This window comes from Curtobacterium luteum, assembly GCF_001475545.1.
Taxonomy (GTDB): domain Bacteria; phylum Actinomycetota; class Actinomycetes; order Actinomycetales; family Microbacteriaceae; genus Curtobacterium; species Curtobacterium luteum_A.
The window spans coordinates 56,206-110,808 of record NZ_LDQC01000026.1; the positions used below are offsets into that span (position 1 = coordinate 56,206).

Here is a 54,603-nt window from a genome sequence, read left to right on the forward strand (position 1 = left end):
GGCGTCCAGTGGTCCGGGTCGCCGGCCGCGAGCGCGGTGACGCCCTCCACCGCCGCACCGAGTGATCCTGCCCGCGCCGTGCAGGTGTCCGCGGGCAGGTTCGTCGCGGCGCCGATCAAGCGCGCGAGCCGATCGGCGAACGCGCGGGCGTTCCCGGCATGTCGCTCAGCGAGGGCCGGGTCGCTGAGTGCCGCGGCGAGGAAGCCGACCCAGACGCGAGCCTCCGCGGCACGATCGGCGTCGGTCGCGAGTGCCCCGAGTGCCACGGCGCGGACCGCCGCGGCGGGGTCGGGAGCGGTCGACTCGGCCTGGTCGGCGCGGACCCGGGTGCGCTCGTGGAGGACGGCGCGGGCGTGGAGGAGCAGTGCGCGCTTGTCCGGGAACGTGTGGAGGACGAGGCCGGTGGTGCAGCCCGCCCGCTCAGCGACGGCTCGCAGGGTCAGCCCGGTGGGGCCGAGTTCGGCGAGGGCCGTGAACACCGCGTCGGAGAGGCGTGCGCGCTGCGCTGCGTCATCGCGGATCCGGGGCACGAAGGAAGCGTAACAGGTGTTACCGTAACGACCGTCACGAAAGGACGGCCATGCCCGACGCCACGCCCTGGACCATCACGACGACACCGTTCGACGACCCCGACGCGGACCGGCTCCGCCGAGCGCAGCGCCGGGAACTCGACGCCCGCTACGGCTCGAGCGACCACGAGCCCGGCGTTCCGCCGTCCGGGGCGGACGTCCCCGTGTTCCTCGTCGCACGGGACGCCGACGGCACCCCGGTCGCGTGCGGTGGGCTCCGACCCCTCGCCGACGACGTCCTCGGCCCCGGTGTCGTCGAGGTGAAGCGGATGTACACGGCTCCCGAGGCGCGGGGGACCGGGGTGGCCACGGCTGTGCTGCGGGCGCTCGAGGACGAGGCCCGTCGCCTCGGCGCGCCGCGGCTGGTGCTCGAGACCGGACCCGCGCAGCCGGATGCGATCCGGTTCTACCAGCGTGAGGGGTACGAGCCGATCCCGCTCTTCGGGGCCTACGTCGGCTCGGACGTCTCGGTCTGCTTCGGTCGCTCGCTCGACGCCGTGGATCCGGATCAGCGCGAGAACACGTCGTCGAGCGTGTAGGTCCCCAGCCGCCGCTGCCGGAGCAGTCGCCCGAGTCGGGGGAGTGCGCCGATCGTCCCAGGGTGGTTCGCGTGCCCGATCACGATCCGCCCCGCGGTGAACCACTGGTCGGCGAACCCGACGATCTGACCGGCGCCGATGTCACCGGAGTCGGCGAGCGTGCCGTACCAGAGCAGCGGCGTCGTGTACCCGACCCGCGCGGCCGCTGCGTCCACCCGGGCGTCGTGGTAGCCGTACGGCGGACGGAAGTACGGCCGCGCGTCGACACCGAACGTGTGCTCGATGAACTCGTGGTTCCGGGTGAGCTCGTCCTCGATGGCCTGGTCGGAGAGCCCGGTCAGCGCCGGGTGGTCCCACGTGTGGTTCCCGATCTGCACCTGCCCAGACTCGATGAGTGGCCGGAGGGCGTCGGCGTGCTCCGTCCACGACGGGCGCACCCCGTTGACGAAGAACGTCAGCCGCGTGCCGGTCTCCCGGGCGAACCGGACGTAGGCACCGACGACCTCCGGGGACGCGCCGTCGTCGACCGTCCACGCGATCCCCGGTGTCCCCGCGGGCAGCCCCGTCACCGTCCCGGCCGGGAGCGGTCGCTTCGCGATCGCCGGCGCGGTCCAGGTCGGTGGCGCCGTCGGCGTCGGGACGGCGACGGGCGTCGCGGAGCGGGACGGGTCGGTGACGCGACGGGGCGTGGCCGGCGAGCACGCCGACAGGGCCGAGGTGGCGAGCAGGGCACCGGCTGCGGCGAGCAGGGTGCGGCGGGTGGTGCGGTGGTCCATCCCCACCACCATCCGACGGGGTCGGGTCCGGCACATCGCCGCGGCGGACGATCCTGCGGTGGCCGGTCGGCCATCGCCGCTTCCGCCGTACGTGCAGTTCGCGGGCCGGACTGGAGGCACCTGGCGTGTCCGGCGCCCACCGCACGTCGCGGATGCGGCCGGGAACGCGCAACAGGGTCGGCCGACACCAGCGCCGGTGGCGCGACATGTCGTCCGCCGATCCGGCCCTGCGTGCGGCTCGGATCCGGGGTCTCCGGTCCGACGGCTGGCGACGCGGAAGCCCTCGGCAGCTCCTGCTACCGAGGGCCTTCGTCGTGTCCAGCAATCAGTACCGCTGCGGCAGCTGCTGGGCGCGTTTCGGGTGTTGCACGACGGCCGTGGCCGTGAAGCACGCCACGCTCGAGCCGGCCAGGATGAGGGCGGCAGCGAGGAGTCGGCTCGCCTGGGCGCTCCCCGGACCGACGACGCACACTGCGACGATCCCGAGCGTGATCGTCGAGCCGGCAAGTGCTCCCACGATCGTGTGGAGTACGGCTATGAGAGATCGCAAGACGGTCCCCTTCCCGGATTCGATCACTGGGAGTTGCACCAGGTGATCGAGGACGGCGGAATGTTGTGGATCACGGTACCTCGGCCGTTCGATGCGCAGACGCCCAGGAATGCGCCCGCGACGGCAAGGAGGCCAGCGAGCGCGACACATGCTGCGGCACCAAGCCCCGTTACGCCTGATCCGGATCAACGGCGGCGTTCTGGACGATGCCACCCGTTGCCGCGAAGCCGGTCGCGTAGGAGTCGACTGTTGCAGCATCGACGCCGGCTCGACGGGCGAGCGCTCCGTCGAACCGATCCTCGATTCGGTCTGTGGCATCGAACAAGGCCTGCACGGTTGTTTCGGTGATGGCAGTCGTCGCAGCGGGCGATGTCGCGGAGGCACTCGCCGGACTCGCCACGAGCATCGATCCGAACAGGGCGGCGGTCGTGGCTGCGATCAGGGTCGATCGAGCCTGGGTGATGGTGAAGAGCTTCAAGGGTTTTCCTCCAGTTCCAGCGACGTTGCTGGCCAGCAGGGTGCTGGTACTTGAAATTGTGCACGCACAATCTGAAATGTACAAGCGCATCACGGCGGCGCCGCCGCCTCAGTTGCTTTCTCGCGTCATCTCCTGCCTGCCGGCTCGACTCGGCCCACCCGCGCACCGTGCGTTCCGCGCGTCGGGGACGCGGCTGGGAACGCGCCACGGGGCGGGAGGGTAGCGACGGGGCGGAGACGAGCCGTGCCTCCAGGCCGGCCCGAAGCGACCACGAGAGGAACGCGACGTGCGCGCACTGACCTGGCAGGGCACCGAGAAGGTGTCCGTCGAGACCGTCCCCGACCCGACCATCCAGGAGCCGACCGACGCGATCGTACGGATCACGTCGACCGCGATCTGCGGCTCCGACCTGCACCTGTACCGGGTGCTCGGCCCGTACATCGACAAGGGCGACGTCCTCGGGCACGAGCCGATGGGCATCGTCGAGGAGGTCGGCTCCGGCGTCACGAACCTCACGGTCGGCGACCGCGTCGTCATCCCGTTCAACATCTCGTGCGGCCATTGTTGGATGTGCCGACACGGGTTCCAGTCGCAGTGCGAGACCACCCAGGTGACGGAGTACGGCACCGGTGCGTCGCTCTTCGGGTACACGAAGATGTACGGGCAGGTCCCCGGTGGACAGGCCGAGTACCTCCGGGTCCCGCACGCCGACTACGGTCCGATCAAGGTCCCCGACTCCGGTCCGGACGACCAGTGGCTCTTCCTCAGTGACATCCTGCCGACGGCCTGGCAGGCCGTGCAGTACGCGGACGTCCCCGAGGGCGGCACGCTCGCGGTGCTCGGACTCGGACCGGTCGGACAGTTCGCCGCGCGGATCGGCAAGCACCTCGGCTACCGGGTGCTCGCCGTCGACCCCGAGCAGGTCCGCCGCGACCTGGGCGCGAAGCACGGCGCCGAGGTCTTCGACCTGACGAAGGACCTCGTGCCCCAGCTGGTCGACCTCACCGACGGCCGCGGCCCCGACGGCGTCGTCGACGCGGTCGGGATGGAGGCGCACGGCAACCCCGTGGCGGGCTTCGCGCAGCGCGCGGCCGGCCTCCTGCCGGACAGGCTCGCACAGAAGGCGATCGAGACCGCAGGCGTGGACCGGCTCGCAGCCGTCCACACCGCGATCGACCTCGTCCGCCGCGGCGGGACCGTGTCGCTCAGCGGGGTCTACGGGGGGATGGCCGACCCGATGCCGATGATGACGCTCTTCGACAAGCAGATCACCATCCGTGAGGGGCAGTGCAACGTCAAGCGCTGGATCGACGACATCATGCCGCTCGTGCAGGACTCGTCGGACCCGCTCGGCACGCTCGACCTCACGTCGCACCGGGTGTCGCTCGAGGACGCGCCGCGCATGTACTCGGTCTTCCAGAAGAAGGAGGACGACTGCGTGAAGGTCGTGCTCGATCCCGCGATGGCCGCGGCGTGACGAGCGGGTCGCGGGTGGCTCCCGTGGGGATGTCGCGCGGGACGTCGTCGCGGGGGTCGCGCTGATGCGGGTCGTGGTCGTCGGGGCGACCGGCAACGTGGGGACCGCCCTGCTCCGCCGGCTCGCCGCCGCACGGCTCGCGGGCTCCGGTGACGGTGGCGGCGTCCTGCAAGTCGTCGGTGTCGCGCGCCGGCTGCCCGACGCCCGGGTCGCTCCGTACGACGTGGCCGTCTGGCACGCGCTCGACGTCGGCGACCCCGGCGTCGTGCCGCGACTCGCCGCGGTGCTGCAGGGCGCGGACGCGGTCGTGCACCTCGCCTGGGCGCTCCAGCCGACACACGACATCCCCGCGCAACGGCGCACCGACGTCGACGGGCAGGCCCACGTGCTCGAGGCTGCGGTCCGGGCGGGCGTCAGACACGTCGTCGTCGCCTCGTCCGTCGGGGCGTACCGCGGGGTGGACACGGCGGGGAAGCGCACGCCCGTCGACGAGTCCTGGCCCGCCACGGGCATCCCGACCGCGACCTACTCGACTCACAAGGCCGTGAACGAGGCGGCCCTCGACGCGTTCGAGTCTGCGCATCCGACGATCACCGTGACGCGGCTCCGGCCCGGTCTCGTCTTCCAGCGGTCGGCCGCGGCGGAGCTGCACGGGCTGTTCCTCGGACACCTCGTGCCGATGCGCATCGTCCGCTGGGTGCGCTGGGCCGTGCTGCCGCTGCCGTACCCGTTCGTGTTCCAGGGCGTGCACGCCGACGACCTCGCCGACGCGTACTGGCGGGTGCTCGACCAGCGGGCGGCGGGCGCCTTCAACATCGCCGCCGCGCCGGTGCTCAACCCGCCGCGCATCGCTCGGGCGCTCGGCATGCGCGGGGCCGTGCGGATCCCGCTCCGGTTCCTGCGCGGGATCGTGACGCTCACGTGGCGGCTCCGGCTCCAACCGACGGACGCCGGGTGGATCGACATCGCCGCCGGCGTGCCGGTCATGCGCACGGACCGCGCCCGGTCCGAGCTCGGGTGGGAACCACGGCACACCGCCGAGGAGGCGCTGCGCGAGCTCGTCGGCGGGTTCGCGGACGGGGCGAACGTGCCGGCGTCGGGACCGCTGCGAGGGTGATGTCGGTGGGGGTGAAGGGCGTTCGGTCCTCGGGCCGGCGGCTGCCTCGTTCGCGGGGCAGCACGACCGGCACGGCGTCCACTACGGTCGGAGCAGTCCGACGAAGGGGGACCACGTGTTCGGAGAGTTGTTCGGGGACGAGCTCGGCGCCGGCTTCGGCGCCTTCGGTGTGATGTTCGGGATCGTCGCGGCGCTCATCGGCCTCGGGTTCGTGGCGATCATCGTGACGATCGTCGTCCGGAGCACCCGGATGGCGAAGCGCGGGCAGAACCCGTTCACGATGCAGGAGGACCTGGCGTACCGGGCGATGCAGAGCCAGACCCTCGCGCCCGCGAAGACGCTCGAGCAGCGGCTCGCCGAGCTCGACGACCTGCACGCCCGCGGCGTCATCTCGGACGAGGAGCACCGCGCAGCCCGCGCCGATGCACTCGGGCGCTGAGGACCCGGACCTCGTGGGGACGAGCATCCCCGACTTCGACGTCGAGCCCGCCGCCGGGGCGCGGTTCTGGGCGGTGCTCCTCGGGGTGCTCGGAGCGGTCGTCGGGGTGCTGGCGGTCATAGGCTGGCCCCTGCCGGTCGGCGGCGGTCGGTACGGCGTCGACGAAGCAGCCTGGGCGCAGACCGTCCACGGCGTCCAGGCCTGGCTCGCACACGACGGCTGGCGGGTCTCCGGATCGTCCTGGGTGTTCGGCGCGGCGGCGGTGGCGGCCCTGTCCGGCGTGGGCGTGCTCCTGCATCCGTCGTGGTCGGAGCGGCGGCGGTTCGTCCTGGTCGTGGTGCCGGCTGGCGTGCTGCTGGTGGCCGGGCCTGCCGTGCAGTGGGCGTTCGGACTGCCCTGGTCGAACTACGGCGTCGGTTCGGCGGCCGGCATCGCCCTCGGCATCGTCGCTGTGGCTGCTCTGGCCGGAGTCGGGGCGGCCGTCGTGGCAGTGCTCCGACGACGCCACCGTCCACATGACGGTCGGGATCGTCGGACGTAGGGTGGATGGATGCTGCAACCGACGGACCTCCTCGGGGAGTGGGAACTCCGGCGGCGGGTGGTCGACAGGCTCGCCGGTGTCGAGGGCACCGTCACCGGGAGCACGACGCTGTCCCTGACGGGCACGGACGAGGTGCGCTGGGACGAGAACGGCACGATGACCCTCGACGGCCGCACGGTGCCGGTGTCGCGGTCGCTGTCGGTTCAACGCGATGACGAGGGCTCGTGGATGGTGCACTTCTCCGACGGCCGGGTCTTCCACCCGTGGGTCTGGGGTACCTCGGTCGAGCACGCCTGCTCGCCCGACGACTACACCGGCGTCCTCGGCGGCGACACCGAGCGGTGGACCGTTCGCTGGGACGCCCGCGGCCCGGCGAAGGACTACACCCTCACGAGCGAGCTCGGACGACCACAGTCAGTCGACCGCACCTGACAGCACCACGGACCGGTCGCTCACCGCCTGCACGCCGGCGGAGTGCGTCGCGACGAGGACTGCCGCCCCCTTCCCGGCGAGGTCCCGGAGTGTGTCGAGTACGAGCCCCTCGTTGGCAGCATCGAGCGCACTCGTCGGTTCATCGGCGAGGATCACGGCCGGTCGTTTCACGAACAGTCGTGCGAGGGCGACGCGCTGCTGCTCGCCGCCGCTCAACTCGAACGCTCGGCGCGAGGCGACGCCAGTGAGCCCGACTGTTCCCAGGGCTCGTGCGGCCGCCCGACCGTCCCGCAGCCGACGAGGCACGGCGATGGCGATGTTCTCCGCGGCGGTCAGTTCCGGGACCAGTCCGAAGTCCTGGAAGAGGTAGCCGAGCGATCGACGACGGACTGCCCTGGCCCGACGATTGCTCCGGCCGGCTGCTACCCCGCCGACCCGCAGTGTCCCTGCGTCGAAGCGGTCGAGGTGGCCGATGCAGTCGAGCAAGGTGGACTTCCCGGACCCGCTGGGGCCGAGGACGGTCACGAACTCTCCCGCCCCCACGTCGAAGGAGAGGCCGTTCCACAGGAGTCTGGTCCCTCGCCGTTTCACCGCGCTCCGCACCTCGATCGTCATCCGGCTCGTCCGCGCTTCCGCGTCGTCACCGACGTGCTCCACGCGATCACGGCGAACTGGGTAGCGCACAACGCGATGACCGCGACCGCTGCGATCAGACCAGCGGCGTCCGTGCTCCGAGCCACCGGGTCGAGTGTCGAGATCCGGCCCGAACCGTCAGGACGGCCCGCCCACCACGTGTTCGCGATCACGACTGCCGCGGCCGCGAGGACAACGGCCTCCACGACCAGGGGACCGGCGTTGACCCTCGCCCACGCGTCGCCGGCCGCGATCCGCACGAACATCCGTCGTCCGTGGCGCTTCCGGTGTGTCGTGGCCGCGATCGCACCGACCCCCGCAGCGACGATGAGGCTGGCCACGAGGGCGACGGCATCCACGCCGGCGTCGCGGACCGCACGCCGAGCAGGACGTAGGCGATTCGCACCGAGCGCAACAGACAGCTCCTTCCCGTCGGTCAGGAGGCGGGCGCCGTGCCGGGCGCCCGCCCGTGGCGATCAGCAGTTGTGCGAGTACGCCTTGTTGCCGCTGGTGGCCTTCGGGGTGAGCGCCTTCGCGTACTTGCCCCCGGCGACGTTCGTCACGCGCTTCGTCTTCTTGCCGACCGCCGTCGCGCCGTGACAGCGCTTCTCCCGGAAGGAGTTCGAGTACGTGTCGTCCTTCCCGACACCCCACCGCCAGAAGCTCCCACCCCCGCCGTAGCATTCCAGAGTTTGACCGTTGATGTTCCGGCTGTCAAGCTCGCACGTGCGATGCCAGACTCGACCGCATGGCCCGCAGAACCGACGGCACCGACGCCCCGCGCACCACCGTCCCGTCCCCGTCCGACCTCGAACCGTGGACGCCCGGAGCCGGCGACGTCCTGTCCGGCGACCGGATCGAGGGCAAGCGCATCGCGGTGCTCGACCTCGCCGGTGAGCGCGTGCCCGACCTCGAGCTCGAGGAGTCCGTCGTCGGGTCACTCCGCGCCGACGACGCGGACCTGCGCGGGCTCCGGATCCGGGACGCGGTCGTGGAGGAACTGGACGCACCGGTGCTCCGCGTCTCGAGCAGCACCTGGCGCGACGTCCAGGTCGCCGGCGGGCGCATCGGGTCCGCCGAGCTCTACGACTCCGCACTGAACGGCGTCGAGTTCGTCGGCATGAAGCTCGGGTTCGTGAACCTGCGTGGCGCAACCCTCACCGACGTCGTGTTCCGCGACTGCGTGGTGGACGAGCTCGACCTCGCCGACGCGAAGCTCGTCCGGGTGGCGTTCCCGGGGGCGCGGATCCGGGTGGTCGAAGGGACGAACACCCGGATCGAGCACGTGGACCTCCGCGACACCGACCTCGACCGGGTGGAGCGGCTCGAGGGGCTCCGCGGAGCCACGATCGGCAGCGAGCAGCTGTACACGCTCGCCCCGCTCCTCGCAGCCCAGGCGGGCTACCGCGTCGACTGAAGCGGAGACGATCCCGACGACGACGACGACGCCGACGCCGACGACGCCGACGACGCCGCCGTCGCCACGGCCGCCGCGAGGTCCGCCTGCACCAGGTCCCCGTGCACCGCCGCACCGACGGCCGTCCCCGCCGCGGCCGACGCGATCACGGTCGCCATCGGCACGGTCACGTTCCCGGCCGCGTACACACCCCGGACCGAGGTCTGCCCTGCTCCGTCGACCGTCAGTGCACTCCCGAACCGGTGACCCCCGACGATGAAGTCGGTGGCCTCCAGACCGACGCCGGCGAGGAAGTCCACGCGCGCCTCGACCGTGCTCGCGGCCGCGAGGGCGTCGAGCGCGACGAACTCCCCGGACCCGAGGGCCACGCCGGTCAGCCGGTCGTCCTCGGAGTCCACCGCTGTCACCGGACCGGGCATGACCCTGATCCCGCGGGCACGGAGACCGGCCAGGGTGGTGTCGTCGAGCAGGACCGGATCAGTGACGAACGCGGTCACGTCGTCGCTCAGTGCTCGGAACATCAGGGCGTGGTGGGCCCCGTTCGGCGTCGTCACGAGCACGCCGATCCGATGGTCGCGGATCTCCCACCCGTGACAGAACGGGCAGTGCACGACCCCGCGGCCCCACTGCTCGGCGAGCCCCGGGACCTCCGGCAGGACGTCGACGGCGCCGGAGGCGACGACCAACCTGCGTGCCGTCACGACCGCGGCCGAGTCGAGCGTGACCGAGAAGCCGACCGGATCGGTTCCGTCCCCGTCCGTGGCGGACGTCGCCACGATCCTCCCGGTCGTCACCTCGACGCCGTACGAGGCGACCTCCTCGCGACCGACGCGACCGAGCTCTGACGGGGAGGCGCCCTCACGCCCGAGGTAGTTGTGGATGCCGTCGGCCGGTGCGTTCCGGGGTTCGCCTGCGTCGACGACCAGGACGGAGCGTCGTGACCGCCCGAGGATGAGCGCAGCTGACAGGCCGGCGGCGGCGCCGCCGATGACGATGACGTCGAAGTGATCTCGCATGACGGCAGCATGCGCACCCGGCTCCTGAATCAGCAAGGAACGTTGCCGCCGTGGCAACATGGGCGGCATGGCACACGACCGGGAGGCACGGATCGACCCACGCACGACGGCCGACGTCGTCGAGGCGGTCGGCCCACGACTCCGCGCGTTGCGCGGGCGCCGCGACGTCACGCTGGCGGCGCTCGCCGCCGAGACCGGCATCTCGGTGTCGACGCTCTCGCGGCTCGAGTCCGGGCAGCGCAAGCCGACGATCGAGCTGCTCCTGCCGCTCGCGCGGGCCTACCAGGTGCCGCTCGACGACCTCGTCGGGGCGCCGCCCACGGGGGACCCGCGGGTGCACCTCAAGCCCGAGGTGCACGGCGGTCGGGTCGTCGTGCCGCTCACGCGTCGGACCGGCGGGGTGCGGTCGTTCAAGCAGCTCATCCCGCCGGAGTCGGCGAACTCCGACCGGACCCTGCGGACGCACGAGGGCTACGAGTGGCTGTACGTGCTGTCCGGTCGGCTCCGGCTGTTGCTCGGCGACCGGGACTTCGATCTCGGGCCGGGTGAGGTCGTCGAGTTCGACACGCACACCCCGCACTGGGTGGGCAACACGACCGACGAGGTCACCGAGGTGCTCTGCCTGTACGGGCCGCAAGGGGAGCGGGCGCACGTCCGGTCGAAGCCCGCACCGAGGGAGGACTCGGACGTCCGCTAGAAGACGTGCGCGATGACGTCGTCGAGGAGCCCCGACGTCTGCACGTTCGACTGCTGGATGTGGATGCCGACGTCACCGCGCGTGAAGTACGTGTCGCCGTCGGTGACCGGGTACTGGCTGTTCTGCGACACCTTCTGGCACCGGTAGCCGTACCCGTCGAGGGAGCAGTCGTACCCCTTCAGTGCGCTCTGCAGGTGGGGGTAGGCCTTCGTCGAGTCGACGACGGCGACCCGGATCGACAGGAACGTGGTGTCCGCTTGGGGGTCGCGCCAGATGCAGTAGAGCCGCTTGCCGTCCGGTTGGAGCACCGGCGTCAGTCTGTCGGTCGGCGGGTCCGCCGGGTCGACGATCGAGCTCGGGTCGTTGAGGGGGGCGGAGGCGAACGCGTCGTCCCACTTCCCGGGGGTGATCAGCCCGGCGCAGGAGGCGGGGATCGTGCCGTGGTCGTCGTCGACGCCGGGCACCGGGGTGATCGTCGAGGTCGGACGCGGGGTCGACGTCCCCGACGGGGTCGCCGCGGTGGGCCCGGGGACGGCTGTCGCGCTCTCGGCGACGGGCGTCGCGGTCGGGTCCACCGCCGTGGTCGGCGTGCAGCCGGTCAGCGCGAGCGTCGCGAGGCATGCGACACCGATGCTCGTCCCGACGGCCGCCCCCGCGGTTCGTCGCCTGCGTCCCATGACCGTCCCCCGTTCGTGCGTGCACTCGGCCTCGGGGTGCACGGTAGTCGCGGGCTCAGCCGTCCGGCTCGTCAGCGGCGCGAACGTCACCGGATCGTGTCCGACCGTCCGTCCGTCCGACGTGCGTCGGCCGCCGTTCGTGTGGCGGGTGCGTGCGTGGGCCGCGTGAGGGGCGTGGGTCACTGAGCGGGCGAGTTCGCGTGGCTGGCCTCAGTCGCGCCAGACCACCCGTGGCGCCAGCAGCCGGTGCCCGGTCGTGGCCGGCAGCACCGAGCGGCCCGACCCCATGAGGAGTTCGACCGCGGCCGAGGCCGCGGCGTCCAGGGGCTGCTCGACGCTCGAGATGCCCACGGCCTCGGCGACCGGGGTGTCGTCGTAGCCGACCACGGGCACGCTGGCTCCGAGAGCGAACCGGGCCCCGAGGGCGAGCGTGTCCGAGGCGCAGACCACGGCGTCGAACGCAGCACCGTCGTCCACCGCTCGCGTCACCGCCGACGCGGCCGCGGTGACGTCGTCCTCGCACGTGAGCGGCACCGCACCGTCGTCGAGCCCCGCTGCGGCCAGGGCGTCCCGCCATCCGAGCCGCCGTTCGTCCCCCTGACCGGAGGGACTCGGCCAACCGAGGAACCCGATCCGCCGGCGGCCGCGCGCGACGAGCCCGGCGGTGGCCTCGCGGAGCCCGGCCCGACCGTCGACGTCGACCCAGGGGTGTGGTGCGTCGTCCATGTCCGGCACGCCCCACGGGCGGCCGAAGGTCACGAAGGGCACGTCACGCTCGCCGAGCCAGGCCGCACGCGGGTCCCCGTGGGCCGTCGAGGTCAGGACGAAACCGTCGACGTCCGAGCCCTCGACGAGGCGCTCCATGTGCGCGAGCTCGTCGTCGAGGTCGGTGGCGGTGAAGAGCAGGATCCGCATCCCGCGCTCGTCCGCCCGTTCGACGAGGGCGTGCAGGAACCGGTCGAGGACCGCGCCGGAGATGCCGTGCACCGGGGGGAGTCGGACGCCGAGGGTGGAGCTCTGCCGTGTCCGCAGCCGCCGAGCCGAGGCGTGCGGCCGGTAGCCGAGCTCCTCGACCGCGGCGCGCACGCGGTCGAGCGTCGCCGGCTTGACGATCTCGGGCCGGTTCAACGCGTTCGACACGGTCTGTCGGGACACCCCGGCGGCCGCGGCGACGTCGGCGACGGTGGCGGGCTGGGACACGGGGTTCACGTTAGCGGGTCGAGGGTGTACCGTGACATCGTTTGATCGATCAAATTTGAACGATCGAACCCGAATCAGCCCGAACTCGACGAGGAGTCCCCGATGCAACGACCAGTGCGACGAAGCACAGCACGCAAGCTGACCGCGGGCGCGATCGCCCTCACCGCGGCACTCACCCTCTCGGCCTGCGGGTCCGGGTTCTCCGGATCAGGTGGCGCAGGGGGCTCCGGGGGCTCCGGTGGGTCCGCAACCGGGAAGCTCACCTCGAGCAAGGACCCCATCAGCGTGCTGATCGGCTCGTCCGGTGACGCCGAGACCGCAGCGGTCAAGAGCGCAGCGGCATCGTGGTCGAAGTCGTCCGGCACGAAGGCCACCGTGCAGGCCGCCAACAACCTCGACCAGCAGCTCGCCCAGGGCTTCGCCGCCGGCAAGCCAGCGGACGTCTTCTACGTCAGCACCTCGTCGCTCGCGGGCTACGCCTCGAACGGCTCGCTCCTCGCGTACGGCGATCAGCTGCAGGACAAGGGTGACTTCTACCCGACCCTCACGAAGTCGTTCACCCTCGACGGCACGCTGTACTGCGCGCCGAAGGACTTCTCGACCCTCGCGCTCTTCATCAACAAGGCCGACTGGAAGGCCGCTGGGCTGACCGACGCCGACGTCCCCACGACCTGGGCCCAGCTGAAGTCGGTGTCCGAGAAGCTCACCCGGGACGGTCGCGTCGGACTCGCCGTGAGCCCTCAGGTCGAGCGGCTCGGTGCGTTCATGGCCCAGGCCGGCGGTGCACTGACGAACAGTGGCCAGACGAAGGCCACGGTCGACTCCGCCGCGAACGTCGAGGCGCTGGACTACGTCAAGGGCCTGCTCGACGACGGCTCGATGAAGTTCTCGAGCGACCTCGGCGAGAGCTGGGGCGGTGACGCCTTCGGCAAGAACAAGGCCGCGATGACCATCGAGGGCAACTGGCTCACCGGCGCGATGTCGTCCAGCTACCCGAGCGTCGGCTACGAGGTCGCGAAGCTCCCCGCGGGGCCGAAGGGTGCCGGCACGCTGCAGTTCACCAACTGCTGGGGCATCGCGAAGGACTCCCCGAACCAGGAGGCCGCGCTGTCGTTCGTCGAGAAGATGGTCAGCAAGGACCAGCAGCTCGCCTTCGCGAAGGCGTTCGGCGTCATGCCCTCCGTCGAGTCGGCAGCGGGCACCTGGAAGCAGGAGTACCCGCAGTACGCGCCGTTCCTCGACCAGGCGGGCGACGCGGTGGGCCTGCCGACCAAGAGCGGGACGGCGGACGTCATCGCGGACATGGACTCGAAGCTCGGCACGCTGCGGAGCACGGACGTGAAGACGCTGCTCGAGGGCGTGCAGAAGAACATGACCGCCGCCCTGAAGGGCTGACGGAGGTGTCCCGGAAGAACCGCGCGGAGGCTGTGTCCGGCTGGCTGTTCACCGCGCCCGTGGTGATCGTGCTCGGCCTGTTCCTCCTCGTCCCCGTCCTCATGGCGGCGTGGGTGAGTGTCTCGGACTGGCGTGGTGTCGGCAGCCCGTTCTCGTCCGGCGTGTCGTTCGTCGGCGCGCAGAACTACGCGAAGATCCTCGGCGGGGGCGGCCTCGACGAGCAGAACTTCGGCACCGCGCTGCGGAACAACCTCTGGTACGTGGTGTTCGTCGTGCCGCTGCAGACCGCGGTCGCGCTCGGCCTCGCCGTGCTGGTGAACGGTCGGGCGCTGCGTGGCCGCGGGTTCTTCCGGACCGCGTTCTACTTCCCGTCCGTCACGAGTTCGGTGGCGATCACCGTCCTCTGGCTGTTCCTGTTCTCGTCGTCGGGAGCCGTGAACGCGATCATCGGGTGGATCGGCGTGGAGGGCCCGAACTGGTTCAACGAGCCGACCGGCATCTTCCAGCTCGGAGCAGGCAACCCGCCCGCCTTCCTCGCCGACCACACCATGCTCGGCATCCCGTGGTCGGAGTGGCTCGCCGGCCCGTCGGTGGCGATGACGGCGTTCATCCTGCTGGCGGTGTTCACGACGAGCGGCACCTTCATGCTGCTCTTCATCGCGGCGCTGCAGAACCTGTCGACCGAGGTCGACGAGGCCGCGATGATCGACGGTGCCGGTGCGTGGACGCGGTTCTGGCGGGTCACGCTGCCGCAGCTGCGACCGACCCTGTTCACCGTGCTGACGCTCGGGCTGATCGGGACATGGCAGGTGTTCGACCAGATCTACACCGGCACGAAGGGCGCCCCGGCGAACACCACGCTCACCCCGGCGTACCTGTCGTACACGTCGGCCTTCGGCAGCCAGCAGTGGGGTGTCGGGGCGGCGATCGCGTTCGTCCTGTTCGCCATCATCGTCGTCTTCACGCTGCTGCAGCGCTGGGCGCTCAAGGAGCGCCCCGTGTCGCGCCGCCGCATGCGCTGGATCGAGCAGGGAGGGTCACGATGACCGCCACGTCCACGCGGCCTGGAGGCGCGGTGCCGGACCTCCGCGCCGCCACCGTCACGCAGGCGCCCGGCCCGGGCCGGCGACCACGCCGCCTCACCGGACGCGGGCTCGCGCTGCTGGTCGTCGGCATCGTCATCGCCGCGGTGTACCTGCTGCCGTTCTACGTCGCGATCGTCAACGCGTTCAAGACCGACCAGGACGCCTCGCTCCACCCGCTCGCGCTCCCGACGACCTGGACGGGAGCGGCGTTCCGGACCCTGTTCGAGAACTCGGACTTCGGGATCTGGACGATGAACTCGGTGATCGTCGCGGTGTTCGTGACCCTCGGCCGGATCTTCTTCGACTCGCTCGCGGGGTACGCCCTCGCCCGGCTCCGCTTCCCCGGACGCCAGACCGTCTTCGCGCTCGTGATCGCCGTGATGGCGGTCCCCGGGGTCGTCCTGCTCATCCCGAAGTTCCTCGTGATCAACCAGCTCGGCATGTACGACTCGTACTCGGGCATGATCGTCCCGCTGCTCGTCGACGCCGCGGGCGTGTTCATCATGAAGAACTTCTTCGAGTCGATCCCGGTGAGCGTCGAGGAACAGGCCCGAATCGACGGCGCCGGGGTGTTCCGGACGTTCTGGTCGGTCGTGCTGCCGATGGCGCGGCCGGCCGTCGTCACGATCACGATCCTGTCGTTCCAGGGCTCGTGGAACGAACTCGCGCACTTCATCGTCTCGACGTCGTCGCCGAACCTGACGACCCTCACGAAGGGTGTCGCGTCGCTCGCGTCCGGAGCGCTCAGCGCCGGCAACCAGTACCCGATCAAGCTCGCCGCCGCGTTCGTCATGACGATCCCGGTCGCGGTCGCGTTCTTCGTCTTCCAGAAGCGCATCATGAACTCCAGCGAAGGGGCGGTCAAGGAATGACCACCACGTCCACCAGCACACCCACCACGACCGCCGAGGCGCTCGCGATGCCCCGGCAACCGCTGCTCCACGACGAGGTCGTCGTCCTCGCCGCCCCGACCCAGGCGTGGTCGGACCGGCACGGCACCGTCGGGACGAACCCGGTGCACGGCTACTGGACCGGCGACCAGCGGTTCGTGTCGAGGGTCGGCGTCACGATCGCGTCCACCGACGTGGAACCCGTGTCGACCGCACCGGCCGACGCCCGGGAGGTCGTGTTCAGCGCACTCCTCCGCGGCCTCGACGCGCCCGGTGCCGACCCCGACGTCCGACTCGACCGCCGTCGGCGCGTCCGGACCGACGGGGTGGCCGAGACCCTCCGGATCACGGACCGCACGGGCGGAGGCCCCGGCTCCGTCGGGTCGGCCGCGGGGACGATCGAGGTCACCGTGCGCATCTCACCGGACGCGAGCGGCATGGACGCGGTGAAGGGAGGCGGCGGCCCCGCGCCCGTGCCGGCCGCCCTGGCGCCGCAGGCCGGACCGGACGGGGGGATCCGCGCCTCCTGGACGGCCGGGTCGGTCGAGGTGACCCTCGGCGCGCCAGGAGCCGACGTCTCCCTCGACGACGGCGACGTCGTCCTGACCTGGCGCGTCCCGCGCGACCGCGTCGTCGAGGTCGGGTGGGACTGCTCCGTCGTCGCACCGGACGCCGTCGTGACCGGCGCCACCACGCCCGCTCCGTTCGCGGCACCGGCCGGTGTCGGGGACGACCGCCTCCGCCGCTGGCTCGCACGCGCGACCGACGACCTCGACGCCCTGCGGTTGGCCCGCCCCGAGGGGGAGTTCCTCGCCGCGGGCGCGCCCTGGTTCTTCACCCTGTTCGGCCGCGACTCGATCTGGGCAGCGCGCTTCCTGCTGCCCGTCGACACGTCGATCGCGGGGGGCACGCTCCGGGTGCTCGCCGCGCTGCAGGGCGCCCGGACCGATCCCGCGACGGCCGAACAGCCCGGGAAGGTCATGCACGAGCTCCGCCAGGCGACCCTCGCGATCGACAACGACGAGCTCACGCTGCCGCCGCTGTACTACGGCACCGTCGACGCCACCGCGCTCTGGGTCTGCCTGCTGCACGACGCCTGGCGGGCCGGCCTGCCGGACGCCGAGGTCGAGGCGCTGCTCCCCGCGCTCGAACGGGCCCTGGCGTGGATGCGCGACCACGGCGACGACGACGGCGACGGGCTGCTCGAGTACGTCGACGAGACCGGCCGCGGCCTGGCGAACCAGGGGTGGAAGGACTCCGGCGACAGCGTGCAGTGGCGCGACGGGACGCTGGCCGAGGGGCCGATCGCGCTCTGCGAGGTGCAGGGCTACGCGCACGAGGCAGCCGTGCACGGCGCGGACCTGCTCGACGCGTTCGGCCGGAGCGGGGGCGCCGACTGGCGTGCCTGGGCCGCGCGGCTCGCGGAGCGCTTCCGCGAGGCCTTCTGGGTCCGCGACGAGGTCGGACCGTACCCGGCGATCGCGCTCGACGCCGCGAAGCGCCCGGTCGACTCCGCCACGAGCAACATCGGGCACCTGCTCGGCACCGGGATCCTCAGCCCCGAGGAGGAAGCCGTCGTCGCCGCCCGTGTCGTCGCACCGGACATGGCGAGCGGGTTCGGCCTGCGCACCCTGTCCACCACGGCCGCCGGCTACTGGCCGCTGAGCTACCACGGCGGCACCGTGTGGGCGCACGACACCGCGGTCGTCATCAGTGGGCTCGTCCGGTCGGGCCACGGGACCGAGGCCCGGGTGCTCGCCGAGCAGCTGCTCGCCGCGGCGGTCGCGTTCGACTTCCGGATGCCGGAGCTGCACGCCGGGGACGCCGCCACCGAGGTGTCCCGTCCGGCGCCGTACCCCGCCGCGTGCCGGCCCCAAGCGTGGAGCGCGGCGGCGGCGTTCCCGGTGTGGGTGGCGCTGCGCTGACGGAGGTCCGGCGGGTCCACGCTGCTGTCGGACCGCACGTCGGGCCGCGCTCCCGCGCGCGGTGGACAGGGGGACCGCGCTCGGTGGACGGTCTGGACCGGGGCGGAGCGACGCCGGCGCACGGTCGGTTCCGAACCCGCGGGCGTCGTGCTCGCGGTACCGAACCGGAAGGCCACCATGACCACGAACCCACCCGGGAACGACTCCGGGACACCGATCCACGACCGCACCGCTGCCGCCGACGGTCTGCCGGGTACCAGCTCCGACGTGCCGCAGACGTACGACCCGTTCGGTGACGACGCGCCGTTCGGCGAAGGTGCCGCACAGCACGCCGGTACCGGCTCCGAGGGGCACGCCGGCCCGGGCGTCGACCCCGTGCTCGACGAGCCGCTCGATGCCCTCCCCGCCGACGAGCAGCTCCCGGCGACACCGAGCGCGGCCGGCTCCGCGGGCATCGGGCTCGCGACCGGGTCGAGCGCGAGCAGCGGGCTCGACGGCGGCAGCGGCAGCGGCGACGGTGCCGGTGGCAGCGGCAAGGCCGACGCTGCGAAGGGCGCCGCCCAGGACGTCGCGGGCGACGCGAAGGACAAGGCCGCGGACGTCGCCGGCACCGCCAAGGAGCAGGCCGGCAAGGTCGCGTCCGAGGCCACCGACCACGCCAAGCAGCTCTACGGCCAGGCCAGCGAGACCCTGAAGTCCCAGGCCGCCGACCAGCAGCAGCGCGCCGCGTCCGGTCTCCGCGACATCGGCGACCAGCTCGGACGCATGGCCGAGAACGACGACGAGCAGGGCATCGCGGCGAAGGTCGTCCGTGATCTCTCGCACCGTGCGAGCAGCGCCGCCGGGTACCTCGAGGGCCGTGACCCCGGCTCGCTCCTCGACGAGGTGAAGTCCTTCGCGGCGAAGCGCCCCGGCACGTTCATCGCGATCGCCGCCGGCGCGGGCATCCTCGCCGGCCGCCTGACGAAGGCGCTCGCGACGGAGGTCAAGCACGAGAAGGAAGCGGACGGCGCATGAGCCACACGCCACCGAGCGCCCACGAGACACCGCTCGGCGAACCGAGCCCGCAGGAGCGCGCCGCGACCACCCCGCTCGGCGAGTTGCTCTCCGACGTCTCGAAGGACCTGTCGAACCTCTTCCGCCAGGAGGTCGCGCTCGCCAAGGCGGAGCTGACCGACTCGGCGAAGAAGGCGGGCAAGGCCGGCGGCATGTTCGGCGGCGCGGGCATCACCGCGCTCTTCGCCCTCCTCTTCCTGTCGATCGCCGCCTGGTGGGGCCTCGGGTACCTCATCGGCAACGCCTGGTCGGCCGTCGTCATCGCGGTCGTCTACGCGATCGTCGCCGCCGTGCTGGCAGTGCGCGGTCGCAAGGAGATCAAGGAGATCCAGGGCGCGCCGCAGACCGTCGAGACGGCCAAGGAAGTCCCCGAAGCACTCAAGCCCCACACCACCGGGAGGAAGTCATGAGCACCCCCAACGAGAGCCGCACGCCCGACCAGATCCGCGCCGACATCGAACGCACGCGCGGTGACCTCGGCTCGGACGTCGACGCGCTCGCCGACAAGGTCAGCCCGTCGTCCATCGCCCACCGGCAGACCGAGAAGGTGAAGGGTCGGTTCCAGAACGTCCGCGAGTCCGTGATGGGTGCGGCCGACTCCGCCCGGTCGAGTACCTCCGGCTCGGCCTCCGGCGTCGCCGACCACGCGAAGGACGTCGCACACCAGGGCGTCGCGAAGGCCAAGGGCAACCCGCTCGCCGTCGGGCTCATCGCCTTCGGAGCCGGGTGGCTGGTGTCCTCGCTGATCCCGACGTCCGACAAGGAGGAAGAGCTGGCCGGCGAGCTGAAGGACAAGGCCGCTCCGCTCGTCGAGGACGTCAAGGAGCAGGCGAAGGACCTCGGCTCGCAGCTCGGCGACGTCGCGAAGGAGCACGCGCAGGACCTCAAGGGCACCGCGCAGGACGCGGCGCAGACCGTCAAGGGCGAGGCGCAGGGCGCCGCGTCCGACGTGCGGGACCACGCGCAGGGCGCGGCGCAGGACGTGCGCAGCAGCTGACGCGACCAGCAGTCGGCCGGGAGGCCCGTGGCGGCGCCGCCACGGGCCTCCCGTCCGCCCAGGGGTAGCGTTCAGGGCATGGAGCTGACGAAGTACACCCACGCCACCGTCGTCCTCGAGCGGGACGGCGCGGCCCTCGTGATCGACCCCGGCGCCTTCACCCCGGAGGCCGCCGACCTCGTGCGTGCGGCGACCGGCGTCCTCGTCACGCACGAGCACTTCGACCACTTCGACGTCGACGCCGTCCGCGCCGGACTCGAGGCGAACCCTGCCCTGGTGGTCCGTGCCCCGCAGCCCGTCTTCGACCAGCTCGGCGAGCACGACGGCCGCGTCGTGGCGGTGCAGGCCGGTGACGCGTTCGAGGTCGGCCCGTTCTCGGTCCGGGTGTTCGGCGAGCAGCACGCCGTCATCCACCCGGACATCCCGACGATCGCGAACGTCGGCTTCCTCGTCGACGACGCCGTCTTCCACCCCGGCGACGCGTACCTCGTGCCCGGCGTCCCCGTGCAGACCCTCCTCGTGCCCACGAGCGGTCCGTGGTCGCACACGTCCGAGGCGGTCGACTTCGTGCGCGCGGTCGCTCCCGAGCGTGCCGTGCAGATCCACGAGGCCATGCTGAGCGACATGGGGCAGCAATCCGCCGCCCGGTTCCTCGGCCCGGACGGACTCGGACCGGTGCCCGTGGCGATCCTGGCGTCCGGGGAGTCGATCACCGTCTGACCGACGGACAGCCCTGGGAGACGTCACGTCGGTCGCCGAGGAGCATTGCGTCATGGCCGACGCACCCACGACCGCAGTCCTCTTCGACATCGACGGCACGCTCGTCGACTCCAACTACGCCCACATCGACGCCTGGTGGCGGGCGTTCACCGCGATCGGCGAGTCCGTCGATGCCTGGCGCATCCACCGGTCGATCGGCATGGACTCCGCGAAGCTGCTCGCGACGATGCTGCCGGACGCCTCCGACGACACCCGTGACGCCGCGAAGCAGTACCACTCGGCGTACTACGCGGAGCAGCAGCCACGGCTCCGGCTCCTGCCCGGCGCACGCGACCTGCTCGCAGCGGTCTCCGACGCCGGGCACGCCGTGGTCCTCGCCACGAGCGCGCCGGAGTCCGAGCTCGTGCGACTCCGCGAACTGCTCGACGCCGAGGAGTGGCTGACCGCGGTGACCAGCTCCGAGGACGTCGAGCAGGCGAAGCCCGATCCGGGGATCATCGCGGTCGCGCTGGAACGGGCCGGGGTGTCCGCCGACTCCGCGGTCATGGTCGGGGACGCCGTGTGGGACGTCGAGTCGGCGGGACGGGTCGGCGTCGCGAGCATCGGGGTGATGACCGGCGGCGTGGGCGGCGACGAGCTCCGCGGGGCCGGCGCCGCGGCGGTGTACGACGATGCGGCCGCGGTCCTGTCGGCGTTCCGAGCGGGGGACGGGCCCATCGCCGCCCTGCGGTGAGCGCGCCCGGGGACGCTCGTCGTCCCGCCGTGCGAGGATCGTTCTTCGTGATCACGATCGAACGCGTCGGCTGGGACGACCCCCGCGGAGTGGCCCTCCGCGCCACGATGGACGAGGAGATGCACGAGCGGTACGGCTCGGCGAACGCCGCCGAGGACCCTGCCGTCACCGCCGAGCGCGACCGGGTGCTCACGGTCGATCCGGCCGACGTGATCACGTCCCTGCTGGCGGTCGACGAGGACGGCACACCGCTCGGGCACATCGCCGTGCGGCGGCTCGGCGACGAGGTCGAGCTGAAGCGTCTCATCGTCCTGTCGGCCGCTCGCGGCAAGGGCGCCGCCACCGCTCTGCTGGCCGAGGGTGAGCAGGTCGCGCGGGAACAGGGTGCCGCGCGGGTGATCCTGCAGACCGGCGACAAGCAGCCCGAGGCCGTCGCGCTCTACCGCAAGACCGGGTGGGGCCGGATCCCCGTGTACGCGCCCTACGCCGAGACCATGCCGTGGTCGTTCTGCTTCGCGAAGGCGCTGTAGCCGCGCAAACACGCATTGCACTCTCAGTGTCATAGTGCAATTCTTGGTCGGTGACCACGACCGAACGCACCCGGGCGCTTCGCCGCCGCATGATCGTCGAGGCGCGCCGGGCGACGGTCGAGCACGGCCTGCACGGCTTCACGATCGAGCAGCTCTGCGACACCGTCGGAGTGTCCCGTCGGACGTTCTTCAACCACTTCGCGTCGAAGGACGACGCCGTGCTCGGCATCGAGCAGGGTGCATCCGAGGCGCTGTTGCACGACTACGCCGTCCGCGCGCTCGTCCCGGAGGAACTCGATCCCCTCGCGTCCGTCGTGGCACTGGCACTCGAGCAGGTCCAGGTCGTCGGGCTCGACCGTGCCGAACAGGACCTCGCGCGCCGGGTCTTCGAGCGCGAGCCGGCCATGGTGCCGAAGTTCCTCGCCGTCGTCGACGAGCAACTCGCCGCCGTCGCCCGCGCGGTCCGTGCGCGCTTCGGCTGGGACGACCCCGCGGACCGTCGGGCGCAGCTCGTGGCCGAGACGGCGGGCACCCTGCTCAAGGTCACCGCGGCCACGTACTTCGACGACGCCTACGACGAGGCCACCAGTCCGCCGTTCGAGGCGCTGCTCACCGACAACCTCCGCCAGCTCAGGGCGGCCGTCACCACCACCGGACAGGACCCCACCGCATGACCGCCACCGCGCAGGGCTCGAGACGCGCCCGCCCCGGCTCCGACGGACCGCTGCTGCTCACCCAGCGGCGCATCTGGATCATCTTCTCGGCGCTCATCGCCGGGATGCTGCTCTCCAGCCTCGACCAGACGATCGTCTCGACCGCGATGCCGACCATCGTCGGCGACCTCGGTGGGGTGGCGCACCAGGCCTGGATCACGACCGGGTACCTGCTGGCGTCCACCATCGTCATGCCGATCTACGGCAAGTTCGGTGACGTCATCGGGCGCCGGAACCTGTTCCTCGTCGCGATCGCCCTGTTCACGCTGGCGTCGCTCGGCTGCGCGGTGTCGACCGACTTCTGGCAGTTCGTGGTGTTCCGCGCGCTGCAGGGCCTCGGCGGCGGCGGCCTCATGATCCTGTCGCAGGCGATCATCGCCGACATCGTCCCCGCATCGGAGCGCGGCAAGTACCTCGGGCCGCTCGGTGCGATCTTCGGGCTGTCGGCGGTCGGCGGCCCGCTGCTCGGCGGCTTCTTCGTCGACCACCTGACCTGGCACTGGGCGTTCTGGATCAACATCCCGGTCGGCATCGCCGCCTTCACGGTGGCCTGGTTCGCGCTGACCCTGCCGAGCAAGAAGGCCTCGCGCCGGGTCGACGGGCTCGGCGTCCTCCTGCTCTCCGCGACGACGGCGTGCCTGGTGTTCTTCACCGAGTCCGGAGGCAACCGCGACCACGGCTGGGGTGCCCCCGAGACCTGGGCCTGGGGTGCCGGGTTCCTCGTCGCCGCCGCGCTGTTCGTGTTCGTCGAGTCCCGCGCCGAGGACCCGATCATCCCGCTGTCGTTCTTCCGCAACCGCACGTTCGTCACTGCGACGGCGATCGGCTTCGTGCTCGGCGTCGGCATGTTCGCGGCGATCGGTTTCGTCCCGACGTTCCTCCAGATGGCGTCGGGCACCTCGGCCGCGGTGTCCGGGCTGCTGATGCTGCCGATGATGGCCGGCCTGATGGGGACCTCGATCCTCTCCGGGACGCTCATCACGAAGACCGGGAAGTACCGGATGTTCCCGATCGTCGGGACGGTCCTGGTCGGCCTCGCGATGCTCTCGATGACGACCCTCGCGGCGAGCACCCCGATCTGGCTCATCTGCGTCTACCTGTTCGTCTTCGGCGCCGGACTCGGGCTCATCATGCAGGTGGTCGTCCTCGTGGCGCAGAACGCGGTCCCACCGGAGCAGGTCGGCACCGCGACGTCGACGAACAACTACTTCCGCGAGGTCGGCGCCTCCCTCGGGGTGGCCGTCTTCGGTGCGCTCTTCACCTCGCGCCTGACCGACGCGCTCCGCGACGTATTCACGAGTGCCGGCGGCAGTGCGTCCGACGCGGCGTCCGCGAGCGCGAGCATCGACCCGACAGCGCTCGCGGAGCTGCCGCAGACGATCCAGGACGGCATCGTGAACGCCTACGCCGATTCGCTCGCGCCGGTGTTCTGGTACCTCCTGCCGTTCATCGCGGTCGCACTCGTGCTCGCACTGTTCATCCCGCAGATGCGGCTCGCCGACGTGGCGGGGATGGTCGCCCGCGGGGAGGCCGTCGGCGGCGCCGAGGCCGACGAACTCGAGCGCGCGCAGCGCGGCCCGGCTGTCCCGGCCGCTGCGGACGCGCCCGCACCTGCGTCGCCCACCGGAGCGGAGCGCGACGGCCGAGACCCGGCCTGACGGACGAGTCTCGTGCGAACGCGCACGAGACTCGTCCGCCAGTACGAGACTCGTCGCGGGCCGCACGAGACCGGGCATGGCCCGCCGGCGGGCCGACCGACATCAGCCGGCGGTGCTCGCGCGGACGACGAGCCGTGTCGGGAGCGCCGGCACCTCGGTGGCGCCGCCGTCGAACATCGCGAGGAGCCGGAGTGCCGCGGCCCGGCCGAGGTCCGCTCCCGGCAGGGCCACGCTCGTCAGCGCCGGCGCGGTGACCGACGACGACGGCAGGTCGTCGAAGCCCGCGACCGCGAGCTGGGCCGGGACGCGGAGTCCCCGGTCCGCGGCCACCCGCAGGACGCCGTAGGCCAGGGTGTCGGCGGCCGCGACGACCGCCGTGACGCCGTCCGCGACCCACTGGTCGAGCACCTCCGACGCCGCCGAGGCGCCGGCGTCCACCGTGAGGTCCGCGCGCCCGACGAGCGGCGACACGGTGAGTCCGGCGGCGGTCGCGGCATCCTCGAGCAGGCGTCGGCGGAGCGCGAAGGTCGCTGCGCGGGAGGTGCCGTCGAGGTACCCGATCCGGTGGTGCCCGGCCCCGGCCAGGTGCGCGACCAGCTCGTGCACGCCGGTCGTCAGGTCGTAGTTCACGGCGTCCACCCCGCCCGGGGCGTCGAGCTGCACGACGGGCACGCTGGCGGAGAGGTCCTCGCCGGCTGCCGGTGCGTCGACGAGGATGCCGGCCGGCCGGAGCCGCTCGAAGCGCCGGACGTCCGCGGTCTCCGGTTGCCGTCCGCGCTCGGTGACCGAGAGCACGAGCTGGAAGCGGTCCGTCAGGGTGTCCCGGACGCCGCGGATGACCTCGGCGAAGAACGGGTTCGACAGGTCGGGGGCGATCAGCACCACGAGGTCGCCGCTGCCGCGGGCGAGGGAGCTCGCGGCGTGGTCGACGACGTACCCGAGCTCGTCGACCGCTGCCCGGACCCGTTCGGCGATCGGGGCAGAGACGCGACCGCGGTCCTTCCCGTTGACCACGAGCGAGACGGTGGCGATGCTGGTCCCGGCGCGCTCGGCGACCATCGCGGCGGTGACGCGGGTGGGAGAGGGCACCTGCCGATCGTAGCGACCGGCCTCGCAGCAACTTGACGTCAAACGCTTGACGTGCTTCCATGTCAAACGCTTGACGCGCCGCGGGAGCTGATTCCTCCGCCGCGGACCCCACCGCGTCAGGCCTCGACGTTCCATCCCCGACGAAGTGGAGACCCCGTGGCAGAAGACCGCGTGCCGGCTCGCGTGCCGAAGAAGATCATCCTCGACTGCGACCCCGGCCACGACGACGCCGTCGCCATGCTGCTCGCCCACGGGAACCCGGACATCGACCTGCTGGCGGTGACCACGGTCGTCGGCAACCAGACCCTCCCGAAGGTCACCCGGAACGCCCTCGCCGTGGCCCGCATCGCCGGGATCACCGGCATTCCGTTCGCCGCGGGCTCGCCCCGGCCGCTCCTGCGCGAGATCGAGGTCGCCGAGGACATCCACGGCGAGAGCGGTCTCGACGGGCCGATGCTCCCCGAGCCGTCGTTCGACCTCGACGAGCGGCACGCGGTCGACCTCATCATCGACACCGTGATGGCGCACGAGCCCGGGACCGTCACGCTCGTCCCGACCGCCGGCCTGACCAACATCGCCCTCGCCGCCCGCAAGGAGCCCCGCATCGTCGAGCGCGTCAAGGAGGTCGTCCTGATGGGCGGCGGCGTGCACGTCGGCAACTGGAGCCCGGTCGCCGAGTTCAACATCGTGATCGACCCCGAGGCCGCGGACATCGTCTTCAGCGCGGGCTGGGACGTCGTCATGGTCGGGCTCGACCTCACGCACCAGGCCCTCGCCACGCCGGAGGTCGCCGCCCGCATCGCCGCCGTCGGCACCGGGCCGGCCGCGTTCGTCGGCGAGCTCCTCGACTTCTTCGGACGGACGTACCAGGACGCCCAGGGCTTCGACGCGCCGCCCGTGCACGATCCCTGCGCCGTCGCGTACGTCATCGACCCGACCGTCGTGCGCACCGTGCAGGTGCCGATCACGATCGAGACCAAGGGCGAGCACACCCTCGGCATGACCGTCGCGGACTTCCGCGCACCTGCGCCGGCGGACTGCCGCACGAGCGCCGCGATGGAGCTCGACCACGGCCGCTTCTGGGACCTCGTCGTCGACGCCCTCGAGCGCATCGGCGAGACGCCCGACACCGGCTGGACCCCGCGCGCGGCAGCCGCCACCCTGACCGATCCCGAGAACGCCGACACCGCCGTCACCCCGGAGCACTGACCCCCATGACCACCACCTCGACGAAGAAGTCGATCGGCGCACTCACCGCCGCCCTGCTCGCCGCCTGCGTCGCGTTCCAGCTCAACGCGAGCATGCTCAGTCCCGCGCTGGTCACGATGGCGCGCGAGCTCCGCACGGACGACGCCACGATCGGCCTGTCGCAGACCCTGTTCTTCACGCTCGCGGCGCTGTTCTCGCTCTTCCTGCCCCGACTGTCCGACATCGTCGGCCGCAAGCGGGTCCTGCTCGGCATGCTCGTCGTGATGCTCGTCGGCAGTGTCGTCGCAGCGCTCGCGGTCAACGTGCCGATGCTGTTCGTCGGCCGCATGGTCCAGGGCGTCACGGGTCCGGTCGTGCCGATCGGTCTGCTCATCCTCCGCAACGAGATCGCCGACCCGAAGCGCTACGGCGCCGCGCTCGGCCTGCTCACCGCGGTCAACGGCGGCATCGCGGGCGTCGACGCCCTCGCGGGCGGGTGGATCGCCACGCACTTCGGCTTCCGCGGGATCTTCTGGGTCATCGCCGTGGTCACCGTCGTCGCCGCGCTCATGGTGGCCGCGTGGGGCGTCGAGTCCAAGCCGTCCGCCGGCACCCGGATGGACTGGTGGGGGGTCCTGCCGCTCGTCGTGAGCGTCGGCGCGCTGCTCACGGCGTTCAACGAGGCCGGCAAGCTCGCCGCTGCGGACTGGGCGCTCGTGGGCGGCGGGATCGTCGTGGCGCTCGTCGCGTTCGGCGTCTTCTGGGCGGTCGAGTCGCGGGTCCGTGAACCCCTCGTCGAGACACGCTTCCTCAGGCGTCGCGGGACCTGGGCACTCCTCGTCACGACGCTGCTCACGATGACCGGTGTCTTCGCGGTGGTCAACGGGCTGGTCACGTCGCTCGCGCAGAACACGGAGGTGGGCTTCGGGATGGAGGCCGACCTCGCCTCGCTCGCGTTCCTCACGCCGTACGCGCTGGTCGGTTGGATCGTCGGGCCGTTCGCCGGTCGGCTCGCGCCCACCCTCGGCTACCGGGCCGTCCTCCGCGTCGGACTCGTCGGGAGCATCGTCGCGACGCTCGTGATGGCCTTCGTCGGCGTGCACTCCCTGCCCGTGCTCGTCGTCGCCACGGTCCTCATCGGCATCACCTACGCGGGCATCGCGAACATCATCCTGAACGGGCTCGGCATCGTGCTCTCGCCCGAGTCCAACCCGGGGTTCCTGCCCGGCCTCAACGCCGGCGCGTTCAACCTCGGTGCCGGCATCAGCTTCGCGGTCCTCCCGGCGCTCCAGATCGCCCTCGGCACCGGTGGGTCGGCCGGCACCGCCGGGTACTCCGGTGGCATGCTGCTCGGAGCCGTGATCACCTGCGCGGCCCTCGCCACGTCCTTCCTCATCCCGCGCCCGGCCTCAGCCGAGACAGGAGCAGCAGCATGACCAGCATCGTCGTCGTGGGCAGCCTCAACGCCGACCTCGTGGTCCGCACCGAGCGCTTCCCGAAGCCCGGTGAGACCCTGCAAGGGTCGGACCTCGCGATCCTCCCCGGCGGCAAGTCCGCCAACCAGGCGGTGGCAGCCGGGAGGCTCGGGGGCACGGTGCGCATGATCGGTGCGGTCGGCGACGACGGGAACGGTGCGCTGCTCCGCGACTCCGTCGCGGCGGCCGGTGTCGACACGACGCACGTCGCCGTCCGCGAGGGGGTCGCGACCGGAACGGCCGTCATCACGGTCGACGGCGCGGGGGAGAACACCATCGTGATCTCCGCCGGGGCGAACGGGACGCTGACGCCCGACGACGTCCCCGCCGACGCCTTCGCCGACGCCGGCGTGCTCGGGCTCTGCCTCGAGGTCTCGGTCGACGTCGTGCTCGCCGCCGCGCGCGCCGCGCACGACGCCGGCGTCAGCGTGCTCACGAACCTGTCGCCGTTCGGCGCCGTGCCGCAGGAACTCCTCGACCTGACCGACGTCCTGCTCGTGAACGAGCACGAGGCGGCCGAGCTCGGCGACCACGGCGTCGCGCGCTCGATCGTCACCCGGGGCGGAGCGGGCTGCACCGTGCACGACGGCGACGCGGACCCGGTGTCGGTCGACCCCGTCCGCGTCGAGCCCGTCGACACGACCGGGTGCGGCGACGCATTCATGGGAGCGGTTGCGCTGCGGCTCGCCGCAGGCGACACGCTCGCCGACGCCGCACGCTTCGCCGTCGGGGTCGGGGCGTACGCCGCCACCAAGCCGGGCGCACAGGCCTCGTACCCGACCACCGCCGAGCTGGAGGCGTTCCTGCGGAGCTGATCCGGGCCTCCCGGCCGCTAGCGTTGCTGCCATGCGCGTGGGAGTCCTCGACATCGGGTCCAACACCGGCCACCTGCTCGTGGTGGACGCCCACGGCGGTGCCGCGCCGCTGCCGGCGTCGTCGTTCAAGCAGCCGCTGCGGCTCGCCGAGCACCTCGACGCGACCGGAGCCGTGACACAGGCCGGCGTCGATGCGCTCACCGCCTTCGTCGGCGACGCCGTCCGCGTCGCCGAGGAACGCGGCTGCGAGGACATGCTCGCGTTCGCCACCTCCGCCGTCCGCGACGCGGTGAACTCCGACGCCGTCCTCGCGCACGTGCAGGAGGAGACCGGTGTCGAGCTCGCCGTGCTCTCCGGTGACGACGAGGCCCGCCTGACGTTCCTCGCCGTCCGGCGGTGGTTCGGGTGGTCCGCCGGACGGCTCGCGGTGTTCGACATCGGTGGGGGTTCGCTCGAGATCGCCGGCGGGGCCGACGAGGCACCGGACGTGGCGTGGTCGATGCCGATCGGCGCCGCCCGCCTCGCGCGCTCGTTCTTCGCCGCCGGTACGCCCACCGACGACGACGTCCGACGCCTCCGGCACGAGATCCGGGTGTCGATCGCGCGGGACGCCGGGCTCCTGCTCCGTTCCGGCCGGCCGGACCGGGCCGTGGCGACGTCGAAGACGTTCCGGTCGATCGCGCGCATCTGCGGCGCCGCGCCCTCGGTGGCCGGGCCGCTCGTCCCGCGGTCCCTCGACGGCGCCGAGCTCCGGCGACAGCTGCCCGCGCTGCTGGGCATGACGGTCGACGAGCTCGCGACGCTGCCGGGGGTCTCGCCGAGCCGGGCGCACCAGGTCGTCCCCGGCGCCCTCGTCGCCGAGGCCTGCCTCGACATCTTCGACCTGCCGGCGCTCGAGATCTGTCCGTGGGCCCTCCGTGAGGGCGTCATCCTCGAGCGGCTCGACCAGCTGTCCGTGCTCGGCTGAGTGCTACGTGTCCCGCAGCGCGGCGTTCCGCGGCGGGGAGAGCAGCCACGGGCGGATCGCCTTCGTCACGAACGGCAGCACCCAGAACGTCATGATCGGCGTGAGCACGAGCGTCGTGATCAGCACGCGCGGCAGCACGGCGAGGTGCCCGAACGCCGGGACGAGCCACCCGACCAGGTACGTGAAGACGAGGTTGACCGGGAAGAACCCGAGCCAGATGCTCACGGCCTGCTTCCACCGCGGAGGAGCGCTCGACGCCGGGGCGTCCTGCGGGGCGTCGAACCACCCCTCGATCCCGGTGCGCTTCTCGACCCGGGACTCCACCACGAGGTCACGTCCGAGGTCGAGCCACCGCAGCCGGTCGTCGGAGTTCTCCCACGTCGCGAGCTGCTCGTGGTCCGCGAACCGGTACAGCATGTGCCACTCCCGGCTCGTCGCGTGGGAGCGCACCCACCCGGAGCCGAGGAAGCCCGGGTAGCGGTTCGCGAGGTTGACACCGGACTGCACCCAGCGGGTGACCTCCGGGATGCGGTCGGGTTCGACGAGACGGGTGATGGACACGGTGACGGGCGGGCCTGCGCTCACGGATGACGAGGTCAGGCTCCCTGGCTCTTGTGGAGTCATGCTCCCAGTGTCCCCGAAGCGTGTTTCCGGCTCGTGACGGAGCGGGGCGATCCGCAGACCGGTGCGGGCAGTACGGTCGCGGCATGAGCGAGTTGCAGCGGGGCCGGAACGAGACCCCGACGGAGCGGTGGGACCGCAACTGGAGCGACATCCAGCAGGAGCTGCGGATCGTGCAGACGGGGACGCAGATCCTCGCCGGGTTCCTGCTCACGCTGCCGTTCCAGCAGCGGTTCTCGTCGCTGAGCGCCCGGCAGGAGACGATCTACCTGACGCTCGTCGTGCTCGCGGTCGTCGTGACCGTGGTGGCCCTCGCCGTCGTGGCGACCCACCGGCTCGTGTTCAAGCAGCGGCAGAAGCACGACCTCGTGCGCGCGGGCAACGTCCTGCTGCTCGTGACGCTCTTCGCGGCCGCGCTGCTGTTCGCCGGGACCGTGTGGTTCGTGTTCGACGTGGTGCTCGGAGGACGTGGGGGGATCATCGCCGGGATCGCGGTGTTCGTCGGGACCGGGACGCTGTGGACCGTGCTGCCGACGGTCCTGCGTCGCACGGCGAGGGACACCGAGGACTAGCTGGCGCGTTTCTTCGCCGGTGTCCTCTTCGCAGTGGTCCCCGAGGTCGACGTCTTCGTGCTGCTCGTCTTCTTCGCCGTGGGCGCCTTCGTGGTGCTCTTCTTCGCCGTGCTCGACTTCGACGTGCTCTTCTTCGACGTGCTCTTCTTCGCCGCGCCCGACTCCTCCGGGGCCGGCGTCTGCCCACCGGACGCGTCGTCGGCGGTGGAGTCGTGCGACGCGGAACGCGACCCGCTCCGGGAACGCGACCCCGAGCCTCCCGTCCGCTTCTTGTCGACCGACGCCCGCAGGGCGGCCATCAGGTCGATGACGTCACCCCCCTCGCCCTCGTCGTCGTCCTCGTCCCGCTCGCCGAAGGTCTCGGCGGTGTCCACGTCGTCGCCGGAGGCGAGCTTCGCGTCGATGAGCTGCTGCAGCTCCTCCTGGTACGCGTCCGTGTACCGGTCCGGGTCGAAGTCGGCGGACATGCTGTCGACGAGCGAGGACGACATCTTCAGCTCGTTCGCGCTCACCTTCACCGACTTGTCGAGGGACGCGAAGTCGGCTGCCCGGACCTCGTCGCCCCACAGCAGCCCCTGCAGCAGGATGACGTCGTCGTTCACCCGGAGCACCCCGAGCCGGGTCTTCTGCCGGAGGGTGAACTGCACGATCGCCAGCCGGTCGGTCTTCGCGAGCGTCTCACGGAGCAGCACGTACGCCTTCGGGGACCGGGAGTCTGGCTCGAGGTAGTACGACTTCTCGAACATCATCGGGTCGACCTGCTCGACCGGCACGAACTCCAGGACCTCGATCTCGTGCGACTGCTCCTCGGGCAGCTGCTTGAAGTCGTCGGCGGTGAGCACGACGGTCTTCTCGCCGTCGTCGTAGGCCCGCTGGATGTCGGCGTACTCGACCTCGTGGCCGAACTCGCACACGCGCTTGTACCGGATGCGGCCCTTGTCCTCGTCGTGGACCTGGTGCAGTGAGACGTCGTGGGTCTCGGTGGCCGCGTACACCTTGATCGGCACGTTGACCAGCCCGAACGCGATGGAGCCCTTCCAGATCGACCTCATGGCCACATGATGCACGTCCCTGCACCGGAGCGTCCGGAGGGACGGGTTCTCCACAGGCCCGCCGCTGCTGTGCCGGTGCCGGGGGAGGACGAGCACGATGGGCCCATGAGTCAGCTCGACAAGCAGGACCCGCGGACCCAGCACCCCCGCCCACCGTTCCCGGCGCAGACGCAGGACGGCTCCGGGCTCGCGAGCGCGATGGACCCGGCGCCCGACCACGGCGAGCGGTCCTACGAGGGCACCGGCCGGATGCGCGGCTACCGCGTGCTCGTGACCGGCGCCGATTCGGGCATCGGGCGGGCAGCGGCGGTCGCGATGGCGAAGGAGGGCGCGGACGTCGCCCTGAACGCCCTGCCGGACGAGCTGAGCGACCTCGAGGACGTCCGCGACGTGATCGGCGGCCTCGGACGCAAGGCGGTCCTGCTGCCGGGCGACCTCACCGACGAGGACTTCTGCGCACGGCTCGTCCGCGACGCCGTGAGCACCCTCGGCGGGCTCGACGCGCTCGTCACCGTCGCCGGGTTCCAGCAGGTGCACGAGGACGTCGCGGAGCAGACGACCGAGTCCTTCGACCGCACGCTCAAGGTGAACCTCTACTCGCTGTTCTGGCTCGTCCGTGCCGCGGTGCCGCACCTGGCGCCCGGCAGCGCGATCGTCACGACGAGCTCGGTGTCCGCCCACGAGCCACAGGCGCGGATGATCGACTACGCCGCGACGAAGTCCGCGATCATCACGTACACCAACGGACTCGCGCGCCAGCTCGCCCCGAGGGGCATCCGGGCGAACACGGTCGTGCCCGGGCCGGTCTGGACGCCACTGCAGCCGACCAGCTACCCGGGCGACGAGATCGCGCACTACGGCGAGGGCACCCCGTTCGGACGACCGGCGCAGCCCGTGGAGCTCGGGAGCGCCTACGTGTACCTCGCCGGGCCGGAGTCGTCGTACACCTCCGGCTCGACCCTGACCGTGGCGGGAGCGACCGGGGTGGCGCTGTGAGCCCGGTGGCGAAGCGTCGCACCGTCGTCGTCGGCGGCAGGTCGATCAGCCTGAGCAACACCGACAAGGTCCTCTACCCGGAGACCGGGACGACCAAAGGGCGGGTGATCGAGTACTACGAACGGGTCGCACCGTGGATGATCCCGCACGTGAAGGACCGCCCGGTGACGCGGAAGCGCTGGGCGAACGGCGTCGACGGGAAGGTCTTCTTCGAGAAGAACCTCCCCGACTCCGCCCCCGACTGGGTGCGGCACCACACGATCGCACACAAGGAACACGACACCGAGTACCCGATCGTCGACGACGTCGCCACGCTCGTGTGGATGGCGCAGCAGGCTGCGCTCGAGCTCCACGTGCCGCAGTGGCGCTTCGGCCCGCGCGGCGGACACCAGAACCCGGACCGACTCGTGCTCGACCTCGACCCGGGCGAGGGCGTCGGGCTCCCCGAGTGCGTCGAGGTCGCCCTCGCGGCGCGCGAGGTCCTGCAGGGCATGGGGCTCGAGCCGTACCCGGTGACGTCCGGGTCGAAGGGCATCCACCTCTACGCGGCGCTCGACGGGCGCGCGACGACGGCCCAGGTGTCCGACGTCGCGCACGAACTCGCACGGGCGCTCGAGCAGGACCTCCCCGACCTCGTCCTGTCCTCCATGAGCCGGGCCGAGCGCACCGGCAAGGTCTTCGTCGACTGGTCGCAGAACAACGGCAACAAGACGACGATCGCCCCCTACTCGCTCCGCGGCCGTGACCGGCCGACGGTCGCAGCACCGCGGACCTGGGACGAGCTCACCCAGCGTGGGCTCGTCCAGCTCACCCTGGACGACGTGCTGGACCGTCTGGAGGCCCGTGGCGACCTCCTGCACCCGGTCGCGTCCGCCTCGTTGTCCGTCGGCAGGCCCGACCACGGCCACTGGGACGGCGAACGGACCGAGGACGCGAACCGGGCGAGCGAGGACCGCCTGAGCGCGTACCGGGCCAAACGGGACGCCGCGAAGACCCCCGAACCGGTCCCCACGGGCGCGCCGACCGTCCGCGACGACGGCACCCCGACGTTCGTGATCCAGGAGCACCACGCCACCAGGGACCACTACGACTTCCGGCTGGAGCACGAGGGCGTGCTCGTCAGCTGGGCGCTGCCGAAGGGCGAGCCGACCGACCCAGGGAAGAACCACCTCGCCGTGCAGACCGAGGACCACCCGCTCGAGTACGGCTCCTTCGAGGGGATCATCCCGGCAGCCGAGTACGGCGGCGGGACCGTCACGATCTGGGACGACGGCACGTACGAGCTCGAGAAGTGGCGCGAGGGCGAGGAAGTGATCGTCACCCTGCACGGCCGGACCGGGGGAGCGCGACGGTTGGCGCTCCTGCACACCCGGGGGCGAGGACGCGGACGCGACGGCGACGAGAAGAACTGGCTCATCCACCGCACGAAGGACCAGCCGGACCGCGAGCCCGGCAGCACGGCGGGCGCGACGCACCGGGCGGGACCGACCCGTGCCTCCCGGTCGGCCGTGCACGCGACCAGCCCCGCGACCGAGCGCCCCGAGGAACGCCGCACCATGCAGGCGACGCTGGCGAAGGGTGAGCCCCGGCTCGACCCCGCGGACTGGGCGTTCGAGCTGAAGTGGGACGGCATCCGGGCGCTCGCGACCGTCCGGGACGGCAAGGTCACGCTCCGGAGCCGGAACGGCAACGACCTCACCGCCCAGTACCCCGAGCTGCAGGACCTCGGAGAGCGGGCCGGGGTCGACGGTGTCTACGACGGGGAGATCGTGGCGCTCGACGATCGCGGGCGGCCCTCGTTCCAGCTCCTGCAGAACCGCATGGGCCTCACGAAGACCCGCGAGGTCGAGGCAGCCCGCGCGACGACCCCCGTCCGCCTGCTGCTGTTCGACGTGCTCGAGGCCGACGGCCACGAACTCACCCGCCACGGGTACACCGCCCGGCGGGAAGCCCTCGCGACCGTCATCGAGCCCGGCGGGGTGATCGAGGTGCCCGACGCCGTCGAAGGGGACTTCGCCGCCGCGCTCGCGGAGTCCGAACGACGAGGGCTCGAAGGCGTCGTCGCGAAGAAGCGCGGCTCGAAGTACGCCGAGGGACGCCGCTCGGAGGCGTGGCTCAAGGTCAAGCACCACGCCACGCAAGAGGTCGTGGTCGGCGGGTGGCGCCCCGGTGCCGGTCGCAGGGAAGGCGGCATCGGCTCGCTGCTGCTCGGCGTGCCGGGTGCCGAGGGCCTCGAGTACGTCGGCAAGGTCGGCACCGGGTTCCGTGACCGCGACCTCGACGAGATCGCCGGCGTGCTCGAGCCCCTGGGCACCGACGACTCCCCGTTCGTCGACGTCCCTCGTCCGGACGCCCGCGACGCGCACTGGGTGCGACCGGTCCGGGTCGGCGAGGTGGAGTTCGCGGAGTGGACCGGGGACGGGCGGCTCCGCCAGCCTTCGTGGCGCGGATGGCGCGCGGACAAGCAGCCCGACGACGTCGTGCGCGAGTCCTGATCGCGCACATGCATGCGCATGGGGTCCGCCCCCGGCGAACTTCCGTCCCCCGTTCGGCGCGCCTCCGGGGGACGTTCGCGGGAACGATCGCCGCCGAGGGCCCCGAGACTGTTACGTTCACCGGGACGGAAGGGCGTGACCATGAGCGCGAGCAAGTACCTGCCGCCGTTCACGCCGGAGGAACGCGGGACGGCTGCGGGCAGTCGGGGACGACGCGCCTCGGCTGACCCGGCGGACGTCGCTGTCGACGGCGAGGTCACCTACGCCGACTTCCTCGGCGACCAGGTCGACGACTGACCTCAGCGGCCGTCGAGGCGATCCGGGCGGAGGCGACCCGTGCGCCGGATCAGGGAACGCACGGGTCGCCGTTCAAGCGCCGTGACCGGCGTTCAGGGATGACCGGCCACGGCGCGCTGACGCCAGCCGTGGTGAGCAACTGACAGGCTCACCACTGAGACGGGACGACGGCCCGGTTCGTCACACCTGATCTCGAGAATTTCTCCGCGGGCCGCCGCTCAGGGTGCGGGCGCCGGGCCATCGGTCGGCTCGGCGTCGTCCGCGACCGGGAGGTCCTCCTCGACGAGGTCGTCCTCCTCGGGCTCGGTCACGTCGGCTGCGGCCGCCTTCGCCTCGTCGATCGCGTCCTGGGAGCGGCGGAGGAGTTCGTCGTCGTGGTCCGTCATGCTGGCGAACCTACGCCGGCGTCCCTGTGTCAGCCTCCCGGCGGGGGAGCGGCACGGAGGGCATCGGCGCGTGCGGGGCCCGCGACGAGTCGAGGTCCACGGCGGAGGCCGGCGCCGGGGTGGACGGCATCGCCGGAGCAGCGGGAGCGCCGATCGCATCGGCCGCATCGAGCACGGCGCGGGTGGCGGCCGCCGCGGTGCGGAGGGCGTCGGCGGTCGGCATCGCGCGGTGCGCGGCGGTCCGGACCTCGACACCCCACGGCTCGTCGAAGCCGAGGTCCCGGACCGTCCGGACGAACCCGAGCAGGTCCCACGCTCCGGAGCCGGGCAGGTACCGCGCGGCGTGGGACTCCTCGGCGAGGGTCATGCCGGCCGGCGTGTGGAGCAGGCCGTCGCTCAGCTCGACCGCGGCGAGCACGGCGGGAGCGACGCCCTCGTGCACCGATGCCAGGGTCGAGCCGCCCCGGAGGGTGTGCATCGCGTCGAGGAGCAGACCGCCGTTCGGGTGCCCGGCGGCGCTGACGAACCGAGCGGCCCGTTCGACCGTCGGCAGGTTCGACCACGGCTCCGGTTCGAGCACGAGCTGCGCGCCGAGCTGCTCGGTCCGTGCCGCGAGCGCCACCCAGTCGTCGGTCATCGCTGTGGGCCGGACAGTCAGGGTCGTGTCGGCTCCGACCACGACCTGCCATGCACGGAGCGCGGCGGTGGCCTCGAAGACCACACCGCGGTCCGCGTCCTCGTCAGCGGACCGGTCGTCGCTCGACCACCAGCGGTCGAGCGGGCCGAGCTGCACCCAGACGATCCCGGAGCCGTCCAGGATGCGCCGGAGTTCGGCGAACCCGATCGTCGCGCGGACCTCGTGCAGGTCGCCGACGGTGAGGGAGAGTCCCGCGAACCCGGCGGCACCGACGGCGCGCACCCGCTCACCGATCGGTTCGTCGCCCGCCCAGGTCGAGGACGTGGCGAGCAGGTCGTGTTCGAGCACGGCGGCACCTCCGGTTCCGGACGGCCTGCTGCTCCCCGCACCCGGCCCTGTCCGTGATGTTGCGACGTCGCTGACCCCTGACGTCACATGAGGTCTACGCTGCCGACCTGCAAGCGCTCCCAGTCCGTCGACACGTGCTCGAAACGCGGTACGTGTCCGAAGGTGGCCGAGCGTCGCACTCGTTCAGACGACGACGGTGCGGACCGACCCGACGCCCGCGATGCGTCCCTCGACCACGTCGCCCCGGACGAGCGGCCCCACGCCGTCCGGCGTGCCGGTCATGAGCAGGTCGCCGGGAGCGAGTCGGACGGCGCGCGAGAGCTCGGCGATCGTCTCGGCGACCGACCAGATCTGGTCGGCGAGGTCGCCGGCCTGTCGGAGGGTGCCGTTCACCGTCAACTCCACGGTCCCGTGCGTCGGGTCCACCCCGGCGGCGGGGACGAGGACGCCGACCGTGGCGGAGGCGTCGAACCCCTTCGCAGCGTCCCACGGGCGGCCGAGCCGCTTCGCCTCGGCTTGGAGGTCGCGGCGGGTGAGGTCGAGCCCGACGCCGTAGCCCCAGACCGTGTCCAGCGCGTCCGCCACCGGGACGTCCGCCGCGGCGGCGCCGATCGCGACGACGAGTTCGACCTCGTGCTCGAGCTGGCCGGTCAGTGGCGGGTACGGGGTGTCGGCGCCGTCCGCGACGACGGCGTCCGCGGGCTTCGAGAAGAAGAACGGTGGCTCGCGGTCCGGGTCGTGGCCCATCTCCCGGGCATGGGCGGCGTAGTTGCGGCCGACGCAGAAGATCCGCCGGACGGGGAAGCGTCCACCCGTGGTCGTCGGGACGGTCGGCTGCGGCGGGGCCGGCATGACGAGGTCGCTCACCCGTCCACCCTGGCACGACGCTGCTCGGCTCGGCCCGGTCCGGCCCGGCTCGGCCCGGCACGGCACGGCACGGCACACCCCGGCACGGCACGGCACCCCGGCCCGGCACGGCCCGGGGTGCGTCGGCCCGCTCAGCCCTCGGCGAAGGACGCCTCGGCGCGGAGCTTCCGGGCGCGGGCGCGTTCCTCCCGCTCGCGGCGCTCGACGCGGAGTTCCTCGAGGCGCTCGAGGGACCCGTCCGACCGGATGATGGCGCCGTAGTGCGGGTGTTGCAACAGTTCGAGCGTGCTGCGCTCGTAGCGCGCGAACACCTCGAAGAAGCGTTCGTCGTCCATGTCACCGATCACGCTGTGTGTCCTTCCGCCGTCGGTTCTCGGTCTGGAACTCGTGGTCGTCCAGGGCGCGTTCCATCCACCTGTCGTCGTCCGTCGACCATGAACGACTCAGGACCGCACGAGCCATCAGCGCCGCGGCGTCGTGGTCGCGTTCCGCCTCCGAGAGCGCCCGCTCGGCGATCCACGACCAACGCTGCCACCAGTGGTCGTGGTGGGCCAAGAACTTTGTATGTCGCCTCGCGCGCACGCCTTCGACGATCGTGACCACCAGACTCGCCACCGCCACCACGGCTCCGATCACTGCCACCGCTGCGCTCGTCCACCGCACGTCCATGTCGTCAGCCTGACGGCACAGGACCGGCCACGCGACGGGCGTGACCGGTCCTGTGGAGGGCGAGCCGTGCCTCCAGGCCGGTGCAGGAGACGTACCGGACGTCGCACCAGACGCGTCGGCGGTCGGGCCTGCCGGATCCCGGACTGCTCAGTCCTGCGGCCACCCCGCGAACTCCCACCCCGCGACCGACGGGTGGTCCTCGCCGCGCGTGTAGGCGTACTCCCGCGCCGCGTCACGAGCCGCCGTGAGGCGGTCGAGCAGCTCGGCGTGCTCCGCGGCGTCGACCCGCGTCAGCGCGTCGTGCGCCAGCGCGAAGCGGTCCATGTCGTTGCGCATGAGCATGTCGAACGGGGTGGTCGTCGTGCCCTGCTCCTGGAACCCGTGCACGTGGAGGTCGTCGTGCCCGTGTCGACGGTAGGTGAGCTGGTGCACGAGCGCCGGGTACCCGTGGAACGCGAAGACCGCCGGCGTCCCGGGGAGGAACACCTCGTCGTACCGCTCGTCGGAGACCGGGTGCTCGTGCTTCCGCGGGTCGCCGATGGACAGCAGGTCGACGACGTTGACGACCCGCACGCCGACGGCGGGAGCGTGCTCACGGATGATCGCGGCGGCGGCGAGCGTCTCGACGGTGGGCACGTCCCCGGCGCCGACGAGCACGACGTCCGCCCGACCGACCGCGGACTCCGTGCCGGCCCAGTCCCAGACCCCGAGCCCTGCCTCGGCGTGCGCGACGGCGTCCTCGAGCGAGAGGAACACCGGTTCCGGGTGCTTCCCGGCGACGATGACCTCGATGCGGTTCGTGGTCTCGAGTGCGTGGGCCGTGACGGCGAGGAGGGTGTTCGCGTCGGCGGGGAGCTTGATCCGCACGAGGTCCTGCTGCTTCGACGCGACGACGTCGAGGAACCCGGGGTCCTGGTGCGAGAAGCCGTTGTGGTCCTGGCGCCAGACGTGCGACGAGAGCAGGATCGTGAGGTTCGACACCGGCAGCCGCCAGTCGAGGTCCGCGGAGGACTCGAGCCACTTGGCGTACTGCCCGACCATCGAGTCGATGATGTGTGCGAACGCCTCGTACGTGTTGAGGATGCCGTGCCGACCGGTCAGGACGTAGCCCTCGAGCATGCCCTCCAGGACGTGTTCGGACAGGACCTCGATGACCCGGCCGCGTGCCGAGAGGTGCTCGTCACCGGGGGCGCGATCCGCCCGCCACACGCGGTTCGTGACGTCGAACACCGCGTCGAGCTTGTTGGAGATCGTCTCGTCGGGACCGAACAGCCGGAAGTCCGACCCGTTGCGTTCGACCAGTGCCGCGAGCCACGGTCCGAGGGTGCCCGTGGCCGAGGCGGGCTCGCCGGCGGCGACGCCGTGGTCGGCGATCGCGGGGAGGTCGAGCGCGGTCCGGATCCGCCCGCCGTTCGCGAACGGGGTCGCACTCATGCGGAGGTCGCCCTCGGGACGGATGGCTCCGAGGATGCCGATCGGCCGGCCCTGCTCGTCGAACAGCTCCTCCGGGCGGTAGGAGCGCATCCACTCCTCGAGCCGGGCGCGGTCCTCGTCGTTCGTCCGGACGTCGGGCAGCGGGATCTGGTGCGAGTGGAAGGTGCCCTCGTTCGGCCCCGTCCAGCCCTTCGGGGTGCGCAGCACGATCATCGGCCACCGCGGACGGAGATCGGCGGCACCCGCGAGCTGTCCGGCGGCGGCGCGTTCGGCCTGCGCGCGGGCGGCGGCCTGGATGTCGTCGATGCGGGCGAGCGCCCGGCGCAGTGCGGCGTCGAGCAGGGCGTGCACGGCGAACGGGTCGTGGTCGACCCGGGAGGAGTCGACCGTGATCGGCTCGTACCCGAGCCCGCGGAAGTACGCGTCGAGGTCCTCCCCGGGGATGCGGGCGAGGACGGTCGGGTTCGCGATCTTCCACCCGTTGAGGTTGAGGATCGGCAGCACGGCACCGTCGGACACCGGGTCGAGGAAGGTGTGCGCCTGCCAGGACGCCGCGAGCGGACCGGTCTCGGCCTCGCCGTCGCCGACCACGCACGCGACGACGAGGTCCGGGTTGTCGAGCGCCGCCCCGTAGGCGTGGGCGAGGGAGTACCCGAGCTCACCGCCCTCGTTGATCGAACCGGGGGTTTCCGGAGCGGCGTGCGACGGGATGCCTCCGGGGAACGAGAACTGCCGGAAGAACCGCCGGAGCCCGTCGGTGTCCGGGGTGATGTCCGGGTAGAGCTCGCTCCACGTGCCGTCGAGCCACGCGTTCGCGTTCATCGCCGGGCCGCCGTGCCCCGGCCCGCAGACGTACAGCAGCTGCCGGTCCGTCTCGGCGATGAGCGCGTTGCAGTGTGCGTAGACGAGGTTGAGCGCCGGCGAGGTCCCCCAGTGGCCGAGCAGGCGCGGCTTGATGTCGTCCGGCTCGATCGGCCGGGTGAGGAGCGGGTTGTCGAGCAGGTGGATCTGCCCGGCGGTGAGGTAGTTCGCGGCGCGCCACCAGGCGTCGATCGCCCGGATGCGGTCGGTGGTCGCGATGGGTGCAGGGGACATGCGCCCACGCTACGGAGGGCCGGGTGGAAATCTTCCAGCAAGTCGTCCAAACCGATCGGCTGGGCGTGCCGAATGCATGACACCAGGGCGAAACGCCCAAGAAGCTCCCCGGTCACGCTCGGCCGGTACACGTCTCTCACACAGCGAGAGGGGCAAGGCCACCGGCCGGAGCACTCGATCAAGCAAAGGAACGATCACCATGCGCAAGAGCCTGAAGACCTCGATCACCCTCGCCACGACCGGCGCGCTCGTCCTCGGTGGCGCCGCGTTCGGTGTCGGCGCCGCGAACGCCTCGACCCCGTCGGTGCACACCGTGTCCTCGTCCTCGTCGAAGATCCCCGCCCCGGTCGCGTCGGTGCCCGAGGTCCTGGGTGGCAGCACGGCCGTGAAGCTCGACTCGGGCTTCACCGACGCCCTCACCGCCTTGAAGCTCACCCCCGGTGTGTCCGGCAACGCCAAGCTCGAGAACGGGTCGGTGTCGTTCCCGATCACGGCCGGTTCGGTCACGTACTGGAACCCGGACGGCTCGTACCGCCCCTACGTGCAGGGTCTGCTCAACCACGACGACTCGGGCCTGACCCTCAAGGCCGGTGACACGACGGTGACGCTGGAGAACTTCGTGGTGAACCCGGGTTCGTCCAAGCTCTACGGTGACGTGCTGGTCAACGGCAAGGTCGCCGCGGCGAACGCGTACCTGTTCGAGCTCTGGGGTGGCACCCTCAAGCCGCTGCAGCTCGAGGGCGACAACGCGATCCTGACCGGCACCACGGTCCACATCTCCGAGGACGCCGCGGGCCTGCTGAACAAGACGTTCGGCACCGACGCCGTCAAGCGCGGCCTGCTCGTGGGCACCGCGACCATCACCGCCAAGATCAAGTAACACCCCGCACCACACGCCGAGAGCGTCGTCCCCGACAGGGGACGGCGCTCTCGTGCGTCGTGGCCGGCCCGTCGTGCGTCGTGCGTCGTGGGTCGGCCGGGAGGCGCGGATCGCCTCAGCGACGCCGGCGCCACCACCGGGACGGCCGGGTGTCGGACGCGGCCGCCTGCGCGGCCGCCGCTGCCGCGTCGGAGGCGGCCCGTGCCTCCCGGCGATCGCGCCACGCCCGCAGCTCCGCCTCGACGTCGCGGAGCGGCGTCACGACCGGCGGGCCGCCCAGCAGCTGCCGCCGGGCCTCCTTCACGCGGGCGTTGAAGTCCTCGAGGACGTCGCGGACGTCGGCTTCCACCGTGAGGGTGTCGAGCTGGTCTGTGAGCTCGGCGTCCTCCTTCCGGAGCGCGAACGCCGGGGGCGCGATCCCGCTGAGCTGCTCCCGCTCGATCTTCGACCGGATCCACCAGTCCGGGTCGTGCCTGCCGTCGTTGGAGGGCAGCGGCTTGCCGTGGTACGGGTTGCCCTCGAAGACACCGCGACGCTCGGCCTCTTCGATGAGGGCCCGCGCGTGCTGCCCGACGTCCTTCGCCTGCAGCAGCCGGCGTTCCTCGCGGACCTCGTCGGGGTCGAGCGACCCCCGTTCGATCTCGCTCTCGACGAGCCGCTCGTACCGGTAGCGAGCAGCGCGCCGGAGCCGGTCCATGCGTGCGTCGACGTCGTTCATGACCCCTCCATGATCACGCTGCGCGGTCGGTCCCGCCAGTGTCGTCCCCGTCCTCGTCCCCGTCCGCGTCCCCGGCGTCGCTGTCCGCCGCTTCGGCGCGGACCTCCTCGATCGTCAGGGCGGCCTGGATCAGCGCGAGGTGCGAGAGCCCCTGCGGCAGGTTCCCCATGAAGGAGCCGTCCTCGCTGATCATCTCGCTGTAGAGACCGACGTCGTTCGCCTGGGCCACCATCGCGTCCATCAGTGCCGCGGCGTCGTCGACCCGGCCGGTGCACGCCATCGCGGCCGCGAGCCAGAACGAGCAGGCGACGAACGGGGACTCCTCCTGCTCCATGCCGGAGTACCGGTAGACGAGCGGCCCGCGCTGCAACTGCTCCTCGATCGCGCGGATCGTGGACGCCATGCGGGGACCGCGGTCGAAGGCGCTCATCGCGTGCAGCAGGATCGACGTGTCGATCTTGTCCGAGCCCGGGTACATCACGTAGTACCCGCGCTCCTCGTCCCACCCGTGGTCGGCCACCCACTGCTCGATGAGCTCGCGGTTCTCGACCCACTTGTCGCGCGGCCCGTCGATCATCCCGGCGTCGTGCAGTTCGGCCGCGGCGTCGAGGGCCTGCCAGCACCCGATCTTGCTCGACACGTAGTGCTGCGTGTCCTGGAGCTCCCACATGCCCGAATCGGCTTCCTCCCACCGGTGGCACGCGTCGTCGGCGAGGTCCTGCAGCACCCTGGCCGTCTTGCGGTCGATCACGTTGCCGGCGCGCACGTACTGCCGCAGGATCTCGAACACGTCGCCCCACACGCCGAGCTGCAGCTGGCCGCTCGCCCGGTTGCCGATCGTGACGGGGCCGATGCCCTGCCACCCCGGCACGTCGCGTTCCTCGACCCCGTCGCTCTTCGACCCGTCGAGCTCGTAGAAGATCGGCATCGAAGCGTCGTGCTCGGCGATGGTCCGCATGACCCAGGACACCGCCGCGTGCGTCTCCTCGCGCAGGCCGAAGCGGGTGAGCGCGTGCACCGTGTACGACAGGTCGCGGACCCAGGCGAACCGGTAGTCCCAGTTCTTCCCGCCGGTCCTGTCCTCGGGCAGGCTCGTGGTCGGGGCCGCGGCGATCGCCCCGGTGGGGGAGTAGATGAGCAGCTTCAGCGCGAGGGCGCTCCGTTGCACGGCGTCGGCCCAGGGGCCGTCGTAGTGGAACGCCTCGGACCACGTCGCCCAGTTGTCGATCGTGCGGTCCATCGCCGCGAGGGCGGCTTCGGGCTTCGGCATGAAGATCGGTTCGTCGTGGGTACCGACGATCGTGAGGATGTGCTTCGACCCCTCGGTCGCGGTGAACCGGCCGGAGAAGCGCGGGCCGTCGTCGTGCACCGGCTCGAAGCCCTGCTCCACGATCGCGATGGTGACGCCGTCGATGCCGATCACGGCCCCGTTGGCCGTGTCGAGGCGCTTCGGCTCGGCGGTGCCCAGCAGGGTACCGGGCACGACCGCCCACTCGAGCTCGACCGAACCGCGGACGCCCTGCACGCACCGGGCGACCTCCGCCCACGGCAGCCGACCGGCGACGCCCGTCACCATGGCGTCCGTCACCGTGACCTGCCCGGTCGACGTGGTCCAGGTGGTGACCAGCACGTTCGTGCCGGGCAGGTACTCCCGCGTCACCTCGGCGTCGCCGGTCGGCCGTAGCGCGACGTGGCCGCCGTGTTCCGGGTCGAGGATGCTCGCGAAGACCGGCGTTGAGTCCATCGAGGGGATCGGGAGCCAGTCGATCCGACCGTCGAGCGCGATGAGGGCGACGGTCCGTCCGTCCCCGACCGCGCCGTAGGACCGGAGGGGCACGTAGCCGTCGGTGCGTTCCTCGTTCTCGGTCGCGTCGGGAGTGTCCAGGGTCCGCTCGCTCATGGTCTCAGCCTGCTCCGGGGGTGCGGCCGACCATCAGCGAGACGTACCCCGTCGTGGGCAGCCGCACCGCGCCTCCAGGCTGTGCAGGAGCCGTCAGGCGACGTTGGTGAGTCCCGTCGAGGTGACCAACCGGTCGAGGAGGAGTCGTCGGAACGGCACGGACGACCACCCGTGGTCGGCGCCCTCGACCGGGGTGAACGCCGCCCCTGGGAGGACCTCGCCGTACCGTTCGCCGTAGGACAGCGGCACGATCTGGTCCGCCGTCCCGTGGAACACCTCCGCCGGACCGGTGTAGCGGTCGATCCCCGCGTACACGTCGAGCCCGCCCGTGACCTCGTCGATGAACGCCGTCCCGAGCGCCATCCCACCGAAGTCGAAGAAGCCCTGTTCGCGAGCCGGCGCGAGCGGCTGTCCCTGGATCTCGTCCTTGCTCGCGATGTCGTCGACGACCACGCCGGCGGGTGACCACAGGGTCAACGTCGCCACGAGGTCGGGCTCGCGGGCAGCGGCGAGGGCGGACTCGACGGCTCCGAGGCTGTGTGCGACGACGTGCACGGGGCCGCCGGCGTCCGAGGCGAGCGTCCGGACCATGGTCGTGACCTGCTCGACCTCGTCCGTGATCGTGATGTCCGCGAACTCGCCGTCGCTCGTCCCGTGGCCGAGCCGACTGTACGAGCGGACCGCGGCGCCGTGGTCGGCGAGCCGTCGTGCGGTCTGGACGAAGAGCTGCTGCCCGCCGGTGTCCGTGCTGCCGAACCCGTGCACGAGGAGCACCGCCTGGCGCCCGGGCTCGACGGCGCCGAGCTGCCAGCCGCGGAGCGTCCGGCCGTCGTGGTCGAGGCTGGTCGGCTGCATCAGTTCGTCCGGTCCGCGAAGCCGGCGGGGAGGTCGGCGGGGGCGGTGTCCACGACGGTCTCGTCGTCCTCGCCGACGTGTTCGAACAGCGTGATGTGCGCGAACTCCGGCACCACGTAGATCGGGTAGGTCGGGCCCTGGTCGCGGTACTCGCGCATCCGGTCGAGGTGGTCGTTCTGGTACAGGACGGTCTTGCTGCCGTCCTCCTCGACCCAGTGCGGGAAGAAGATCGTGCCGTGCAGGACGCGCTCACCGGGCACGACGGTCACGACCACGCTCGTGCCGGTCGGCTCGTTCCAGGACACCTTGTACACGCCGGCGGTCAGCGCGACGAGGTCGACCTGCTGGTCCTTGACCCAGCGGCCGCCGACCATGCCCGAGTGGATGCGGTAGTCGATGGTCGTCGCGTTCTTGACGTACATCTCGTACTGCCAGCCGTTGGCGTACGTGTAGATGAACCGGTGTCCGACGATGCCGGAGAGGTCCTGCTCGGGGACGGGGTGCTCGACGCTCGTGGTGATCTGCATGCGTTCGAGTTTGCTCCTGAAATGCGTTTGTTGCAGACGTTTTCTCGGTGAGTACCCTGAGAGCGTGTCCCCCCGTTCGAACGATCCCGGCCTGTCCGACGCGGCGCGCCGCCTGAGTGCCGAGGTCGGTCCCTTCCGGCGCGCGCTCCTCAACACTGCACGCCGCTCCGGGGACCTGCCCGACATCCCCGACGCGCAGATCGAGGTCCTCAGGCGGCTCGACGTCGACGGGTGGTCCAGCCCGACGGCGCTGGGGCGGGCGCTCGGGCTCGCGCGGTCCACGGTCAGCAACCTCGTCGCCGCCATGGAGCGCGACGGGTTGGTCGAGCGGCGACTCGCGCGCGGTGACGGCCGGAGCACCGAGGTCGGCCTCACCGAGCTCGCGCAGCGACGGCTCGCGGTGTACGACGAGTCCGCCGAGCGGGTGCTCGTCGAGGCCATGGCGGCCGCCTCCGCGGCGGACCGCCGCGTGCTCGCGGACGTCGGCGACGTCCTGGCACGGCTCCGCCAGCGCCTGGAGGGTCGCGCGGACGAGGGCGACTGACGGACGGCCGGGAGGCACGTGGCGCGGCCGCCACGCGCCTCCCGTCGGTCTCCTGGTCCGGTCCCGCGACGCACGAGGCGCACGGCGGTCCGGTACGCGGCTCCCGTCGGTCGTCCGGTCGACTGCGCAGCAGGTCCGGCGACCGCACGCACCGGACACGGGCGCCGCGGACGGGCACGCTGGATCGATGAGCGGAACGGCGGAACGAGCGGTCAAGGACGCCGGGCGACAGGCGCGACGGGTGGCGGACAGTCGCTGGTTCGAGCTGCTCGCGCGCGGTGGGTTCATCGGCAGCGGTGTCGTGCACCTGCTCATCGGCTACCTCGTGGTCCTGCTCGGGATCGGCAGCGCGGCCGGTGGCAGCGAGACCGACCAGTCCGGAGCACTCCAGCAGATCCAGGACGTCCCCGGCGGGGTGTTCCTGCTCTGGGTGGTCGCGATCGGGACGGCGGCGCTCACGATCCGACTCGTCGTCGAGGCCGTCGTCGGCGGTCGCAGCGACAGCGCCCGCGCCTGGGGTGCCCGGGCGAAGAACGCCGGCAAGGCGGTCGTCTACGGGGCGATCTCGGTGTCGGCGATGCAGTACGCGATCGGCGCCGGGACGAGTTCGAGCGGCTCGTCGCGGAGCGCTGCGGCCAAGGCACTCGCGACGCCGGGCGGGGTGTTCCTCCTGCTGCTCGTCGCCGCGGTCGCGGTCGGCATCGGCACCGCCCTCGTCGTCGAGGGAGCCCGGCGGTCGTTCTGGAAGCAGCTCGTCCGGCCGCGGCAACCGATCGAGCACACCGTGACGGTGCTCGGGGTCGTCGGGTACGTCCTCAAGGGCGTGGCGGTGATCGCGGTCGGTGTGCTCGTCGCCGTGGCGGCGTTCCGGAGCGACCCGGACCAGGCGACCGGCCTCGACGGAGCCTTCGACGCCCTGCACGGCATGTCCGGCGGCGGCGTCCTGCTCGTGGCGATCGGGATCGGGTTCGTGGCGTTCGGCGTGTACAGCTTCTTCCGGGCCCGCTACGCCCGCCTCTGAGCCTGAGGTCGGACACGGGCCGAGGCCGGACACTGCCCGATCCCGGACGCTACGAGGGCTGTTCGTCGAGCGGGTCGGCGGGCTGGGATGTTTCCCTCGGTTCCATCCCGGACGCGAAGAACTCGCCGACCGCCGCCGCGAGCCCGACGACCGTCCCGACCGCGATGGCCGCGCTCCCGACGACGACGTACGCCAACGCTCCGAACCGGTCTCGGAGTGACGGTCGAGGCTCCGGCGTCATGGGACCCCCTCTGTCGTCGGGCCGGCGACGTGTCGGCCCCCTCGGTGCGGTGTGCCCAACGATGCGTCGCTCGATCTCCGGGAGCAAGGTTCCCGAGCGGAGAGTGGATGAGAGTCCGCACACCATGGTGAACGGGCGCGGAGGCGGCAGGCGGTACGCAGGGAGCATGGACACCGCGACGACCGGACCCGTGACCGTCTTCTGCGACGACCAGGCCGTGCTCGCCGAGAGCATCGTCTGGAGTCCGACGGAGCGGGTGCTCCGTTGGACGGACATCACGCTCGGCACGCTCACCACCGCGGCTGCCGACGGCACGGTCCGGAGCGTGGTCCCGCTGCCGCCGCCGCTCGCGAGCTTCCAGCCGCGGGCCACGGGCGGGTTCGTGGCCGCGCTCGGCGACACCGTCGTGCTCACCGACGCGGACGGGGTCGTCGAGCGTGAACTCGCGCGCGTGCAGCACGCGACCGCGGGCATCCGGTTCAACGAGGGCAAGTGCGACCCCTTCGGCCGCTTCGTCGTGGGCAGCATGGACCTCGGCGGCGACGACCCGGCCGGGGCCCTGTACGCGATCGAGCCCGACGGGACCGTCCGGATCCTCCGCGGCGGGTTCGGTGTCGCGAACGGCTTCGAGTGGACCGGCGATGGTTCCGAGATGTTCGTGACGGACACGAGCACGTCGACGATCTACCGTGCGGCCTACGGTCCGGACGGGGTCCTCGGAGAGCTGCTGCCGTTCATCAGCGGCGCGGCACACGACGGCCTCGTCCGCGACGACGAGGACTGCCTCTGGACGGCGGTCTACGGCGCGGGCCGGGTCGAACGGTGGGGACCGGACGGGACGCACCTCGAGACGGTGGAGGTCCCGGCTCCGAACGTGACGTCGGTGGCGTTCGGCGGCGAGGACCTGTCGACACTCTGCATCGGGACGGCGCGGGAGAACCTCGCGGAGGACGACCTGGAGCGGTACCCGCACTCCGGCGCGGTGTTCGCGGTCCCGACCCGCGTGCACGGCTTCCCCGCGAACACGTTCAGCGGGTGACGGGGTGGGGTCCGCCGGACGGACCCCGACCGCGGGTATCCTGGGCGACCGTTCGACCCGAGGAGACGCCGTGGACGACGACCGCACGCCGCACGACCGCAGCTCGCACGCCGCCGACCGCGCTGCCCACGCGCCCGACCCGTCGAGCCGCCTGGCCGAGGCGGAGGACGCCGACGTCACCGTGGAGGTCGACCGCATCGCCGTCGACGGGACCTACGTCCGCGTCAGCTCGATCGGCCAGCCGGGCGACCGCGCCTTCGTGCTCGTCGCCGGACTCGGCATCGCGGCGACGTACTACGAGCGACTCGCGCCGCACCTCAACGAGAACGGTCCGGTGCACGCGCTCGACCTGCCCGGCTTCGCGGGTGTGCCGCACTTCCGCGGCCGGGTGTCGATCGAGCGCTACGCAGACGCCGTCGAACGGGTCATCGACGAGCTCGGTCTCGAGGACCCGGTGCTCGTCGGGCACTCGATGGGTACCCAGGTCGTGACGGAGGTCGCGGCCCGACGGCCCGACATCTCGGACCTCGTGCTCATCAGCCCCGTCGTCGACTCCTGCGCGCGCACCGTCCGGCAGTCGGCGTTCCGGTTCCTGCGGTCGACGGTGCACGAGCCCGCGGCGGTGCGGTGGCACGGCATCACCGCGTACGTCCTCTGCGGTTGGCACTGGTTCTCGAAGGTGCTCCCGCGGATGATCGCCTTCCCGATCGAGGAGCGCGCGGCCGAGGTGCAGGCCCGGACGCTCATCGTCCGTGGCGAACACGACGCGATGGTGCCGCGTGACTGGGTGCGGCGACTCGCGCGGGTCTTCCCGTACGCCGTGCTCCGCGAGGTCGTCGACGGCGCGCACTCGGTCATGCACGCCCAGGCGGACGCGGTCGCGCAGCTCGCGGTGGACCACGTGGGCCGTCGGATCCCGGACCGCGGGGTCTCGTCCCTGCAGCGGGTCCGCGACGACTCGACGTCGTCAGACCTCGCTCGCCTGAGCCCCGGAGACGCCTGGCTGCTCGTGAAGTCGCGCTTCATCGAGCTGTTCGGCATGGCCCGGAACGACGACGAGACCCTCGAGGCCGCGAAGTCCGCGCACGCGGTCGCGATGGCGGACGGGGACGGCCTGCCGGTGGACCCGGACGACCGCCGCGCGGTGGTCGACCAGGTCGCCCCCGAAGCGCGCGACGCGCGCTGAGGCGACGACTGACCGTCGTCCGGACCGCGCCGGCCGGCAGCGGGGCGCAACCGGGCGATGGCCTGGAGGCGCGGCACCAGCTGGCACCGCGCCTCCAATCCGTCTGTCGGTCCTGCCCGTCAGGGCTGGATGCGTCCGACGAGCATGTCCGGCGTGAGTGAGTGGGCGTCGGCGAGGACCTTCCGGGCCTCGTCGGTCTTGTCCCACACGTTCCAGAGCAACACGCCCTTCACGACCTGGTCGTCGTCGAGGTAGTAGACGACGCCGGTCACGGTCGGCTCCTGCCAGTCCTCGACCGTGTGCAGCGACGAGGACACCTGGCCGACGGCTTCGTAGCCCATGTCGAACACGTCCGAGTAGAACATCGGCGTGTGGTCGTAGGTCTCGTCCGCGTCCGCGAGGTTGCGGCCGGCCTGCCGACCCTGCTGCTGCGCGTTGTCGACGTGCTCCACCCGGCGGGTGCCGAGGATGCGGTCCGGGTACTCGGCGACGTCTCCCGCGGCGAAGATCGACTCGTCGTCGGTCCGGAGCGTCGAGGACACGACGATGCCGTCGCGGACGGTGAGGCCCGCGTCGGAGGCGAGCTGCGTGACCGGCTCGATGCCGAGCCCGACGACGACCGCCTCCGCCTCGACCGTCGTCCCGTCGTCGAGCGTGAGCACGACGCGGTCGGCGGTCTGGGTGCCCGACTCGACGCGGCGACCCAGGCGGAGGTCCACCCCGGCGTCGACGAACCGCTGCTGGAACGCGTGCGCGAGGTCGGCGGGGAACATCCGTCCGCCCACGACCTCGTCGGGGTCCACGAAGGTGACCTCGGCCCCGTTCTGCGAGATGCCCGCGGTGATCTCCGTGCCGATGTAGCCACCGCCGACCACGACGACGTGCGCACCGGCGTCCGCGAACTCCCGGAGCTTCCGGTAGTCGGCGGCGCTCCGGTAGTCGAGGACGCGGTCGGACGGCTCGAGGCCGTCGAGCCCACGCGGCTTGCCGCCGGTCGCGATGAGCAGCCGCTCGTACCCGTGGGTGTCGCCTTGGTCGGTGGTGACCGTCTTCGCGTCGCGGTCGATGGCGGTGACGCGGGTGCCGAGCACGAAGGTGGCGCCGGTCTCCTCGGTGTGGAGGTCGACCTTGTCGTCCCAGCTGAACTCGGGGTCGGTCCAGAGCTTCTTCGAGAGCGCCGGACGGGCGTACGGCCGGTCGACGTCCTCGCTGATGATCCCGATGGACCCGTCGGCGTCGAGTTCGCGGATGCCGCGCGCAGCGGAGTCCGCGACCATCCCGCCGCCGACGATGAGGTACCGGAAGTCGGTCATGTGGTGCTCCTAGATCGTGGCGACCGAGCCGGAGTCGACCCGGTAGTTCGCGCCGTTGACGAAGCTCGCGAGGTCCGAGCAGAGGAACGCGACGACGTTCGCGACCTCCTCCGGTTCCCCGCGGCGTCCGAGTTCCATGTACGGGCGTTCCCCGTCGAGGAACGACGAGACGGCCTCGTCGAAGGAGGTCCCGAGCTCCTTCGACCGCTTGTCCATCATCGCGTCGGTCATCGGCGTGTGGATGAAGGCCGGGCTGACGCAGTTCACGAGGAGGCCCTCGGACGCGTAGCTGCGCGAGAGTCCCTTCGCGAACGAGAGGACGCCGGCCTTCGCGGCGCAGTACGGCAGCTCGTCATCGTACGGCTGCGAGGCGTCCTCGGACACCAGGTAGACGATGCGACCCCAGCCGCCGTTCCGCAGGTCGGAGATGAACTCGCGCGTGATCCGGACCGGCCCCATGAGGTCGATGTCGATCGTGTCGAGCCAGCCCTGCTCGTCGATCTCGTGGAACAGTCCCTGCGCGCCGGTGACGCCCGAGGACTGCACGAGGATGTCGATCTCGCCCACGGCCGCACGCACCCGGTCGTGCAGGGCAGCGAGGCTTTCGGCCTTCGTCACGTCCGCGGCGAAGGCGAACAGCTTGCCGTGCGGCGCCTCGAGCTGGTCGGCGCTGGTGTCCAGTCGGCCCTGGTCGAGGTCGGTGACCACGACCGTCGCGCCCTCGGCGAGGAGGATCCGCGCCGTGTTCCAGCCGATCCCCGAGTCCCCGCCGAAGACGAGCGCGGTCTTGCCCCGGATGCCGAGGTCCACGTGGCCCCCGGCGTCCTAGGAGTGCGCCGAGGCGTCGGCGACCGCGGGCGTCGTCGCGGAGGCGAGCGGCGTGCTCGGCGCGCGGTTCTCCGCGGAGACCATCCAGGCGAGCTGCTCGAGGCGCTCGATGAAGCCGTGGAGCAGGTCCGCGGTGGTCGGGTCCTCCTCGTCGACCTCGTCGTGCACGTCGCGCATGGTGCCGGTGGCCTGGTAGAGGCGCAGGGTGATCTGGTCGATCGCGTCGTGCGTCGTGATCTCGCCGTCCGGGAACTGGTCGAGGTGGCTCGTGGCGGCGACCGTCGAGGACCGGCCGTCCGGCACGGCGTAGAGCGCGCGCATGCGCTCGGCGGTGTCGTCCGCGAACTCGCGTGCGGCGTCGACGATCTCGTCGAGCTGCAGGTGGAGGTCACGGAAGTTCGTGCCCAGGATGTTCCAGTGGGCCTGCTTGCCCTGCACGTGCAGGTCGATGAGGTCCACGAGGACCGCCTGGAGGTTCTTGGCGAGCTTGTCCGATGCGTGCATGATCGGCTCCTTCCACGTCGGTGACCACTCCGGTCTACGCGGGGTCGCCTCAGTGCTCCCTGGCCGTCCGTCCCCCGGCTCGTCAGCGGGCGTCCGGAGACGCGTCAGTGCGCTGCGACGGGGTCGACCTGGTCGACTGCGCTGCGCATGTCCTCCAGGAACCGTGCGACGACCCTGGCATCGTCCACGGGCAGCCCCTCGGCGATCGCGATCATGCGCCGGTGCATCACGCCGAGGGTCGCGCGGACCTCTTCGTCGGTCTCGGTGGTCGGCACGATGACGAGGGCCCGGCGGTCGGTCGGGTGCGGCTCGCGACGGACGTGGTTCGACTTGACGAGACGGTCGATGAGGATCGTCGTGGAGGCCGACGAGATCTTGAGGTAGGCAGCGAGGTCCTTCGGGCTCACCTGGCGTCCGGCGCGCTGCGCCTGCAGCAGGAACCGGACCGCCAGGAGGTCGGTCTCGCCCATGCCCATCGAGTCGCGGGTGCGCCGACGCATCGCGGTCTCGGCGGAACGGTAGCGACGCAGGGCGTTGAGGACGGCGACGCCCCGTTGCGTCGCGTCGTCGTCGGGGAACCAGTACCCGGACGCCTCGGTGATCTCCTGCGTGGACATGCGGGACAGCGTAACCCGTCTCCTTACTAGATCGTCTAGCGAGTGCGCGGGTGGGGGACAGGTGCATGCGTCCGCATGCTGTGCAGGAGACGGACGGGAGGCGCGGTGCGAGCTGGCACCGCGCCTCCCGTCCGTCCTGTCGTCGCGTCGCTGACGCGTGCGGCGGGCCCCGACCCGACTACGCGGCGACCGGCTCCGACGCGGCGTCGTCGAGCGCGCGCAGCGCGCCCTGGACGAGCGAGACGACCTCGTCGTCCTCGCGCGGGTGGGTCTCGGCGAACCGGACGACCGACTGCGGGATCGCGACCTTGACGTCCTCGAGGACCTTCGCGCCGGCGATCCCGGCGACCTTGCGGGCATCGTCGTGCGCCCAGACGCCGCCGAACTGCCCGAACGCCGAACCGATCACGGCGAGCGGCTTGCCGGAGATCGGCGAAGCCCCGAACGGACGCGAGGCCCAGTCGAGCGCGTTCTTCAGCACGGCCGGGATCGTGCCGTTGTACTCGGGCGTGACGAGGAGCACACCGTCCGCGGCGGCGAGGGCCTCGCGGAACGCGACGGCGGAGGTGGGCGGGGTGTCCCCGTCGATGTCCTCGTTGTAGAAGGGCAGATCGGTGATCGCGTCGTACGTGGTGAGCTCGATGCCCTCGGGAGCGTGCTGCTCCGCGGCCTCGGCGAGCTTGCGGTTGATGGAGCCGGCGCGGAGGCTGCCGACCAGGACCAGGACGTTCGTCATCAGCGTTCCCTTGTTCGTTGACGGAAAGGTGTCACGTACAACCAATCACCGTATCGACGCAGCCATTCCCGTGCGCAGCCCGCGTCGGTATCGTCGGCCGCGTGAGCACCCCGAGGACGCCCGCCAGCACGCCCCGCACCCCCGACGCCGACTGGTGGCGTGACGCCGTCGTCTACCAGGTCTACCCGCGGAGCTTCGCGGACGCCGACGGCGACGGGCTCGGCGACGTCGAGGGGATCACCTCCCGCGTGCCGTACCTGGCGTCCCTCGGCGTGGACGCGGTGTGGCTCTCACCCTTCTTCCCGTCACCGCTCGCCGACGGGGGCTACGACGTGGCCGACTACCGTGCGGTCGACCCGCGACTCGGCACACTCGACGACTTCGACGCGTTCCTCCACGCCGCGCACGAGCACGACCTCCGCGTCATCGTC

At 71.8% G+C, this 54,603-nt stretch carries 63 protein-coding genes (2 of these 63 cut by a window edge); 34 read left to right on the forward strand and 29 right to left on the reverse strand.

Features of this window, described 5'->3' with window-relative positions:
- A protein-coding gene (locus tag NS184_RS04710; RefSeq protein WP_058724983.1) for a TetR/AcrR family transcriptional regulator crosses the window boundary here: on the reverse strand, positions 1-530 show its 5' portion. 73 nt of this gene lie to the left of the window's left edge; only the first 530 of its 603 coding nucleotides appear in the window; it begins with the start codon at positions 528-530; its stop codon lies off the left edge, out of view.
- 50 nt (positions 531-580) lie between these two features.
- Here NS184_RS04710 and NS184_RS04715 point away from each other — a divergent pair, with 50 nt between their 5' ends.
- A complete protein-coding gene (locus NS184_RS04715; RefSeq protein WP_058724984.1) occupies positions 581-1,108 on the forward strand; it encodes a GNAT family N-acetyltransferase in 528 nt (175 codons plus the stop codon).
- Here the strand turns inward: NS184_RS04715 and NS184_RS04720 are convergent.
- From NS184_RS04720 to NS184_RS04730, 3 genes are all read right to left on the reverse strand, one after another.
- A complete protein-coding gene (locus tag NS184_RS04720; RefSeq protein WP_058724985.1) occupies positions 1,078-1,884 on the reverse strand; it encodes a polysaccharide deacetylase family protein in 807 nt (268 codons plus the stop codon). The genes NS184_RS04715 and NS184_RS04720 overlap by 31 nt on opposite strands.
- Positions 1,885-2,209: 325 nt before the next feature.
- Entirely contained in the window at positions 2,210-2,434 is a 225-nt protein-coding gene (locus NS184_RS04725) for a hypothetical protein (protein WP_152998058.1), read from the reverse strand.
- 169 nt (positions 2,435-2,603) lie between these two features.
- The gene (locus tag NS184_RS04730; protein WP_058724987.1) at positions 2,604-2,912 is read right to left on the reverse strand and encodes a hypothetical protein; all 309 of its coding nucleotides are present in this window, start codon (positions 2,910-2,912) and stop codon (positions 2,604-2,606) included.
- A gap of 286 nt (positions 2,913-3,198) precedes the next feature.
- On the opposite strand from NS184_RS04730, the gene NS184_RS04735 reads away from it, so the two are divergent.
- The 5 genes from NS184_RS04735 to NS184_RS04755 all read left to right on the forward strand — a co-directional run bounded on the left by NS184_RS04735 (position 3,199) and on the right by NS184_RS04755 (position 6,918).
- Positions 3,199-4,389, forward strand: a complete 1,191-nt coding sequence (locus tag NS184_RS04735; RefSeq protein WP_058724988.1) for a zinc-dependent alcohol dehydrogenase — start codon at positions 3,199-3,201, stop codon at positions 4,387-4,389.
- A gap of 64 nt (positions 4,390-4,453) precedes the next feature.
- Positions 4,454-5,506, forward strand: coding sequence for an NAD-dependent epimerase/dehydratase family protein (locus tag NS184_RS04740; protein ID WP_058724989.1), 1,053 nt, complete (start codon positions 4,454-4,456; stop codon positions 5,504-5,506).
- Positions 5,507-5,621: 115 nt separating this feature from the next.
- Entirely contained in the window at positions 5,622-5,945 is a 324-nt protein-coding gene (locus NS184_RS04745; protein ID WP_058724990.1) for an SHOCT domain-containing protein, read from the forward strand.
- Complete coding sequence (locus NS184_RS04750; RefSeq protein ID WP_058724991.1) at positions 5,929-6,486, forward strand: hypothetical protein; 558 nt, start codon at positions 5,929-5,931, stop codon at positions 6,484-6,486. The genes NS184_RS04745 and NS184_RS04750 overlap by 17 nt, the downstream gene beginning before the upstream one ends.
- Positions 6,487-6,495: 9 nt before the next feature.
- Positions 6,496-6,918 (forward strand): DUF6314 family protein, encoded by a 423-nt coding sequence (locus NS184_RS04755; protein WP_058724992.1) that lies wholly within the window; start codon positions 6,496-6,498, stop codon positions 6,916-6,918.
- Here the strand turns inward: NS184_RS04755 and NS184_RS04760 are convergent.
- From NS184_RS04760 to NS184_RS18955, 3 genes are all read right to left on the reverse strand, one after another.
- Positions 6,901-7,533: an ABC transporter ATP-binding protein gene (locus NS184_RS04760; protein ID WP_058725044.1), complete on the reverse strand. Its 633-nt coding sequence runs from the start codon at positions 7,531-7,533 to the stop codon at positions 6,901-6,903. The genes NS184_RS04755 and NS184_RS04760 overlap by 18 nt on opposite strands.
- Positions 7,530-7,892: a hypothetical protein gene (locus tag NS184_RS04765; RefSeq protein ID WP_152998059.1), complete on the reverse strand. Its 363-nt coding sequence runs from the start codon at positions 7,890-7,892 to the stop codon at positions 7,530-7,532. Before NS184_RS04765 ends, NS184_RS04760 begins: the two co-directional genes overlap by 4 nt.
- A gap of 135 nt (positions 7,893-8,027) precedes the next feature.
- On the reverse strand, positions 8,028-8,255 hold the full coding sequence (locus NS184_RS18955) for a lactococcin 972 family bacteriocin (protein ID WP_430733536.1): 228 nt from the start codon (positions 8,253-8,255) through the stop codon (positions 8,028-8,030).
- 44 nt (positions 8,256-8,299) lie between these two features.
- Between NS184_RS18955 and NS184_RS17710 the strand changes: the two genes are divergently transcribed.
- Complete coding sequence (locus NS184_RS17710; RefSeq protein WP_058724994.1) at positions 8,300-8,968, forward strand: pentapeptide repeat-containing protein; 669 nt, start codon at positions 8,300-8,302, stop codon at positions 8,966-8,968.
- On the opposite strand, the gene NS184_RS04775 is transcribed toward NS184_RS17710, so the two are convergent.
- Entirely contained in the window at positions 8,953-9,984 is a 1,032-nt protein-coding gene (locus NS184_RS04775; protein WP_058724995.1) for an NAD(P)/FAD-dependent oxidoreductase, read from the reverse strand. The two genes, NS184_RS17710 and NS184_RS04775, sit on opposite strands and share 16 nt — an antisense overlap.
- Positions 9,985-10,042: 58 nt before the next feature.
- On the opposite strand from NS184_RS04775, the gene NS184_RS04780 reads away from it, so the two are divergent.
- On the forward strand, positions 10,043-10,681 hold the full coding sequence (locus NS184_RS04780; RefSeq protein WP_083513455.1) for an XRE family transcriptional regulator: 639 nt from the start codon (positions 10,043-10,045) through the stop codon (positions 10,679-10,681).
- Here NS184_RS04780 and NS184_RS04785 read toward each other — a convergent pair.
- The gene (locus NS184_RS04785; protein WP_152998060.1) at positions 10,678-11,358 is read right to left on the reverse strand and encodes a hypothetical protein; all 681 of its coding nucleotides are present in this window, start codon (positions 11,356-11,358) and stop codon (positions 10,678-10,680) included. The genes NS184_RS04780 and NS184_RS04785 overlap by 4 nt on opposite strands.
- Before the next feature lie 210 nt (positions 11,359-11,568).
- On the reverse strand, positions 11,569-12,558 hold the full coding sequence (locus NS184_RS04795) for a LacI family DNA-binding transcriptional regulator (RefSeq protein ID WP_058725045.1): 990 nt from the start codon (positions 12,556-12,558) through the stop codon (positions 11,569-11,571).
- 102 nt (positions 12,559-12,660) lie between these two features.
- On the opposite strand from NS184_RS04795, the gene NS184_RS04800 reads away from it, so the two are divergent.
- The 12 genes from NS184_RS04800 to NS184_RS04855 all read left to right on the forward strand — a co-directional run bounded on the left by NS184_RS04800 (position 12,661) and on the right by NS184_RS04855 (position 24,260).
- On the forward strand, positions 12,661-13,953 hold the full coding sequence (locus NS184_RS04800) for an extracellular solute-binding protein (RefSeq protein WP_193750391.1): 1,293 nt from the start codon (positions 12,661-12,663) through the stop codon (positions 13,951-13,953).
- Between the two features lie 5 nt (positions 13,954-13,958).
- Positions 13,959-14,999 (forward strand): carbohydrate ABC transporter permease, encoded by a 1,041-nt coding sequence (locus tag NS184_RS04805; protein WP_242862971.1) that lies wholly within the window; start codon positions 13,959-13,961, stop codon positions 14,997-14,999.
- Positions 14,996-15,910, forward strand: coding sequence for a carbohydrate ABC transporter permease (locus tag NS184_RS04810; protein WP_083513456.1), 915 nt, complete (start codon positions 14,996-14,998; stop codon positions 15,908-15,910). Before NS184_RS04805 ends, NS184_RS04810 begins: the two co-directional genes overlap by 4 nt.
- A complete protein-coding gene (locus NS184_RS04815; protein ID WP_058725002.1) occupies positions 15,907-17,853 on the forward strand; it encodes an amylo-alpha-1,6-glucosidase in 1,947 nt (648 codons plus the stop codon). Before NS184_RS04810 ends, NS184_RS04815 begins: the two co-directional genes overlap by 4 nt.
- 177 nt (positions 17,854-18,030) lie before the next feature.
- Complete coding sequence (locus NS184_RS04820; RefSeq protein ID WP_152998061.1) at positions 18,031-18,870, forward strand: hypothetical protein; 840 nt, start codon at positions 18,031-18,033, stop codon at positions 18,868-18,870.
- The gene (locus tag NS184_RS04825) at positions 18,867-19,319 is read left to right on the forward strand and encodes a phage holin family protein (RefSeq protein ID WP_058725004.1); all 453 of its coding nucleotides are present in this window, start codon (positions 18,867-18,869) and stop codon (positions 19,317-19,319) included. The genes NS184_RS04820 and NS184_RS04825 overlap by 4 nt, the downstream gene beginning before the upstream one ends.
- Complete coding sequence (locus NS184_RS04830; protein ID WP_058725005.1) at positions 19,316-19,906, forward strand: DUF3618 domain-containing protein; 591 nt, start codon at positions 19,316-19,318, stop codon at positions 19,904-19,906. The genes NS184_RS04825 and NS184_RS04830 overlap by 4 nt, the downstream gene beginning before the upstream one ends.
- Positions 19,907-19,984: 78 nt before the next feature.
- Positions 19,985-20,626, forward strand: coding sequence for an MBL fold metallo-hydrolase (locus NS184_RS04835; RefSeq protein ID WP_058725006.1), 642 nt, complete (start codon positions 19,985-19,987; stop codon positions 20,624-20,626).
- A 52-nt stretch (positions 20,627-20,678) separates the two neighbouring features.
- Positions 20,679-21,359 carry an HAD family hydrolase gene (locus NS184_RS04840; protein ID WP_058725007.1) on the forward strand — a complete coding sequence of 227 codons (681 nt, stop codon included), beginning with the start codon at positions 20,679-20,681 and terminating at the stop codon, positions 21,357-21,359.
- Positions 21,360-21,406: 47 nt separating this feature from the next.
- Positions 21,407-21,889 carry a GNAT family N-acetyltransferase gene (locus tag NS184_RS04845; protein ID WP_242862972.1) on the forward strand — a complete coding sequence of 161 codons (483 nt, stop codon included), beginning with the start codon at positions 21,407-21,409 and terminating at the stop codon, positions 21,887-21,889.
- A 50-nt stretch (positions 21,890-21,939) separates the two neighbouring features.
- A complete protein-coding gene (locus NS184_RS18205; protein ID WP_242862973.1) occupies positions 21,940-22,563 on the forward strand; it encodes a TetR/AcrR family transcriptional regulator in 624 nt (207 codons plus the stop codon).
- Positions 22,560-24,260 (forward strand): MDR family MFS transporter, encoded by a 1,701-nt coding sequence (locus NS184_RS04855; protein WP_058725010.1) that lies wholly within the window; start codon positions 22,560-22,562, stop codon positions 24,258-24,260. Before NS184_RS18205 ends, NS184_RS04855 begins: the two co-directional genes overlap by 4 nt.
- 102 nt (positions 24,261-24,362) lie before the next feature.
- Here the strand turns inward: NS184_RS04855 and NS184_RS04860 are convergent, their stop codons facing one another.
- Positions 24,363-25,349, reverse strand: a complete 987-nt coding sequence (locus NS184_RS04860; RefSeq protein ID WP_242862974.1) for a LacI family DNA-binding transcriptional regulator — start codon at positions 25,347-25,349, stop codon at positions 24,363-24,365.
- Positions 25,350-25,505: 156 nt separating this feature from the next.
- Between NS184_RS04860 and NS184_RS04865 the strand changes: the two genes are divergently transcribed.
- The 4 genes from NS184_RS04865 to NS184_RS04880 are packed head-to-tail and all read left to right on the forward strand — an operon-like array spanning position 25,506 to position 29,794.
- Positions 25,506-26,558 carry a nucleoside hydrolase gene (locus NS184_RS04865; protein WP_242862975.1) on the forward strand — a complete coding sequence of 351 codons (1,053 nt, stop codon included), beginning with the start codon at positions 25,506-25,508 and terminating at the stop codon, positions 26,556-26,558.
- A 5-nt stretch (positions 26,559-26,563) separates the two neighbouring features.
- Positions 26,564-27,973 (forward strand): MFS transporter, encoded by a 1,410-nt coding sequence (locus tag NS184_RS04870; RefSeq protein ID WP_058725012.1) that lies wholly within the window; start codon positions 26,564-26,566, stop codon positions 27,971-27,973.
- The gene (locus tag NS184_RS04875; RefSeq protein WP_058725013.1) at positions 27,970-28,827 is read left to right on the forward strand and encodes a ribokinase; all 858 of its coding nucleotides are present in this window, start codon (positions 27,970-27,972) and stop codon (positions 28,825-28,827) included. Before NS184_RS04870 ends, NS184_RS04875 begins: the two co-directional genes overlap by 4 nt.
- A gap of 31 nt (positions 28,828-28,858) precedes the next feature.
- Complete coding sequence (locus tag NS184_RS04880) at positions 28,859-29,794, forward strand: Ppx/GppA phosphatase family protein (protein ID WP_058725014.1); 936 nt, start codon at positions 28,859-28,861, stop codon at positions 29,792-29,794.
- A gap of 3 nt (positions 29,795-29,797) precedes the next feature.
- Here NS184_RS04880 and NS184_RS04885 read toward each other — a convergent pair whose 3' ends face one another.
- Positions 29,798-30,418 (reverse strand): antibiotic biosynthesis monooxygenase, encoded by a 621-nt coding sequence (locus NS184_RS04885; RefSeq protein ID WP_058725015.1) that lies wholly within the window; start codon positions 30,416-30,418, stop codon positions 29,798-29,800.
- Positions 30,419-30,501: 83 nt separating this feature from the next.
- Here NS184_RS04885 and NS184_RS04890 point away from each other — a divergent pair, with 83 nt between their 5' ends.
- The gene (locus NS184_RS04890) at positions 30,502-30,987 is read left to right on the forward strand and encodes a DUF6328 family protein (RefSeq protein WP_058725016.1); all 486 of its coding nucleotides are present in this window, start codon (positions 30,502-30,504) and stop codon (positions 30,985-30,987) included.
- Here NS184_RS04890 and NS184_RS04895 read toward each other — a convergent pair.
- Complete coding sequence (locus NS184_RS04895; protein ID WP_058725017.1) at positions 30,984-32,039, reverse strand: Ku protein; 1,056 nt, start codon at positions 32,037-32,039, stop codon at positions 30,984-30,986. The genes NS184_RS04890 and NS184_RS04895 overlap by 4 nt on opposite strands.
- 105 nt (positions 32,040-32,144) lie before the next feature.
- Between NS184_RS04895 and NS184_RS04900 the strand changes: the two genes are divergently transcribed.
- The 3 genes from NS184_RS04900 to NS184_RS18210 all read left to right on the forward strand — a co-directional run bounded on the left by NS184_RS04900 (position 32,145) and on the right by NS184_RS18210 (position 35,827).
- The gene (locus NS184_RS04900; protein WP_058725018.1) at positions 32,145-33,035 is read left to right on the forward strand and encodes an SDR family oxidoreductase; all 891 of its coding nucleotides are present in this window, start codon (positions 32,145-32,147) and stop codon (positions 33,033-33,035) included.
- The gene (locus NS184_RS04905; protein WP_152998062.1) at positions 33,032-35,530 is read left to right on the forward strand and encodes an ATP-dependent DNA ligase; all 2,499 of its coding nucleotides are present in this window, start codon (positions 33,032-33,034) and stop codon (positions 35,528-35,530) included. Before NS184_RS04900 ends, NS184_RS04905 begins: the two co-directional genes overlap by 4 nt.
- A 141-nt stretch (positions 35,531-35,671) precedes the next feature.
- Positions 35,672-35,827 (forward strand): hypothetical protein, encoded by a 156-nt coding sequence (locus NS184_RS18210; protein WP_193750392.1) that lies wholly within the window; start codon positions 35,672-35,674, stop codon positions 35,825-35,827.
- A gap of 218 nt (positions 35,828-36,045) precedes the next feature.
- Here the strand turns inward: NS184_RS18210 and NS184_RS18215 are convergent, their stop codons facing one another.
- From NS184_RS18215 to NS184_RS04930, 6 genes are all read right to left on the reverse strand, one after another.
- A complete protein-coding gene (locus NS184_RS18215; RefSeq protein ID WP_193750393.1) occupies positions 36,046-36,213 on the reverse strand; it encodes a hypothetical protein in 168 nt (55 codons plus the stop codon).
- Positions 36,214-36,223: 10 nt separating this feature from the next.
- Positions 36,224-37,198 (reverse strand): sugar phosphate isomerase/epimerase family protein, encoded by a 975-nt coding sequence (locus NS184_RS04910; protein ID WP_058725019.1) that lies wholly within the window; start codon positions 37,196-37,198, stop codon positions 36,224-36,226.
- 183 nt (positions 37,199-37,381) lie between these two features.
- Positions 37,382-38,065, reverse strand: coding sequence for a fumarylacetoacetate hydrolase family protein (locus NS184_RS04915; RefSeq protein ID WP_206556257.1), 684 nt, complete (start codon positions 38,063-38,065; stop codon positions 37,382-37,384).
- A 131-nt stretch (positions 38,066-38,196) separates the two neighbouring features.
- Positions 38,197-38,400, reverse strand: coding sequence for a hypothetical protein (locus NS184_RS04920; RefSeq protein WP_193750394.1), 204 nt, complete (start codon positions 38,398-38,400; stop codon positions 38,197-38,199).
- A gap of 1 nt (position 38,401) precedes the next feature.
- On the reverse strand, positions 38,402-38,707 hold the full coding sequence (locus tag NS184_RS04925; RefSeq protein WP_152998063.1) for a hypothetical protein: 306 nt from the start codon (positions 38,705-38,707) through the stop codon (positions 38,402-38,404).
- Between the two features lie 174 nt (positions 38,708-38,881).
- Complete coding sequence (locus tag NS184_RS04930; protein WP_058725022.1) at positions 38,882-41,263, reverse strand: phosphoketolase family protein; 2,382 nt, start codon at positions 41,261-41,263, stop codon at positions 38,882-38,884.
- A gap of 199 nt (positions 41,264-41,462) precedes the next feature.
- Between NS184_RS04930 and NS184_RS04935 the strand changes: the two genes are divergently transcribed.
- Entirely contained in the window at positions 41,463-42,143 is a 681-nt protein-coding gene (locus tag NS184_RS04935) for a hypothetical protein (RefSeq protein ID WP_058724487.1), read from the forward strand.
- Between the two features lie 115 nt (positions 42,144-42,258).
- Here NS184_RS04935 and NS184_RS04940 read toward each other — a convergent pair whose 3' ends face one another.
- The 4 genes from NS184_RS04940 to NS184_RS04955 form a co-directional block, all read right to left on the reverse strand.
- Entirely contained in the window at positions 42,259-42,861 is a 603-nt protein-coding gene (locus tag NS184_RS04940) for a DUF1992 domain-containing protein (RefSeq protein WP_058725023.1), read from the reverse strand.
- A 13-nt stretch (positions 42,862-42,874) separates the two neighbouring features.
- A complete protein-coding gene (locus NS184_RS04945; RefSeq protein WP_058725024.1) occupies positions 42,875-44,761 on the reverse strand; it encodes a glycoside hydrolase family 15 protein in 1,887 nt (628 codons plus the stop codon).
- A 93-nt stretch (positions 44,762-44,854) separates the two neighbouring features.
- Positions 44,855-45,616 (reverse strand): alpha/beta hydrolase, encoded by a 762-nt coding sequence (locus NS184_RS04950; RefSeq protein WP_058725025.1) that lies wholly within the window; start codon positions 45,614-45,616, stop codon positions 44,855-44,857.
- Complete coding sequence (locus NS184_RS04955) at positions 45,616-46,143, reverse strand: phenolic acid decarboxylase (protein WP_058725026.1); 528 nt, start codon at positions 46,141-46,143, stop codon at positions 45,616-45,618. The genes NS184_RS04950 and NS184_RS04955 overlap by 1 nt, the downstream gene beginning before the upstream one ends.
- 64 nt (positions 46,144-46,207) lie before the next feature.
- Here NS184_RS04955 and NS184_RS04960 point away from each other — a divergent pair, with 64 nt between their 5' ends.
- Complete coding sequence (locus NS184_RS04960) at positions 46,208-46,687, forward strand: MarR family winged helix-turn-helix transcriptional regulator (protein ID WP_058725027.1); 480 nt, start codon at positions 46,208-46,210, stop codon at positions 46,685-46,687.
- Between the two features lie 187 nt (positions 46,688-46,874).
- Positions 46,875-47,708 carry a DUF1206 domain-containing protein gene (locus NS184_RS04965; protein ID WP_083513459.1) on the forward strand — a complete coding sequence of 278 codons (834 nt, stop codon included), beginning with the start codon at positions 46,875-46,877 and terminating at the stop codon, positions 47,706-47,708.
- A gap of 49 nt (positions 47,709-47,757) precedes the next feature.
- Here NS184_RS04965 and NS184_RS04970 read toward each other — a convergent pair whose 3' ends face one another.
- The gene (locus NS184_RS04970) at positions 47,758-47,949 is read right to left on the reverse strand and encodes a hypothetical protein (RefSeq protein ID WP_058725029.1); all 192 of its coding nucleotides are present in this window, start codon (positions 47,947-47,949) and stop codon (positions 47,758-47,760) included.
- A gap of 166 nt (positions 47,950-48,115) precedes the next feature.
- Between NS184_RS04970 and NS184_RS04975 the strand changes: the two genes are divergently transcribed.
- Complete coding sequence (locus NS184_RS04975) at positions 48,116-48,988, forward strand: SMP-30/gluconolactonase/LRE family protein (protein ID WP_058725030.1); 873 nt, start codon at positions 48,116-48,118, stop codon at positions 48,986-48,988.
- Positions 48,989-49,058: 70 nt separating this feature from the next.
- Positions 49,059-50,174: an alpha/beta fold hydrolase gene (locus NS184_RS04980; RefSeq protein ID WP_193750395.1), complete on the forward strand. Its 1,116-nt coding sequence runs from the start codon at positions 49,059-49,061 to the stop codon at positions 50,172-50,174.
- Between the two features lie 119 nt (positions 50,175-50,293).
- Here NS184_RS04980 and NS184_RS04985 read toward each other — a convergent pair whose 3' ends face one another.
- The 5 genes from NS184_RS04985 to NS184_RS05005 all read right to left on the reverse strand — a co-directional run bounded on the left by NS184_RS04985 (position 50,294) and on the right by NS184_RS05005 (position 54,172).
- Entirely contained in the window at positions 50,294-51,487 is a 1,194-nt protein-coding gene (locus NS184_RS04985) for an NAD(P)/FAD-dependent oxidoreductase (protein ID WP_058725031.1), read from the reverse strand.
- Positions 51,488-51,496: 9 nt separating this feature from the next.
- A complete protein-coding gene (locus NS184_RS04990; RefSeq protein ID WP_058725032.1) occupies positions 51,497-52,297 on the reverse strand; it encodes an SDR family NAD(P)-dependent oxidoreductase in 801 nt (266 codons plus the stop codon).
- Between the two features lie 15 nt (positions 52,298-52,312).
- Complete coding sequence (locus NS184_RS04995) at positions 52,313-52,819, reverse strand: Dps family protein (RefSeq protein ID WP_058725033.1); 507 nt, start codon at positions 52,817-52,819, stop codon at positions 52,313-52,315.
- Between the two features lie 104 nt (positions 52,820-52,923).
- On the reverse strand, positions 52,924-53,436 hold the full coding sequence (locus tag NS184_RS05000; protein WP_058725034.1) for a MarR family winged helix-turn-helix transcriptional regulator: 513 nt from the start codon (positions 53,434-53,436) through the stop codon (positions 52,924-52,926).
- Between the two features lie 178 nt (positions 53,437-53,614).
- Positions 53,615-54,172 carry an NADPH-dependent FMN reductase gene (locus NS184_RS05005; protein ID WP_058725035.1) on the reverse strand — a complete coding sequence of 186 codons (558 nt, stop codon included), beginning with the start codon at positions 54,170-54,172 and terminating at the stop codon, positions 53,615-53,617.
- Between the two features lie 101 nt (positions 54,173-54,273).
- On the opposite strand from NS184_RS05005, the gene NS184_RS05010 reads away from it, so the two are divergent.
- Positions 54,274-54,603, forward strand: partial view of a glycoside hydrolase family 13 protein gene (locus tag NS184_RS05010; RefSeq protein ID WP_058725036.1) — the start only. 1,332 nt of this gene lie beyond the right edge of the window; the window shows 330 of its 1,662 coding nt (coding positions 1-330); the start codon lies at positions 54,274-54,276; its stop codon lies off the right edge, out of view.

Bases quoted from the DNA above. Each gene is read 5' to 3' on its own strand.
- NS184_RS04965 (WP_083513459.1), top strand. From the start codon at position 46,875: ATGAGCGGAACGGCGGAACGAGCGGTCAAGGACGCCGGGCGACAGGCG.
- NS184_RS04775 (WP_058724995.1), bottom strand. From the start codon at position 9,984: ATGCGAGATCACTTCGACGTCATCGTCATCGGCGGCGCCGCCGCCGGC.
- NS184_RS04970 (WP_058725029.1), bottom strand. From the start codon at position 47,949: ATGACGCCGGAGCCTCGACCGTCACTCCGAGACCGGTTCGGAGCGTTG.
- NS184_RS17710 (WP_058724994.1), top strand. From the start codon at position 8,300: ATGGCCCGCAGAACCGACGGCACCGACGCCCCGCGCACCACCGTCCCG.
- NS184_RS04930 (WP_058725022.1), bottom strand. From the start codon at position 41,263: ATGTCCCCTGCACCCATCGCGACCACCGACCGCATCCGGGCGATCGAC.
- NS184_RS04855 (WP_058725010.1), top strand. From the start codon at position 22,560: ATGACCGCCACCGCGCAGGGCTCGAGACGCGCCCGCCCCGGCTCCGAC.
- NS184_RS04760 (WP_058725044.1), bottom strand. From the start codon at position 7,533: ATGACGATCGAGGTGCGGAGCGCGGTGAAACGGCGAGGGACCAGACTC.
- NS184_RS18210 (WP_193750392.1), top strand. From the start codon at position 35,672: ATGAGCGCGAGCAAGTACCTGCCGCCGTTCACGCCGGAGGAACGCGGG.
- NS184_RS04755 (WP_058724992.1), top strand. From the start codon at position 6,496: ATGCTGCAACCGACGGACCTCCTCGGGGAGTGGGAACTCCGGCGGCGG.
- NS184_RS04740 (WP_058724989.1), top strand. From the start codon at position 4,454: ATGCGGGTCGTGGTCGTCGGGGCGACCGGCAACGTGGGGACCGCCCTG.
- NS184_RS04720 (WP_058724985.1), bottom strand. From the start codon at position 1,884: ATGGACCACCGCACCACCCGCCGCACCCTGCTCGCCGCAGCCGGTGCC.
- NS184_RS05000 (WP_058725034.1), bottom strand. From the start codon at position 53,436: ATGTCCACGCAGGAGATCACCGAGGCGTCCGGGTACTGGTTCCCCGAC.
- NS184_RS04785 (WP_152998060.1), bottom strand. From the start codon at position 11,358: ATGGGACGCAGGCGACGAACCGCGGGGGCGGCCGTCGGGACGAGCATC.
- NS184_RS05005 (WP_058725035.1), bottom strand. From the start codon at position 54,172: ATGACGAACGTCCTGGTCCTGGTCGGCAGCCTCCGCGCCGGCTCCATC.
- NS184_RS04955 (WP_058725026.1), bottom strand. From the start codon at position 46,143: ATGCAGATCACCACGAGCGTCGAGCACCCCGTCCCCGAGCAGGACCTC.
- NS184_RS04950 (WP_058725025.1), bottom strand. From the start codon at position 45,616: ATGCAGCCGACCAGCCTCGACCACGACGGCCGGACGCTCCGCGGCTGG.
- NS184_RS04715 (WP_058724984.1), top strand. From the start codon at position 581: ATGCCCGACGCCACGCCCTGGACCATCACGACGACACCGTTCGACGAC.
- NS184_RS04940 (WP_058725023.1), bottom strand. From the start codon at position 42,861: ATGAACGACGTCGACGCACGCATGGACCGGCTCCGGCGCGCTGCTCGC.
- NS184_RS04875 (WP_058725013.1), top strand. From the start codon at position 27,970: ATGACCAGCATCGTCGTCGTGGGCAGCCTCAACGCCGACCTCGTGGTC.
- NS184_RS04880 (WP_058725014.1), top strand. From the start codon at position 28,859: ATGCGCGTGGGAGTCCTCGACATCGGGTCCAACACCGGCCACCTGCTC.
- NS184_RS04985 (WP_058725031.1), bottom strand. From the start codon at position 51,487: ATGACCGACTTCCGGTACCTCATCGTCGGCGGCGGGATGGTCGCGGAC.
- NS184_RS04995 (WP_058725033.1), bottom strand. From the start codon at position 52,819: ATGCACGCATCGGACAAGCTCGCCAAGAACCTCCAGGCGGTCCTCGTG.
- NS184_RS04840 (WP_058725007.1), top strand. From the start codon at position 20,679: ATGGCCGACGCACCCACGACCGCAGTCCTCTTCGACATCGACGGCACG.
- NS184_RS04870 (WP_058725012.1), top strand. From the start codon at position 26,564: ATGACCACCACCTCGACGAAGAAGTCGATCGGCGCACTCACCGCCGCC.
- NS184_RS04810 (WP_083513456.1), top strand. From the start codon at position 14,996: ATGACCGCCACGTCCACGCGGCCTGGAGGCGCGGTGCCGGACCTCCGC.
- NS184_RS04895 (WP_058725017.1), bottom strand. From the start codon at position 32,039: ATGAGGTCGATCTGGAAGGGCTCCATCGCGTTCGGGCTGGTCAACGTG.
- NS184_RS04975 (WP_058725030.1), top strand. From the start codon at position 48,116: ATGGACACCGCGACGACCGGACCCGTGACCGTCTTCTGCGACGACCAG.
- NS184_RS04835 (WP_058725006.1), top strand. From the start codon at position 19,985: ATGGAGCTGACGAAGTACACCCACGCCACCGTCGTCCTCGAGCGGGAC.
- NS184_RS04820 (WP_152998061.1), top strand. From the start codon at position 18,031: ATGACCACGAACCCACCCGGGAACGACTCCGGGACACCGATCCACGAC.
- NS184_RS04945 (WP_058725024.1), bottom strand. From the start codon at position 44,761: ATGAGCGAGCGGACCCTGGACACTCCCGACGCGACCGAGAACGAGGAA.
- NS184_RS04800 (WP_193750391.1), top strand. From the start codon at position 12,661: ATGCAACGACCAGTGCGACGAAGCACAGCACGCAAGCTGACCGCGGGC.
- NS184_RS04750 (WP_058724991.1), top strand. From the start codon at position 5,929: ATGCACTCGGGCGCTGAGGACCCGGACCTCGTGGGGACGAGCATCCCC.
- NS184_RS04900 (WP_058725018.1), top strand. From the start codon at position 32,145: ATGAGTCAGCTCGACAAGCAGGACCCGCGGACCCAGCACCCCCGCCCA.
- NS184_RS04825 (WP_058725004.1), top strand. From the start codon at position 18,867: ATGAGCCACACGCCACCGAGCGCCCACGAGACACCGCTCGGCGAACCG.
- NS184_RS04920 (WP_193750394.1), bottom strand. From the start codon at position 38,400: ATGGACGACGAACGCTTCTTCGAGGTGTTCGCGCGCTACGAGCGCAGC.
- NS184_RS04885 (WP_058725015.1), bottom strand. From the start codon at position 30,418: ATGACTCCACAAGAGCCAGGGAGCCTGACCTCGTCATCCGTGAGCGCA.
- NS184_RS04935 (WP_058724487.1), top strand. From the start codon at position 41,463: ATGCGCAAGAGCCTGAAGACCTCGATCACCCTCGCCACGACCGGCGCG.
- NS184_RS04890 (WP_058725016.1), top strand. From the start codon at position 30,502: ATGAGCGAGTTGCAGCGGGGCCGGAACGAGACCCCGACGGAGCGGTGG.
- NS184_RS04830 (WP_058725005.1), top strand. From the start codon at position 19,316: ATGAGCACCCCCAACGAGAGCCGCACGCCCGACCAGATCCGCGCCGAC.
- NS184_RS04780 (WP_083513455.1), top strand. From the start codon at position 10,043: ATGGGCGGCATGGCACACGACCGGGAGGCACGGATCGACCCACGCACG.
- NS184_RS04815 (WP_058725002.1), top strand. From the start codon at position 15,907: ATGACCACCACGTCCACCAGCACACCCACCACGACCGCCGAGGCGCTC.
- NS184_RS18215 (WP_193750393.1), bottom strand. From the start codon at position 36,213: ATGACGGACCACGACGACGAACTCCTCCGCCGCTCCCAGGACGCGATC.